Origin of the sequence: Streptomyces sp. NPDC006283 (genome assembly GCF_040613325.1) — a bacterium.
Taxonomy (GTDB): domain Bacteria; phylum Actinomycetota; class Actinomycetes; order Streptomycetales; family Streptomycetaceae; genus Streptomyces.
This window is the reverse complement of sequence record NZ_JBEXRZ010000047.1, coordinates 1-41,599: the sequence shown is the minus strand read 5'-3', so window position 1 is coordinate 41,599 and position 41,599 is coordinate 1. Positions and strand designations below refer to the sequence as shown.

Here is a 41,599-nt window from a genome sequence, read left to right as displayed (position 1 = left end):
GGCCGGGTTGTGGGCGTGGCCGGGTTGTCGGGGCGCTGCCCCGAGCCCCGCGCCTCAGCGTCGGCGAGGCTGGATTTCGCGGAGCGAAATCAGCCCGTCCGGGGGCACTCCCCCTACGACTGGCGGCGTGCCCCATGGGCCTCCGCCGACCCCGCCCCGAAAAAATCTTTCCCCCGCAGCGACGGACCCCCCTTCCCTCCCCGTAGAGCAGATGTCGGACCGCTCCACGGCTGAAGGGTGTACCGGATGGGTGTCGAGATCTGTGTGGAAGGGCTCACCAAGTCCTTCGGGCACCAGGTCATCTGGCAGGACGTCTCCCTGACCCTGCCCGCCGGGGAGGTCTCCGTGATGCTGGGGCCCTCCGGGACCGGCAAGTCAGTGTTCCTCAAGACGCTCGTCGGGCTGCTGCGACCCGAGCGCGGGTCGATCCGGATCGCCGGCCAGGACATCACCACCCTGCGGGAGCACGAGCTGTACGAGGTGCGGAAGCTGTTCGGCGTGCTGTTCCAGGACGGCGCGCTGTTCGGGTCGATGAATCTCTACGACAACATCGCCTTCCCGCTGCGCGAGCACACCCGCAAGCCGGAGAGCGAGATCCGGCGGATCGTGCTCGAGAAGATGGACATGGTCGGTCTGCTCGGCGCAGAGGACAAGCTGCCGGGCGAGATATCCGGCGGCATGCGAAAGCGTGCCGGTCTCGCCCGCGCCCTCGTCCTCGATCCGGAGATCATCCTGTTCGACGAGCCGGACTCGGGGCTCGACCCCGTACGCGTCGCCTATCTGAACCAGCTCATCGTCGACCTCAACGCGCAGATCGACGCGACGTTCCTCATCGTCACGCACGACATCGCCTCCGCCCGCCAGGTGCCGGACAACATCGGGCTGCTGTTCCGGCGTGAGCTGGTGATGTTCGGGCCGCGTGAGCAGCTGCTGACGAGCGAGGAGCCGGTGGTGCGGCAGTTCCTGAACGGGCGGATGCAGGGGCCGATCGGCATGGCGGAGGAGAAGGACGCCGCCCAGGTCGAGCAGGAGCTGGAGCAGCTGGCCGAGGGCGACGACGCCGCGCCCGGGATCCCGGAGCTGACGCCTCGGCTGCTGCCGACGAAGGGCATCGACCGACCGCCCCGCTGGGAGGCGATCGCCGAGCGCGAGGCGCTGCGGCAGGTGCGGGCCGCGGTGCGCGGAAGGGCGGGCGGCGCATGAGCCTGTCACCCACCGGGGCGCTGCGGCATTCGGGCAGCCTGTTCGCCATGGGGCTCGACGTCCTGCGCACGGTCCCCAAACGGCCCTTCCAGATACGGGAGTTCATCCAGCAGGCCTGGTTCGTGGCGAGTGTGACGATCCTGCCGACCGCACTGGTGTCGATCCCGTTCGGCGCGGTCATCGCCCTGCAGATCGGCAGTCTCACCCGGCAGCTCGGCGCCCAGTCGTTCTCGGGCGCGGCGTCGGTCCTCGCGGTTTTGCGGGAGGCGTCGCCGATCGTGACAGCGTTGCTGATCGCGGGTGCGGGCGGCACGGCGATCTGCGCGGACCTCGGCGCGCGCAAGATCCGCGAGGAGATCGACGCGATGCAGGTGCTCGGCATCGACCCGATCCACCGGCTGGTCGTGCCGAGGGTGCTGGCCACGATGCTGGTGGCGGTGCTGCTCAACGGACTGGTGTCGGTGGTCGGCGTGGCCGGCGGCTACTTCTTCAACGTGGTCCTGCAGAACGGCACTCCCGGCGCGTATCTCGCCTCGTTCACGACGCTCGCCCAGCTCTCCGACCTGTGGGCGGCGGAGCTCAAGGCACTCGTCTTCGGGGCGATCGCCGCGATCGTCGCCTCGTACAAGGGGCTGACCGCGAAGGGCGGCCCGAAGGGCGTCGGCGACGCGGTGAACCAGTCGGTGGTCATCACCTTCATGTTGCTGTTCGTGACGAACTTCGTGATGACCGCCGTGTATTTCCAGATCGTTCCGCAGAGGGGCTGAGCGATGCCGCTGTTGAACCGTGTGCTGCCGCCGCAGCTGGAGGAGTTGGGCAGGCAGCTGTCCTTCTACGGCCGTTCGCTGGCCTGGACCGGCCGCACCCTGCGCCGCTACAAGAAGGAGATCCTGCGACTGCTCGCGGAGGTGAGTTTCGGCCGTGGCGCGCTGGCCGTCGTCGGCGGCACCGTCGGGGTGATCGCGTTCCTGTCGTTCTTCACCGGCACCGAGGTGGGCCTTCAGGGCTACGCGGCGCTCAACCAGCTCGGCACGTCGAACTTCGTCGCGTTCCTGTCGGCCTACTTCAACACCCGTGAGATCGCCCCGCTGGTGGCGGGTCTGGCACTGTCGGCGACGGTCGGGGCCGGGTTCACCGCGCAGCTGGGCGCGATGCGGATCAGCGAGGAGACCGACGCGCTGGAGGTGATGGGCGTCCCGTCGCTGCCGTTCCTGGTGACGACGCGGATGATCGCCGGGTTCGTCGCCGTGATCCCGCTGTACGTGGTCGGCCTGCTGTCCTCGTACTTCGCCGCCCGGACGATCACCACCGGCTACTACGGGCAGTCCACCGGCACCTACGACCACTACTTCCAGCAGTATCTGCCGCCGGTCGACGTGCTGTGGTCCTTCGGCAAGGTGATCGTGTTCGCCGTCGTGATCATCCTGGTGCACTGCTACTACGGCTACTACGCGAGCGGCGGCCCGGCCGGTGTCGGCGTCGCGGTCGGGCGTGCGGTGCGGACCTCGATCGTGGCGATCAACATCCTCGACTTCTTCCTCAGCCTGGCGATCTGGGGCGCCAACACGACCGTACGGATAGCGGGGTAGGGGCCGATGGGCATCGAATCAGGCACCGCGGCGCGCGGTGGCAGGCTGCGGCTGTACGGCATCGTGTTCCTCGCCGTCATCGCATCGCTGCTGTCGCTCTCCGTGGCCGCGTACCAGCAGGTGTTCACGCCGGTCGTACGTATCACGCTCGAGGCCGGCACCCTCGGCAACCAGCTCGACCCGCGGGCCGACGTGAAGCTGCGCGGACTGCTCGTCGGTGAGGTGCGCGAGGTGTGGGCCGACGGGGAGAAGGCGACGCTCGACATCGCCCTGAAGCCGGAGCACGTCGAACGGATCCCGGCCGATGTGCGGGCGCGGCTGCTGCCGAAGACGCTGTTCGGTGAGAAGTTCGTCGACCTGGTGGCGCCGCCCGGCTCGTCCGGCAGGCACATCCGGGCCGGTGACGTGATCACCCAGGACCGCACCAGGGCCGGCATCGAGGTGCAGCACCTGATGAACGACCTGCTCCCGCTGCTGCGCACCGTGCGGCCCGCGGACCTCAACGCCACACTGCACGCGTTCTCCACCGCGCTGGAAGGACGCGGGGACCGCATCGGCGACAACCTGGTCAGGCTGGAGCGCTATCTGCGCGAGCTCAACCCCCACATGCCCTCCTTGCAGGAGGACATCTCCCGCTTCGCCGACGTCGCCGAGGTCTACGGGGACGCGGCACCCGACCTGATGAACATCCTGCGCAACTCCGTCACCACGAGCCGAACGATCGTGGAGAAGCGCGACCAGCTGGCCGCCGCCCTGACCGGAACGGCGAAGGTCGCGGGCTCGGCGGAGAAGTTCTTCGACGACAACGGGGAGCGGCTGATCACCCTGGGCCGAGTCTCGCGCCCGACTCTCGATCTGTTCGCCCGCTACTCGCCCGAGTACCCGTGTCTTCTGGACGGACTGGAGCGCCAGAGCCGGGAGTCCGAGAAGGCGTTCGCGGGCGGCGAGATGCGTATCACCCTCGAATTCGTCTCTCCGCGACCCGCGTACCGACCTGGTGAGGAACCGCGCTATGCCGAGCGCTCCGGCCCGAACTGCCGAAGCATCCCCAACCCTCCCGTGCCGGCGGGACACACCAAGCTCGACGACGGTACGCAGGACGTCGTGGCGGCCGGCGGCCCGCCCGGGGCCGGCCCGGTCTCCTCGACGGCGGCCGAGCAGCGGGCCGTCGGCTCGCTGGTCGCACCGGTCCTCGGGGTGCCCGCCGACCGGGTGCCCGCGGTGGCGACGCTGCTGTTCGGACCCATGGCGCGCGGGACGGCGGTGAGTGTGGCATGAAGGCGTCACGAGCCACCGCGACCGCGGCACCGCTGGTCAAGTTCCTTCTCTTCGCCGTGGTGACGATCCTGGCGACGACGCTGCTCGCGGCGACGATCGTCAACATCTCCTTCACCCCGGAGCACACCTACCGCGCGGTGTTCAGCGATGTCACCAGCCTGGAGGAGGGCGACGACATCCGCGTCGCGGGCGTGCGGGTCGGCGAGGTCGAGGACATCAGGATCAAGGGGGGCCGCATCCAGGACCGGACGCTGGCGGAGGTGACCTTCACCGTCTCCCACGACCGGCCGCTCATGACCAGCACCGGTGCGGTCATCCGCTACCGCAGCCTGGTCGGCCAGCGCTATGTTGCGCTCACCGAGGGCGCGGGCGACGGGACGAGGCTGAAGCCGGGCGGGACGATTCCGCTGGCACGGACCCAGCCCGCCCTGGACCTCAACGCGCTGCTGGGCGGCTTCAAGCCGCTGTTCGCCGCGCTCAGCCCGAAGGACGTCAACCAGCTCGCCACCGAGATCATCAAGACACTGCAGGGCGAAGGCGGAACGGTCAGCAGTCTGCTCACGCACACCGCGTCCCTGACCACGACCCTCGCCGACCGGGACGAGCTGATCGGCTCGGTGATCGAGAACCTCAACACCACGCTGCAGACCCTCGACAGACGCGGCGCACGGTTCTCCGGGCTGCTCAAGCAGTTGCAACGGCTGATCTCCGGCCTGTCCGCCGACCGCAAGCCGATCGGCTCCTCGCTCGAGAACATCGGCTCGCTGACCGAGGCGACCTCCGGTCTGCTCGAGGACGCCAGGCCGCCGCTGAAGGACGACATCGCCGAGCTGACCGATCTCACCAAGACGCTGAACGACAACGAGAAGACCGTGGAGGGCGTGCTGAAGCGGCTGCCGAACAAGCTCGACAAGCTGACCGGAACCGCCTCGTACGGTTCCTGGTTCAACTTCTACCTCTGTGACTTCGACGGCCGGATCGTGCTGCCGAAGACCCGAGAGGTGATCACTCCGGAGCTGCACGTGGCACGGGCGAGGTGCGGCGGATGAAGCTACGTCTCCTGCCGAGGCTCGGCCCGTTCCGCGACAGGAACCCGGTGATGACCGGCGCGGTCGGCCTCACCACGCTCGCGCTGCTGACGGCAGCCGCGTTCAACGCCGACAGCCTGCCGGTGATCGGCAACGGCGACACCTACAGCGCGGCCTTCTCCGAGGCCGGCGGGCTGAGGCCCGGCGACGAGGTGCGCATCGCCGGGGTGAAGGTCGGCAAGGTCGACGAGGTCGACCTCGACGGTGACCATGTGAAGGTCGTGTTCCGCGTCAAGGGCGACCCGCAGTTCGGCACGAGGACCGGCGCGGCCATCCGGATCAAGACGATTCTGGGCGCGAAGTACCTGGCTCTGCAGCCGAAGGGATCCGGGCAGCTGCGGCCCGGCAGCGAGATCCCGCTGGAGCGCACGACCCCCGCCTACGACGTCGTCCAGGCCTTCAGTGATCTGACGACCACCAGCGAGAGGGTCGACACCGACCGACTGGCGAAGGCCCTGGACACCATCTCGACGACCTTCGAGGACTCGCCGGAGGAGGTACGCGCCTCGATCAAGGGCCTGTCGGCCATCTCGAGGACGGTCGCTTCGCGCGACCAGGACCTGCGCGAGCTGCTGAAGCACGCCGACGCGGTCACCAAGGTGCTCGCGGAACGCTCCGGTGAGTTCACCACCCTGGTGAAGGACGGCGACGCGCTCTTCAAGGAGATGACCCGGCGGCGTGCGGCGATCCACGCGCTGCTCAAGAGCTCGGCGGCACTCGGCATCCAGCTGTCCGGCCTCGTCAAGGACAACGAGAAGGAGATGGGCCCGGCGCTCGCGGGGCTGAACCAGGTGGTGCGGATGCTGGAGCGCAATCAGGCCAGTCTCGACCGCAGCGTCGCCCTGCTCGCCCCGTACGTACGGGTCTTCACCAACACCCTCGGCAACGGCCGCTGGTTCGACAGCTACATCCAGAACCTGGTCGCCGCTCCGGTGGTCCCCCGGACAGGAGGCTCACGATGAAGGGCCGCATCCGCTTCAACCCGAAGGGCCGTACGGCCCGGCTGACGGCCGCCGCGGTCACCGCGGCGCTGCTGGTCTGCGTCACGGTCGCGCTGTGGCCGCGCGAGGAACCGGTCCGCGTCACCGCGTACTTCCCACGCACGGTGGGCATCTACCCGGGTTCCGACGTGCGGGTGCTCGGCGTACGCGTCGGCGAGGTCACCGGTATCGTCCCGGAGGGCGGCCGGGTGCGCGTGGAGCTCGAGTACGAACCCGGGCGCAGGATTCCGGCCGAGGCCCAGGCCGCCATCATCAACTCCTCCGTGGTCAGCGACCGTTACGTGCAGATGCTGCCGGTCTACCGCGGCGGGCCCGTGATGCGCGACGGCGCGGTGATCCCTCAGAGCCGCACGGCCGTGCCGGTGGAGCTGGACCGGGTCTTCGACAGCCTGCACACGACGGCCGAGGCACTCGGTCCGAAGGGCGCCAACAAGGACGGCTCGCTCTCGCGGCTGCTGGGAGTGAGCGCCGACAACCTCGACGGCCAGGGCGAACAGATGCACCGGACGGTGGAGGATCTGTCCCTCGCGGTCACCACGCTGTCCGACGGCCGGCAGGACCTGTTCGGCACCGTGCGCAATCTGCAGGTGTTCACCGCGGCGCTCGCCGCCGACGACAAGAGCGTGCGGTCGTTCAACGACAGTCTCGCCGCGGTCGCCGATCAGCTCGCCGGGGAACGCAAGGACCTCGCGGCGGCACTCAAGCACCTGGGGGTGGCGCTCGGGGACGTTTCGAAGTTCGTGAAGAACAACAAGAAGGCGCTGACCGAGGACGTGAGAGGGCTCAGCAAGGTCACCAAGGTGCTGGTCACCCAGCGGGCGGCGCTGGCGGAGCTGCTGGAGGTCGCGCCCACCGGCCTGTCGAACCTCCAGAACGCCTACAACCCCTCGTCCGGCACCCTCGACACCCGTAACAACCCCGACCGTCCGCAGGACCCGGCGACGCTGCTCTGTTCGCTGCTGAAGACCACCGGCGACGCCGGGGGCAAGAACCCCGACTGCGCGGAACTGCGGAAGCTGTTCGACGCGCTGCCCAAGGTGCCGGGCGCGGCACCCCTGTCGGGCACCGGCCAGGTCGACCGGACGCTCGGCGGAATCCTGGAGGCACGCGCATGAGTGCACCCCGCACGCGCAGGGCCGTGGCCCTGGCGACCGCCATGAGCTCCATGATGCTCACCGGCTGCGACTTCAACGGCCTGTACGACGTGAGCCTGCCGGGCGGCGCGGCCGCCGACGGCAACGCCTACCACGTGACGGCCGACTTCAGGGACGTCCTCGACCTCGTCCCGCAGTCGGCTGTGAAGGTCAACAACGTCACCGTGGGCGCGGTCGAGAAGGTGGAGCTGGTCGGCTGGCACGCCCGGGTACGGCTGCGGATCGGGGACGACGTGAAGCTGCCGGGCAACGCGGTCGCGGAGCTGCGGCAGACCAGCATGCTCGGCGAGAAGTACGTGGCGCTGATGGCGCCGTCGGACGGCGCGGCCCGCGGACGGCTCACCGACGGCGCACGGATCCCGCTGTCGCGCACCGGGCGCAACCCCGAGATCGAGGAGGTGCTCTCCGCCCTGTCGGCGCTGCTCAACGGTGGTGGCGTGGCTCAGCTCAAGACGATCACCGTGGAGTTGAACAAGGCGCTGGAGGGCCGGGAGAACCGGGTCAAGGACCTGCTCGGCGAGCTGGACACGTTCATCGGCGGGCTCGACAAGCAGCGCAAGGAGATCGTCCGGGCGCTCAAGGGCATCGACCGGCTGGCGAAGCGGCTGGCCACGGAGGAGAAGACGATCGCTCAGGCCGTGGACACGGTGCCCGGCGCGCTGAAGGTCCTGGCCGACCAGCGCCGCAATCTGACGGCGATGCTGACCTCGCTCTCGGATCTCGGGAAGACGGGCACCAAGGTGATCACCACCTCCCGTGCGGACACGGTGGCCAACCTCAAGAGCCTGCAGCCGATCCTGGAGCAGCTGAACAAGGCCGGCAGCGATCTCCCCAACTCGCTGGAGCTCCTGACGACCTATCCGTTCCCCCGGAACGTGACCGGCGCGATCAAGGGCGACTACGTCAACCTCAAGATCACCGCGGATCTGGACCTCGCGAGCATCTACGGCAACCTCGCGGAGGAACCGAAGAAGCCCGGCACCCCGCGACAGCCCGAGCTGCCGGAGGTTCCCGGCACGCCCGACCTGCCCGAGGTGCCCGGCCTGCCACAAGCGCCGCTGCCGACCGCGCCCCCTTCGGTTCCCGGCGCGCCGACGCCGGGCGCTCCCCCGCCCCCCGGCGGCGACGGACCCCTGTGCCCGCCGGTGTGCGCCGGCAGCCAGGTCGCCTACAGGGACGGCGACGGACGCCGGCTGCCCGCGGGGATCGACCTGTCACTGGCCGAGCTGATGCTGAAGGGAATGCAGCCGTGATCACACGTACGGTCAGGGCCCAGCTGATCGCCTTCGCCGCGGTCACCGCGGTGGGGTGCTCGTACGTCGGCGCCCGCTACACCGGCCTGGTGGACAGCCTGCTGGACCGCGGGTACACCGTGCGGGCCGACTTCGCCGACTCCGGGGGCATCTTTCAGGGCGCCGAGGTCACCTACCGTGGCGTTCCGGTGGGCCGGGTCGGTGAGCTGCGGCTCGCCGGCACGGACGGCGTCTTCGTGGCGCTGGACATCGAGGACGGGACCCGGATTCCGGCGGACACACTGGCCGTGGTGGCGAACCGTTCCGCGGTCGGCGAGCAGTACGTCGACCTCCAGCCGCGCCGCTCCGGCGGCCCGTATCTGCACGAGGGCAGCAGGATCCCGCGCGTCGACACCAGGGCCCCGCTGCCCACGACGGCGCTCGTCCTCAGCCTCGACCGGCTGGTCGACTCGGTCGGCAAGGACGATCTGCGGGTCACGGTCGACGAGCTCGGCAAAGCGTTCGCCGGCACCGGGCCGCATCTGAGCAGGCTGGTGGACTCCGGCAACCTGCTGGTCGAGTCGGCCTCCGAGCACCTTCCCGAGACGACCTCGCTCATCGAGGACTCGCGGGTGGTGCTGAAGACCCAGAGCGACAAGGGATCGGCGATCAAGTCGTTCTCCCGCGACCTGGCCGCGCTGACCGCCGAACTGAAGGCCCGCGACGGTGATCTGAGGCGGCTGGTCGGCAACACCGCCCCGGCGGCGCAGGAGGTCGACTCGCTGCTGAAGTCCAACGAGACGCATCTGCCGGTGCTGCTCTCCAATCTGATCAGCGGGGGCCAGGTCACCGTGGCCCGCCTGCCCGGTGTGGAGCAGGCGCTGGTGACGTTCCCGGTGATCGTCGCCGGCAGCTACACCGTGATCCCCGGCGACGGCACGACCCACTTCGGCATGGTCGTGAACGCCGACGACCCGCCGCCGTGCCGCGCGGGTTACGGCACCCAGCGGCGCGACCCCGCGGACACCTCGGAGCGGCCCGCCAACAGCGCGGCGCGCTGCACCGAGCCGCGTGGCAGCGGTACGTCCGTGCGTGGCGCCCAGAACGCGCCGGGCCCCAAGGGGTCCGGCGGCGCGCGGCAGGCGGCACACGTCACCCCGTACGACCCGGAGACAGGCACCCTCGCCGGGCCGGGCGGCACGCTCCTCGAGATCGGCTCGACGGGCGGAGAACAGAGCACGTTCGGAAAGGACTCGTGGCAATGGCTGCTCGTGGGACCGATGGCATGAGCGCGGGTGGTGTCCTCACCCGCCCGGCAATTCTGCTGCGGCGGCTCGGCGGCGGGCTCGCCACCGCGGCGGGGCGCGGCAGGGCAGTGGCTGTGACGCTGGCCGTGGCGGCCGTCGCCGTGACGGCACTCGGCGGCCTGCTGTGTCTCCAGGTGTACGAACAGCGGGCGGAGGTCCGTCGCCACCAGGACATCCTGGCTGCCGCCCGGCAGTCCGCACTGAACTTCACGTCGCTGGACTACCGGCACTACGACAGGGACAGCTCGAACGTGCTGAAGGGCGCGACCGGAGACTTCAAGAGGCAGTTCGCCGCGCAGACCGGCGAGTTGACCAGGCTGGTCGCCGCCAACAGGTCCGTCTCCGAGGGGCAGGTGCTCGAGGCGGGCATAGCGCGGGCCGACGAGCGCTCGGCACGGGTGCTGGTCGTCGCCGACAGCAAGGTGACGAACAAGGCCGCGCCAAAGGGGCAGTCCCGCACCTACCGGCTGCAACTCGACCTCGTGCTCGAGAAGGGCCGTTGGCTGACATCCGATGTCGAGTTCGTCGGCTGACCCGGCGGGCGGCACACCCGAGCGCACACCCGTACCAGCAGCAGTGAGGAGCAAGATCGTGGCGAACCCGACCATCCGGGGCCGTGGCTCCACTTCTCCAGGCCGCCGCGCCATGTCGGCGGCCGCGCGTGCGGCCGCCAAGCGGTCGGACCGCGTCCGGCCGGGCCCGGGCGGTTCCGCCGTGCTCGACACGCCGCACGGCCCGGCTCCCCGGCGGCTCGAGGCCCCCGACGACGCGTCACAGGCCCGCCGGGACGAGAACCAGCATGTGGGGCCTGTCGTGCTGGCGGAGGAGGTTGCGGCGCTCCTGCCGGATCGTCGCCGGCGCCGGGTGCGGCTCTGCGCCTTCCTCGCCGTCCTGTTGGTTCTCGGCCTGACCGCGCTGGGCGTGCTGGGGCGCGAGTACGCCGAGGGGCGGCACACCGACGCGGCCCGGGCGCAGGCGGTCGCGGCGGCGCAAAAGGCGGCGCCGGTGGTGCTGTCGTACGACCACCGCAGTCTTGCCAAGGACTTCGCCGCGGCCCGCGGCCATCTGACCGGTGCCTTCGAGGAGGAGTACGCCAGGACCACGAGCAAGGTGGTGGGGCCCACCGCGAAGAAGTACCGCGGCGTCGTCAAGGCGAGCGTGGTCGCACCCCCGAACGGTGGTGCGCCCGCCGCTTCGGTGGTGTCCGTGTCCCCCGACCGGGCCGTGGTGCTGCTGTTCGTCAACCAGGTCACCACCAGTACGCAGGTCACCGGTTCGCGGGTCGACCTGAACCGGGTCCGGATGACGATGACGCGTACGTCCGGCGGCTGGAAGGTGAGCGCCGTCGACGCGCTCTGAGGGACCACCCCGAGGCGCGGGGGGACCCCCCCGATCCCCCCGCACGCCCCCCGAGCTGGGACGACGAAAGGCCCCACCCGCCTTTCGCCGGCCCGCTCGGGGGGCGCTTTTTTGTGGCCGCTCTTGACAGCCCTCACCCCGCCCATGCGATTATTCCGTCAGACAGAAAGAGACTTCCGCAATACGGAAGGGGCGCACACCCCATGGGATACAGCGACCACCGCTTCGACGTGAACCTCTCGATCCTCTTCGCGGAACTCCCGCTGCTGGAGCGCCCGGCGGCCGCCGCCGCGGCCGGCTTCACCGCGGTCGAGCTGTGGTGGCCGTGGATCGAGACCCCCACCCCGCCGCAGGCGGAGCTCGACGCGCTCAAGAAGGCGCTCGACGACGCCGGCACCCAGCTGGTGGGCCTGAACTTCTACGCCGGGCAGCTGCCCGGCCCCGACCGCGGCGCGCTCTCCGTGCCGGGCGCGGAGTCCGACCGCTTCCGCGACAACATCGAGGTGGCGGCCGACTTCGCCGCGTCCGTGGGCTGCAAGGCGCTCAACGCCCTCTACGGCAACCGCGTGGACGGCGTGGCCCCGCAGATCCAGGACACCCTCGCCCTCGAGAACCTGGTGCTCGCGGCCCGCGCGGCCGACCGCGTCGGCGCGATCCTGCTGGTCGAGACCCTGAACAAGCCGGAGTCGCCGCTCTACCCGCTGGTGAGCGCCCCTGCCGCGATCGAGGTCGTCGACAAGGTCAACGCGGCGACCGGCCTCGGCAACGCCAAGTTCCTCCTGGACATCTACCACCTGTCCATGAACGGCGAGGACGTCTCCCGGGTCATCGAGGCATACGCCGACAAGACCGGTCACGTCCAGATCGCCGACAACCCGGGCCGCGGCGCGCCGGGCACCGGCTCGCTCGCACTGGAGCAGCTCCTCGACGAGCTGAAGAAGGCCGGTTACGAGGGCTGGGTCGGCCTGGAGTACAAGGCCGGCGACCGCCCGAGCGCGGACTCCTTCGACTGGCTGCCGGCCGAGGCCCGCGCGGCCCGCTGACCGGTCGATCCCCTGACCAGCTGACGCACCAAAGCTTTTAGGAAGGCACCCTCACCATGAGCACTCTCCCCAAGGTCGCGTGGATCGGACTCGGCATCATGGGTTCCCCCATGTCCGAGAACCTGCTGAAGGCCGGCTACTCCGTCACCGGCTTCACCCTGGAGCAGGACAAGCTGGACCGCCTCGCCGCCGCCGGCGGCACCGCGGCCGGCTCGATCGCGGAGGCCGTCAAGGACGCCGACGTCGTCATCACCATGGTCCCCGCCTCCCCGCAGGTCGAGGCCATCGCCTACGGCCCCGACGGCATCCTCGAGAACGCCAAGCAGGGCGCGCTGCTGATCGACATGTCGTCGATCACCCCGCAGACCTCCGTCGACCTGGCGAAGAACGCCGCCGACAAGGGCATCCGCGTGCTCGACGCTCCCGTGTCCGGCGGCGAGGCCGGCGCGATCGAGGCCGTGCTCTCGATCATGGTCGGTGGCGAGCAGGCGGACTTCGACACCGCGAAGCCGATCCTCGAGGCCCTCGGCAAGACCATCGTGCTCTGCGGCCCGCACGGCTCCGGCCAGACGGTCAAGGCCGCCAACCAGCTGATCGTCGCGGTCAACATCCAGGCGTGCGCGGAGGCCGTGGTCTTCCTGGAGAAGTCCGGCGTGAACCTTCACGCCGCGCTCGACGTCCTCAACGGCGGTCTGGCCGGCTCGACCGTACTGACCCGCAAGAAGGACAACTTCCTGAACCGGGACTTCAAGCCCGGCTTCCGGATCGACCTGCACCACAAGGACATGGGCATCGTCACCGATGCCGCCCGCAACGTCGGCGCCGCGCTGCCCGTCGGCGCGGTCGTCGCCCAGCTGGTCGCCTCGCTGCGCGCTCAGGGCGACGGCGGCCTGGACCACTCGGCGCTGCTGCGCTCGGTCGAGCGTCTCTCGGGCGGGCAGGTCTGACGGGTCCCGGTCCACCCCGGGCCATGACCGGCCCACGCCGAGCCGCCCACCTCGTGGCCGGCCCCCACCGGGCAGCAACCTGCCCAGGCTGACCACGACCCCATAGACCCCGGTCGGTGCCGGTGCTGACACCTGTCCTGTCGCGCCCAGGCACCGGCACCGGCCGGAACACCACTCTTCATTTTCAACAAACTGTTGACGTTTCGTTCGGCTCGTATTTACGCTCCACGAACCGTCACCCAGTGCAGCTCCCGTACGGAAGGTCACGATGTCGAAGCGCGTGCTTACGACCGAGTCCGGCGCCCCCGTCGCCGACAATCAGAACTCCGCCACCGCCGGCGTCGGTGGCCCCATCCTCCTTCAGGACCAGCACCTGCTGGAGAAGCTCGCGCGCTTCAACCGTGAGCGCATCCCGGAGCGCGTCGTGCACGCCCGTGGCTCCGGCGCGTACGGGTACTTCGAAGTGACCGACGACGTCACCGGGTACACCAAGGCCGACTTCCTCTCCGAGGTCGGCAGGCGGACCGAGACGTTCCTGCGCTTCTCCACCGTCGCCGACTCGCTCGGCGGCGCGGACGCGGTCCGCGACCCCCGCGGCTTCGCGGTGAAGTTCTACACCGAAGAGGGCAACTACGACCTCGTCGGCAACAACACCCCGGTGTTCTTCATCAAGGACCCCATCAAGTTCCCCGACTTCATCCACTCCCAGAAGCGCGACCCGTTCACGGGCAAGCAGGAGCCGGACAACGTCTGGGACTTCTGGGCGCACGCCCCCGAGGCTACGCACCAGATCACCTGGCTGATGGGCGACCGCGGCATCCCGGCCTCGTACCGGCACATGAACGGCTACGGCTCCCACACCTACCAGTGGACCAACGAGGCGGGCGAGGCCTTCTTCGTGAAGTACCACTTCAAGACGAACCAGGGTGTGCGCTCCCTGTCGTCCGAGCAGGCCGCGGAACTGGTCGGCCAGGACGCCAACTCGCACCAGACGGACCTGCTGCAGGCCATCGAGCGCGGCGTGAACCCGTCCTGGACCCTGTACGTCCAGATCATGCCCGCGGCGGAAGCGGCCGACTACCGCTTCAACCCGTTCGACCTCACCAAGGTGTGGCCGCACGAGGACTACCCGCTCCAGCGGGTCGGCCGACTGGTGCTGGACCGCAACCCGGACAACGTGTTCGCCGAGGTCGAGCAGGCCGCGTTCTCCCCGAACAACTTCGTCCCGGGCATCGGCCCGTCGCCGGACAAGATGCTTCAGGGCCGCCTGTTCGCCTACGCCGACGCCCACCGCTACCGTCTCGGCGTGAACCACACCCAGCTGCCGGTGAACGCGCCGAAGGCCGTTCGTGGGGGCGCTGCCGACAACTACGGCCGGGACGGCCTGATGGCCACCCGCAACGGCTCGCGCCACGACAAGAACTACGAGCCCAACTCCCACTCGGGTCCCGCCCAGACCGACGCCGCGCTCTCCGCGCCGCTCGCCGTCACCGGCTGGGTCGGCACCCATCCCGCGCCGGCCCACGTCAAGGACGACGACTTCTTCCAGGCCGGTGAGCTGTACCGCCTGATGTCGGAGGACGAGAAGGGCCGACTGATCGCGAACATCGCGGGCGGCCTGTCCCAGGTCACGCGCGACGACGTGATCGAGAAGAACCTGGCCCACTTCCACTCCGCCGACCCCGAGTACGGCAAGCGCGTGGAGGAGGCGGTCCGCGCCCTGCGCGAGGACTGAGACAAGGCTGCGCCCGGGGGCTGACGGAACGTCGGCCCCGGGGCGTGCGCCCGCTCGGCGGACCCGGATGAGGGGTGGTCCTCCGGGCGGGCGGAAGTGAGGACCGCGGCGGTCGTGCGATGCCAGTGCGGTGGTGAAGGCGTTCCGGTTCCGTTCAGACCTGAAGTACGGGCCCGGCACAGCCAATCGTCCCGCCGCGGTCCCCTTCCGGTCACCGGATTCCTTCCGGGCGACCCCACCAAGACCCCGCCCGGCGGCGCGAACGTCCTGTCGCGCCAGCCTCGCACCGTCGGGCGGTATCAACTGCACAGCCCGGGCGCGGAGTCGGTACGGTCCCGTACTCCGCGTTCGACGATCAGGGCCTGACCTTCGCACAGAGGTCAGGCCCTGGTCCTTTCCGCCTCCGGCCCCGATCGGCCGCGCAGCGATCCTGGCCCCCGGTACACGAGGCCTGCGGCTTCCCCGTCGGCCAGGGCGGCGGCCTGGATGAGCCCGTGGTCCGGTGACAGCCGGCAGGCGGGGTCGGTGCGGGCGGCATCGCCGGTGATCGCGTACGCCTGACAACGGCAGCCGCCGAAGTCCTCGTCGCGCCGCGGACAGGCGCGACACGGTTCACCCATCCAATTCGTGCCCCGGTACCGGTTGAAGGCGGTGGAGTGTTCCCAGATCCAGGCGAGGGACCGGTCGCCGACATGCGGAGGGTCGAGGCCGGGCAGCGTCGCCGCCGCCGGGCAGGGCAGCACGGTCCCGTCGGGCGTGACGGTGAGAGATACGGCGCCCCAGCCCCCCATGCACGGCTTCGCGACACCCTCGACGTGGTCGGGAACGACCCATACCAGCGCGGTGCGCCCGTCCAGTCGCTCACGCCACCGCCGCACCGCCTCCGAGGCGCGAGTCAGCTGGGCACGACTCGGCATGAGCGCCGCCCGGTTGCGCAGGGCCCAGCCGTAGAACTGGGTGTTGGCCAGTTCGATACGGTCCGCGCCCCAGGACAGCGCCAGTTCCACGACGGCGTCGATGGCATCGAGGTTGTCGCGGTGAAGAACGACGTTGACGCCGAGCGGCAGTCCTGCCGCCCGCACCAGCGCCGCGGCCCGTTCCTTCGCCTCGAACGAGCGGCGCCCCGCGATACGTTCGGAGGCCGCAGGGTCGGCGTGCTGGACGGACAGCTGGACGCTGCGCAGCCCCGCTTCCACGAGTGCCGCCAACCGCGCCTCGTCGAGGCCCAGCCCGCTGGTGACCAGCTGGGTGTGGATGCCGGCCGCCTCCGCGGCGCGGACGATCACCTCCAGATCGGGTCGCAGCAGCGGCTCCCCGCCGGACAGGTGTGTCTGCACGACTCCCAGGTCCCCCGCCTGCCGCATGACGTCCTGCCACTGGACCGTCGACAGTTCACGGGATCGTCTGGTCAGCTCCAGCGGATTGGAGCAGTACGGGCAGCGCAGCGGGCAGGCGTGGGTCAGCTCGGCGAGCAGGGCCCACGGGGGCGGCACACCGGTCACCGCAGCCAGCCCTCGTCACGCAGCCGCCGCAGGAACGCGGGAACGTCGGTGGCCACCGGCCCTTCGGGGAAGCGGTTTTGCAGGACGTCGACGATCCCACGGACCTCGCGCCCGCCGTCGCACAGCCGCAGTATGTCGCCGGCGCGCCCTTGGAGCACCACCACACGTTCGGGCATCACCAGCAGGTCGGTGCCGCGCACCCGGTCGTGTCGCAGCACGACGGCAGGGGCGAGTACCGGGCACCAGCGCGGCTCTCCCTGCTGGGCCGGGGCTGCCGTCATCGCAGATCCTCCGCACCCGCGTGGTCCACGGCGTCGAGCAGCGTCCAGAGCACGTCACATTTGAACGCGAGTGCCGCGACGGCCCGCTCCTGCCCGGCCCGGTCAGACGCCCAGCGCAGCACCAGGTCCATCGCCTCGCCGCTGTCCCGCCGGCCCTGGCTGACGCGCGTCCGGAAGTAGGCGAGCCCCTCGGCGTCGATCCACGGGTAGTGCCGTTCGAAGGCATCGACGCGGCGCCGCATGAGGTCCGGCGCGGACAGTTCGGTGAGCGAGGCGGCGACGGCTTCCGGCGCCGACCGCAGCCGGCAGAAGTTGACGTAGCCCTCGACCGCGAGGCGGACCCCGGCCAGCACGCCGTTGCCGGACAGCAGACCCGCCCGGTCCAGACCGGCCGCCTCGCCGAGCCGCAGCCACCTCTCGATGCCGCCTTCGTCGCCCTCGCGTCCGTCGTGATCCTCTATGCGGCGGATCCACATGCGCCGCAGTTCCGGCGTCCCCAGCTTCGCGGTGATCAGTGCGTCCTTGACCGGGATGTGCTGCTGGTAATGGAAGCGGTTGGTGATCCAGCGCCGTACTTCGGCGGGGCTCAGCGTTCCCTCGTGCATGCGCACGTTGAAGGGATGGCGGTCGTGGTAGCGCTGCTCGGCCACTGCCCGCAGCCGCTCCTCGAACTCCGAACGGCTCCAGGGCCGTTCCGTCTCCACTTCCACGACGGTCACAGCACGATCTCCATTCCGTCGGCGGCCACTTCGATGCCCAGCCGGGCCAAGGCCTTGTGCTGGGGCGCGGCGGGGTCGATCAGCGGGTTGGTGTTGTTGAGGTGCGTGTACAGGCGGCGCGCGGGCAGGGAGGCGAGTCGCCGTGCCGTGCCCTTCGGCCCGTCGATCGGCAGATGGCCCATGGCCGTCGCGCCGCGGGTCGAGAAGTTCGCGCGCCGGGGCTCGTCGTCGTCCCAGAAGGTGCCGTCGAGGAGGACGCAGTCCGCCTCGGCGACGGCCTCCTCCAGCGCCTGCGGCCACGCGCCGAGCGCGGGTGCGTAGACGGCGGTCCGGCCGGTGGCGCGGTCGGTGAGCCTCAGGGCCGTCACCCAGTCGCACGGGTCGTCGGTTCCTGCCGGGTCCGCCGCGGCGTAGCGGGGTCGTTTGGCGGTGAGGGGAACGGCGCTGATGTGAATCGCGGAGCCCGTGGCGAGTGGCTGGGCCCGGCCCTTTGTCGGGAGGTCGCGCCAGGTCAGTTCGGTGTAGGGGGCGAGGAGGGAGTCCAGTTGCCGGCGGCCTTGCAGCGCTCCGCGTACGGCGGCGGTCGCGACCACCTCCAGTCGTTCGGCTTCCCGCAGCCGGGCGATGCCGAGCGTGTGGTCGAGCTCTGCATCGGTCAGCACCACTCCGGCCACCGGTGTGCGGCGCCGGCCGGGGCCGGGGTGCAGTTCGGGACAGTCCTCGATCTGGTCGCCGATGTCCGGTGTCGCGTTGACCAGATACCAGCGGCCCTCGGCCGCCTCCACGGCGAGTGCGGCGTGGCGGCGGCGTCGCCGGGGGTGCGTCCGTGCGCCCGCGCATTCCCGGCAGGCACAGTTCCACTGCGGTACGCCGCCGCCTGCTGCGGTGCCCAGCACCTTGAGCAGCATGTCCTTGGCGACGCTAGCGGGTGGCCAGGGAGTAGGCAGTGACTTCGAGTGCGGTCTCCACGACCACGTACTCGGGCCGGCGCCAGGCCTCTTCCTCGATGTACGTGGTGGCTTCGCCGCGCGTTGCCCGCTCGGGGCCGGTCGTCATGTCCTCGGGTGTGGCCGTCATGGGTTGTCCTGCCTTTCGGATGACGGTGGCGTCCCCCACCGCAGCATCGGCAGGCACCTGATGTAGGGCAACCGGGGGCGGGCCGACCGGGTGACCCGCCGGAGCGGTCTGACGCCCCGTCACATGGCGCGGGCCTACGCTCCCGGTGATCATCGCCGAGCCTTCCTGGAGGATGCCCGTGTCCACTCTTCCGACTCGCCGGAACCCTGCGAGAAAACCGTCGCTCCGATCGGTGAGCACCCTCGCGGTCACGGTCGCGGGCCTCTTGGTGGGCTTCGCCGGCCCCGGCGTCGCCGGCCCGTCCGCACCCCACGGTGGACACCCGGCCGGCAGCCGTGTGCAGACGGAGCCGGGCGACGTTCGGACGGTTTCCACCGAGTGGACCACGCCGTGGGGGCTGAGCTGGCTGCCGGACGGATCCGCGCTGATCAGCGAACGCGAGACGTTCAAGATCTTCAAGCTCACTCAGGACGGAGCGAAGACACTCGTGGGCAGCGTCCCCGACTCGGCGACCACCGGGGCCGAGGACGGCGTGCTGGGCATCGCGGTGTCACCGAACTGGGACGAGGACCACTACCTCTACATCCTGCACACGACCGGGACGGACAACCGGGTCGCGCGGATGACGTACGACGGTTCCACTCTGGGCGGGTACACCACGCTGCTCACCGGGATCAGGAAGAACCGCATCCACAACGGCGGACGTCTGAAGTTCGGCCCCGACGGCTACCTGTACGCCGCGACGGGGGACAGCAACCAGCGGCCACTCGCTCAGGACAAGGACTCCCTCAACGGGAAGATCCTGCGGATGACAGCCGAGGGCGAGCCCGCGCCCGGCAACCCCTTCGGCACCCACGTCTACTCGCTGGGCCACCGCAACCCCGAGGGCCTGGCATGGGACGCGCAGGGCCGCCTGTGGGCGTCCGAGATCGGCGCGGACACCAGCGACGAGCTGAATCTCATCGAACCCGGCAAGAACTACGGATGGCCCACCTGCGAAGGGCCATGCGACACCGAGGGGATGACCGGCCCCAAGGCGCACTGGCCGGTCGCGGAAGCGTCGCCGAGCGGACTCGCCTACGCCGACGGCAATCTGTACATGGCCGCGATGCGCGGCAGGCGGCTGTGGCGCATCCCCGTCGACGGCACGGAGGCGGGCACCCCGGTGGCGTACTTCAAGGGCACGTACGGCCGGCTGCGCACCGTCGAGAAGGTTCCCGGCAAGAACGTCCTGTGGGTGTCCACGACGAACACCGACCGCAACGGCGGCAAGCCCGACGGTTCGGACCAGGTGCTCGAGGTGGAGCTGACGACACCGGCGGACTGAACCGCGGACGTGTACTCGGGGCACGACAAACGCCCGGTCTGCGGCGCAGACCGGGCGTCCGTCGGAGCGGGGGCGGAGGTCAGACCTTCAGCGGCTTGATCGCCGTCGGGGCGTGCCCCGGCTCCGTGGCGAGCTCTTCGAACTCGGTCACGTCACTGATGTCTGCCGTCTTGCTCATCGCGATGTTCGTGACGCGCTCCAGGATCGCCTCGACGACGACCGGCACCCGGTACTCGGCGGCGAGCTTCTTCGCCTCCTCGAAGGCCGGCAGCAGCTGGTCGGGCTCGGTGACCCGGATCGCCTTGCAGCCGAGGCCCTCGACGACCTTGACGTGGTCGACGCCGTAGACGCCCAGCTCGGGGGAGTTGATGTTCTCGAACTCCAGATTGACCTGGAAGTTGATGTCCAGGCCGATCTGCGCCTGGCGGATCAGACCCAGGTAGGAGTTGTTCACGAGGACGTGGACGTACGGAATGCGGTGCTGCGCGCCGACCGCCAGCTCCTCCAGCATGAACTGGAAGTCGTAGTCGCCGGACAGGGCGACGACCTGCGCCTCGGGGTCGGCGGTGGCGACACCCAGCGCGGCCGGGATGGTCCAGCCGAGCGGGCCCGCCTGGCCGCAGTTGATCCAGTGGCGCGGCTTGTAGACGTGCAGCATCTGCGCACCGGCGATCTGGGAGAGACCGATCGTGGTGACGTAACGCGTCTCCGGGCCGAAGGCGCGGTTCATCTCCTCGTACACGCGCTGCGGCTTGAGCGGCACATTGTCGAAGTGCGTACGGCGCTGGAGCGTCGCCTTGCGGTCCTGCGTGGCGGCGACCCACGCGCCGCGGTCGGGCAGCCTGCCCGCGGCTTTGAGCTCCTTGGCGACCTCGACGAAGAGCTCGAGCGCGACCTTGGCGTCGGACGCGATGCCGTAGTCGGGGGCGAAGATCTTGCCGATCTGAGTGGGCTCGATGTCGACGTGGACGAACGTGCGGCCCTTGGTGTAGACGTCCAGCTTGTAGCCCGTGTGGCGGTTGGCCCAGCGGTTGCCTATGCCGAGGACGAAGTCGGACTCGAGGAAGTTCGCGTTGCCGTAACGGTGCGAGGTCTGGAGCCCGACCATGCCCGCGTTGAGCTCGTGGTCGTCCGGGATGGTGCCCCAGCCCATCAGGGTCGGGATGACGGGGGTGCCGGTGATCTCGGCGAACTCGACGAGCAGGTCGGAGGCGTCGGCGTTGATGATGCCGCCGCCGGCGACGATCAGCGGGCGCTCGGACTCGAGGAGGAAGGCGATCGCCTTCTCGATCTGGGCGCGGGTCGCGGACGGCTTGTAGACCGGCAGCGGCTCGTACGTCTCCGGGTCGAAGTCGATCTCGGTGAGCTGGACGTCGATCGGCAGGTCGATGAGGACCGGCCCGGGACGGCCCGAGCGCATCAGGTGGAAGGCCTGCTGGAACACACCGGGGACCTGGGCGGCCTCGAGGACCGTCGTCGCGGCCTTGGTGACCGGCTTGGCGATCGACGCGATGTCGACGGCCTGGAAGTCCTCCTTGTGGATCACGGAGGTGGGGGCCTGGCCGGTGATGCACAGGATCGGGATCGAGTCACCGATCGCCGAGTACAGGCCGGTGATCATGTCCGTACCGGCGGGGCCGGAGGTGCCGATGCAGACGCCGATGTTGCCCGGGTTGGTCCGGGTGTAGCCCTCGGCCATGTGGGACGCGCCCTCGACGTGGCGGGCGAGGGTGTGGTCGATCCCGCCCCCCGCCTGGAGGGCTTTGTAGAACGGGTTGATCGCTGCGCCCGGCACACCGAACGCGTGGGTGACGCCTTCACGCTTGAGGATCTCAACTGCCGCACGGGCGGCGGTCATTCGAGGCATGGGGTGCTCCTGCTTCGGCCTGTCGGATCTGGTCGGAACGGGCTCTGTCGCGCCACCTGAGAGCGTTAATTCCGTATTGTGGAAGTTCGTTTTTGCTATACGGAAGCAATGTAGGACGCGGTCCGTGCGACGTCAAGGGACGGCCGCACCGGGACACCGGGGCCGCAGAGCGGCGGAGTGCGCGAAGTAGCTCGCCAAGTCCCCGTCAGTGATGGACGATGGACCGCAGTCAGGCCGCGGGAAGGAAAGAGGGGGCCGCGATGAGCGAGAGCATGCCGGTGCGCTGCCCGGTCTGCCGACGCGACCATCTGTACGCGGCGCCCGTGTACCCGTGCGCGTGCGGCGCCCCGGTCGCTCCCCCGCTGCTGCGGGCCGCCCGACCAGAGCCGATCACGCACCGCACCTGGACCGACGACTGGGTCACCGTCCGCTGCGCCGAGTGCCAGCGCAAGGACCAGTGGCCGCAGCCCGAGCTCGGCTGCCCCTGCGGCACGGTGCTGCGCATACCGGTCCGGCCGGTCAGCACGCCCACTCCACCCGGTCCGCCGGAACGGGCATGTTCCTCCCGGCGACCCTCGCACATACCGCTGCCGCGCACGGCCGTCGCCTCCCGCCCCTCGTTCCGGCCCGTCACGATCCGCACCGCCCGCGACGCCGTCACCGCGGCCGCCCTCTATCTGAAGTGGCTCGGCTTCCGCGACGTGATCCAGCCGGAGGTCAGGCCCGTTTCCGGCATAGACCTCAGAGGCCCCGACGTGGTCGCCCAGGTCGACCCCACCACTAGGCCCACCGGGCTGCGCGCCATCGAATGCCTGTGGCTGAACGGGCTGAGTTCCTCGTCGACGAGCGTCCTCTTCTCCCTCGCGGGCTACGCGGACGACGCCAGGGCCCGAGCGGACCAGCTCGGCATCCCGCTCTTCGTCATGGACCTCACCGGCTGCCCCCAACCCGTCAACGCCCCGGCGGACGAACTGCTTTCCACGGGCACGTAACGCCGCGAACCGGACCGAAGCTCAAAGAAAGCTCTGAATCAGCTTCTTTCAGGCTTCGGCCTACCTCTGGCACGGGCATATTCCCCGCACAGCCGCAGACACGGCCTCGGGGGAGGTGGGCGCGATGCCCGTCGAAATGTGGTGGTTCATCGGCGCTGCGGGGGCACTGCTCGCCGCCGCGGCCCTGCTCCTGCGGCCCGGCCCGCCCTCGCCCCACGACACCGTCGATCCGCAGATCGTGGCCCTCCTCCGCGGCGGGCACCGTGCCGCGGTGACGGTCGCCCTCGTCGCTCTGCAGCAACGCGGCGTGGTCACCAACGGCCGGAAGGGCACCGTACGGACCGACGGCTGGGCCACCGCGATACGGGATCCGTTGCAGCTCGCCGTCCACGTCTCGCTCCGCCGCCCCCTCGGCCTGCGGCCCCTGGTCGCGGTGCCCCGGGTGCGCCGAGCCCTCGACGCACTGCGCGTGCGGTCCGCCGAGGCAGGACTGCTGCGGCCCGCCGGCAGGTGGCGAGCCGCGCGGCTCCTGCTGTGTGCCGTCCCCGTCACGATCGTCGCAGGACTGCTGGCCACGCCGATCACCGCGCCGAACACGCTCGCCCAGCTGGCCCTGTGCTCGGTCCCCGTCGCCGCGGCGGCGGCGCTGTGGTGCGTTCCCCGGCAGACGCCCGCGGGGCGGCGGCTCCTCGTGTCCCTCCGCGGCACCCACCCGCTCGAGGCGCGCCGCACCGCCGGACCGCGCGTTCTGCTGTCGGTGGCGCTCCACGGCGACGCGGCGCTGCTGCTGCACCTCCCCCACTTCGCCCGTGGCGGCGGCCTCCTCACCGGCGGCGGCCGGGACACGGGCTTCACCGAGAACACGGCATCCTCCGGCAGCGCGGGAGCGGCATGCGGGCTCTGACGGGTCCCCCGCCGGTCGGCACGACTCCGGTGGCGGGGGTGGGTGACCCGCCGCGGCCCCGTGCCGACACGGGCGAGGTGCCCAGCCGGTCACCAGGCCCGAAAACGGGCACGGGTGACCTGCCCCGGGCCCGGGGAGCGGGCGCGTATGCCCCTCGCCTCGGGCCCGGAGCGGGACACGTGGCCCCGGGGCCGGGGCCGGGGCGGGCGCCCCTCACCGCAGGCCCGGGGCCGGGCGAATGTCGCCGGTCGGCGTGAGCCGACGCCGCAAGGAGCGCGTCGCCGGTCACCAGGCCCGGAACCGGCAGCAGGCCCGGAGGGGGCACGGTGCCCTCACCGCCGGCCCGGAGCCGCGCCGATGCCGCCGGTCGGCGTGAGACGCCGCCGCAAGGAGCGCCCCACCGGTCACGGCAGACGGAGCCAGGCACGGGTGACCTGCCCCGGCCGGGGAGCGGGCGCGTACGCCCGCCTCGGGCCCGGAGCGGGACACGTGGCCCCCCGGGCCCGGGGCCGGGCGCCCCTCACCGCGGGGGCGGGGGCGAAACGCCCCCGCCGCACACGCACACCAGCGCGCCCTCGCTAGGCCGCGCCGAAGCGGCGGCGGAGTTCCACCTTGCGGACCTTGCCGCTCACCGTCATCGGGAAGTCCGCGAGGATCTCGATCCGGCGCGGAATCTTGTAGTGCGCGAGCCGCTCGCGGCAGAACGCCGTGATCTCCTCCAGAGTCGGCGCGTCCGCCGCGTCGCGTGGGATCACGCACGCGAGGATCTCCTCGCCGTACCGTTCGTCGGGCACGCCCACCACCTGCACATCGGCGATCTTGGGGTGGGCGTACAGGAACTCCTCGATCTCCCGCGGGTACACGTTCTCGCCGCCCCGGATGATCATGTCCTTGATGCGGCCGACGATCTGGACGTAGCCGTCCTCGCGCATGACCGCCAGGTCGCCCGTGTGCATCCAGCGGCCCGCGTCGATCGATTCCGCCGTCTTCTCCGGCTCGTCCCAGTAGCCGAGCATCACGCTGTACCCGCGTGTGCACAGTTCGCCGGCCTCACCGCGCGGCAGGGTCACGCCGGTGACCGGGTCGACCACCTTGACCTCGACATGGGGCATGACCCGGCCGACCGTGCCGGTGCGGCGCTCCAGATCGTCGTCGCGCCGGGTCTGGGTGGAGACCGGGGAGGTCTCCGTCATGCCGTAGCAGATCGACACCTCCGCCATGTTCATCTCGGCGACCACGCGTTTCATCACCTCGACCGGGCACGGCGAACCCGCCATGATGCCCGTGCGCAGCGAACTTAGGTCGTAGGACTGGAAGTCTGGCAGGTTGAGCTCCGCGATGAACATCGTCGGCACCCCGTACAGCGAGGTGCAGCGCTCCTGTTCCACTGCCCGCAGGGTCGCCGCCGGGTCGAAGGACGGCGCCGGGATCACCATGCACGCGCCGTGCGAGGTGGCGGCGAGGTTGCCCATGACCATGCCGAAGCAGTGATAGAAGGGCACGGGGATGCAGACCCGGTCACGCTCGGTGTAGGCGATCATTTCGCCGACGAAGTAGCCGTTGTTGAGGATGTTGTGGTGCGAGAGGGTGGCTCCCTTCGGGAAGCCGGTGGTGCCGGAGGTGTACTGGATGTTGACCGGATCGTCGCAGGACAACTCCGCTTCGCGCGCTCTCAGTTGTTCCTCGGTGACCGCCTCGGCCGCGTCCAGGAGCAGGTCCCAGGAGCCGTCGCCGATGTAATGGACGGCCCGCAGCCCGGGGCACTCGGAGTGCACCGTGTCGACCATCGCCCGGTAGTCGCTGGTCTTGTGGGTCTGTGAGGCGACGAGCAGCGAGATCCCGGCCTGCTTCAGCACGTACTCGAGCTCGTGGGCGCGGTACGCCGGGTTGATGTTCACCATGATCGCGCCGATGCGCGCGGTGGCGTACTGGACCAGCACCCATTCCGCACAGTTGACGGCCCAGATGCCGACCCGGTCGCCCTTCGCGACCCCCGAGCCGAGTAGTCCGCGCGCCAGTTCGTCCACGGCCGCGTCGAACTCGGCGTACGTCCAGCGGGTGCCCGCCGCCACGTCGACCAGTGCCTCCCGCTCGGGGTGGGCGGCGGCCGTGCGCGCCAGGTTGGCGCCGATCGTGTCCCCCAGCAGTGGGGTCTCGCTCACGCCGTGCGCGTAAGAGGGTGTCATCGCAGGTCACCTTCCACGTAGTCGGCGGTGGAGCCCTTGGCCGTGCGCTCGCGCAGTTCGATCCGCCGGATCTTCCCGGACACGGTCTTCGGCAGTTCGGCGAACTCCAGCCTGCGGATGCGCTTGTACGGGGCGAGGACCGCACGCGAGTGCTCGAACAGCAGCTTCGCCGTGTCCGGCCCCGGATCCCAGCCCTCGGCAAGCACCACGTACGCCTTGGGCACGGCCAGCCGCAGCGGATCCGGCGCCGGTACGACGGCGGCCTCGGCGACCGCCTCGTGCTCCAGCAGGGCGCTTTCCAGCTCGAAGGGGCTGATCTTGTAGTCGCTGGCCTTGAAGACGTCGTCGCTTCTGCCCACGTACGTGATGTACCCGTCGTCGTCGCGCGAGCCGATGTCGCCGGTGCGGTAGAAGCCCCCCGCCATCGCCTCCGCGGTGCGCTCCTCGTCCCCGTGGTAGCCGGTCATCAGGCCGACCGGCTGTGTGGACAGGTCGATGGCGATCTCGCCCTCGGGGGCGCCCGGCCGGCCCGTGGCCGGGTCGAGGAGTTCGACCTTGTAGCCGGGGCTCGGCCGGCCCATGGAGCCCGGCTTGAGCTGCTGACCGGGGCTGTTGGATACCTGCACGGCGGTCTCCGTCTGGCCGAACCCGTCGCGGATCGTGACGCCCCACTCGCGGCGGACGGTCTCGATGACTTCCGGGTTGAGCGGTTCACCCGCGGCGACGACCTCTCGCGGGGGTTGCTGAAGCCGGCTCAGGTCGGCCTGGATCAGCATCCGCCAGACCGTCGGCGGCGCACAGAAGCTGGTGATCCTCTCGCGGTCCATCTCGGCCATCAGCCGGCTCGCGTCGAAGCGTGTGTAGTTGTGGATGAAGACCGTCGCCTCCGCGTTCCACGGGGCGAAGAGATTGGACCAGGCGTGCTTGGCCCAGCCGGGTGAGGAGATGTTCAGATGCACATCTCCCGGCTTGAGACCGATCCAGAACATGGTCGCCAGGTGACCGACCGGATACGACACATGGGTGTGCTCGACTAGCTTCGGCCGGGCGGTCGTGCCGGAGGTGAAGTACAGCATCAGCGTCTCGTCGGCGCCGGTGGGTCCGTCGGGCTCGAAGGTGCTTCCGCTCGCGTACACGCCGTCGTACGACAACCAGCCGGCGCTCTCGCCGCCGACGACGATCCGTGTGTAGTCGCCGGGGACCTCGTCGAACTTGTCCGTGTCCTCCGGGCGCACCAATACATGACGCACCCGGCCCCGCTCGATCCGGTCGCGCAGGTCGGCCGGGCCCAGCAGCGGCGTCGCCGGGATCATCACCGCGCGCAGCTTCATCGCGGCGAGCGCGGTCTCCCACAGCTCGACCTGGTTGCCGAGCATGACAAGGATCCGGTCGCCGGGCCGCACGCCCCGGGAGCGGAGCCAGTTCGCAGCCTGGTCGGACCGGGCGGACATCTCCGCGAACGAGAACCGGGTGTTGCGTCCGTCCTCCTCGACGATCTGCAGCGCGGTCCTGTCGTTGCCGGCGGCGATGACGTCGAACCAGTCGAGCGCCCAGTTGAAGTGCTCGAGGCGGGGCCAGGTGAAGCCCTCGTACGCGGTCGCGTAGTCCTCCCGGTGCTGCAGCAGGAAGTCCCGGGCGGCCCGGAACCTCGCCGTCGCGCTGCCAGACGTCATGTGTCCTCCTCGTTGCGGGACCGGCCGTGCCCATCGTGTAATCGGTGACCCAGGTCTCACTACCCCCGTTCGGGGGTGTCGTCCCCGTCCCCGGGCGGCACCGGGGGCATCGGAGGGAGGAAGGGCGCGTGACAGAGGGCGAAGCGGTCGAGTTGCGGGCGGCGCTGCTCCGGCTGCGGCGAACGACAGGGCTGCCCGTCGCGTTCGGCGGGCTGCTGCAGGAGGGGCGGCGGCAGCACCTGCGCATCGGGGAGCTGAACGGCGCCGCGACGGGCGTGCTGCGCGGGCTCGCCATCCGCGCCGGCCACGGCCTCGGCGGAAAGTCGATGGCGCTGTCGCGACCGTGCGCGGTGACCGACTACGCGGCGGCGCGGCACATCAGCCACGAGTACGACGCGGCGGTCGCGGCGGAGGGCCTGCGGTCGGTGGTCGCCGTCCCGGTCGTGGTGGGCCGCAGGGTGCGGGGCCTGCTGTACGGGGCGCTGCGCCGGCCACTGGTCCTGGGCGACCGCGTCCTGGACGCGGCGGTGGCCGCAGCGCGCGACGTGGAGCAGGCCCTGGCCGTACGGGACGAGGTGCAGCGGCTCCTCACGAAGACGCACACGCGCGAGGCGCGGCGGGGCCCGGGGGCGTGGGAAACGGTCCGCGAGGTCCACGGGGAGCTACGAGCGCTGGCGCCGAGGATCGAGGACCCCGCCCTGCGGGAGGAACTGCTGGCGGTGTGCGGCCGCCTGGCCTCCGCCTCGGTGCCCACCGGCTGTCAGGGCGGCGATCAGGTGTCGCTCGCGCCCCGGGAGGTGGACGTGTTGAGCTGCGTGGCGGCAGGCGCGACGAACGCCGCGACGGCGGAGCGGCTGGGGCTGCGGCCGGAGACGGTGAAGGGCTATCTGCGCTCGGCGATGCGGAAACTCGACGCGCACACCCGCCTGGAGGCGGTGGTGGCGGCGCGGGGCGCGGGGCTGCTGCCGTAGGTCGCGCCGGTGCCTCCGCTGCCGCAGGTCACCGGCCCCCTGGCGCGCAGGTCGGCGCAGAGTCACTGCCCCGGCTGCCGCACGACACCGAACCGGACGTCGTGCGCGAGCCCCGGCCGCATGCGGGCGAGGGTCCGCCCGGCCTCGTCGGTCAGGTCGTCCCGCTCGACCGGGGTGAGTGGGCCGAAGGGCTGCAGCGTCAGCGTCGCCGTCGCCCCGGTCTCCTCCAGGCGCCAGATCCCGGCGAGGAAGCCGTCGACGAGGAAGGTGCAGTACGCCTGGTTGCCCTTCCAGGTGAGCGCCTTGTGCTGCGCGGACACCACGCGGCTGCGGTCCGCGTGCGAGAGCAGAAGGTTGTCGAACTCCGGCAGGAGCCGCGCCGGTGCCGGAGTGCCGGGGTCGGGGCGGGGCGCGTCGGGGAGGTCGAAGAGCTCGACGCCGTGCTCGTCCTGGAACACGGCGAGTTCCGCTCGCAGCCGCTCGAAGACGGCCCGTGTCCGGGTCAGCCCCGACCAGGTCTGGAAGTCCTGGACCGACGCGGGACCGAAGGCGGCGAGATAGCGCAGCACGGTGTCGTCCGCGTCCGGCGCGGGCTCGGAGGGCCTGCCGAACCACTGCTCGGCTGTGGTGAGTGCGACCTGCCCGCTCCTCCCCCACAGTCCCCGAGGGGTGACCTGGACCAGCGGCAGTGAGCAGCGCGCGGCAACGGACAGAGCGAACGGATCGGCGTCCGGCCAGTGCGTCAGCAGCGCCTCCCGCAGTTCCTTCATGGTCCGCGGCTCGCTCTCGACGAGTTCCCGCGCGTACGCGGCGAGCCGCGCGAGATCCACCCCGGCGAGCCCGCTTCGGAACTGTCGGAGTTCCCGGTCCCGGGCGGCCTGTACGAGGGGCCGAAGGCGGAGGCAGTCGTGGGCGGTGTGCGTATGGATGGTGGACCGCATGGTGACGATGCGCCCGACCTCGCGGGATTCCATCAGTGCGGACAGCTCTTCCGGGTCGAACTCCTCCAGCCGTGCGGCGAGCGCGTAGTACGGCGGCTTGACGTTCTGTGCCTGGAGTCCGACGAGGTGCTCGACGGCGCGCGCCACGGGCATCTCCGCCCGCGGCGCGCGCCGGAGCAGCAACTGGCGCGCGAGGGTGGCGCGGTTGAGTGCGCGGGTGTCGAGGACGGGGTGGGTCGAGGTTTTCGAGGCCATGCGTGCACGCTACCGACGCTTGCGGACAGCTTCTGTCCGCAAATACCGCAGCCGGGGGGCGGGTCCGCTCGCCGGTCGCGCGGGGAGGCACCGGGCGGGCATCGCGAGGTGAGGCTGAACGATTCGTCTCATAGCGACCCGGCCGACTCCCGGTATCCGGCCCGTCGACTGCTCCCCGTCAGGCAGAATGCCGTCCATGCCCGAATACCTTGAACTCGACCTGGCCGGTGCCGCGTTACGCGTGGAACTGGCCGATGCCGGAGAGCCGGCACCGGCCGCCGTCGCCGAGCAGCCGGCCGCGCCCGACCTGCCCGGCGGCTTCGGCACCGCCACTCCGGTGGCCCGCGGCGGCGCGCGTGCCGCCGCCATCGCGACGGACACCCTGCGGACCGCGCTGCGCCCGCTCGGGCAGCTCCTCGAGGAGGTGCACGACGCAGCCGTGAACACCGCCACCCCTCCGCAGGAACTCAAGGTCGAATTCGGCATTCAGATCGGCCAGGACCTCAAGCTGGGCATCGTCGGGACGAACGGCAAGGCGACGATGACCGTGAGCGCCACCTGGCAGCAGCAGAGCACCACCGGTCCCGGACAGGGCTGAGGATGGGCTGGTTCCGTCGCCGCACAGAGCCCCGCTCGCGTGTCGCGCTGATACGCGAGGGCAGCGCCAAGGCCGCGGGTGCCGCCGCGCTGCTGTCCCCGAAGCGGGTACTGACCTGCGCCCATGTCGTCAACGACGCACTGGGACGCGAGCCGTTGAGCGCCGACGAGCCGGACCGAAAGCATCCGCTGGCCGTGGCGTTCCACGGCGCGGGGACGACCGCGCACGGCACCGCCCGGCTCTCGGTCTGGCTTCCCCCGCAGCAACGCGCCTCGAAAGTCGTGTGGGACGGCGACCTGGCCGTGCTGGAACTCGACGAGCCGGCCCCCGACTGGACCAGGCCCGTGGTGTGGCGGGAGATGACGGAGGGGCTCGGTGTGCGGGCATGGCACGGTGGCGGCGAGACCATCACCTATGCCGACACCGTGGTCGGCCTCGAGGACGACGGCTGCTGCTACCTGGACGGCGAGCTGACCGGAGCAGCCATCGGGCCGGGATACAGCGGCGGCCCGCTGTGGGTGCGCTCCGACTCGACCGTCGCCGGGCTGGTCGTCGCCCAGGTACTTCCGGCCGAGGGTGCTTTGGGCTCCCAGGACACGGTGCGCCGCGGTTGGGCGGTGCCGTGGCAGACCGTGCGGAAGGAGCTGGAGCGGGCGGACGCCGGCGACGTCCTCACCGAGTGCAGGATCGCCGCACCGGCCGACGCGGGCACGGGCGGGTCCCAAGAGGCCTCCGTGTCGGCCGGGTTGCTGATCCCCGCGCTGCGTGCGCTGCTGGACGACCCGGCCAGGCGGGCCGGCCACTGCCGCGGCCTGGCAGCGGACATCGGCTGCGTTCCCCCGCCCGAGACGGACCCCTCGGCACCGTCGGTGGACGAGTTGGCGGCCCTTCTGCTGACCGAGGAGAGAGCACTGGCCACACTGGCCGAATCTCTCGCCCCCACGCTCCGCGACGGCGCAGGCCGGCAGGCGCTGAACGACCTGCTGGCGCTCGGCCGGGTGGAGCCCGGCGTCCGGCTGCTGTCCGTCGGCGAACACCGGCAACTCCTGGCCGCGCTCCGCACGGTCACCGTCGCCGACCCGGCGCTGATCCCGCGCGCCGCCCGCGAAGCCCTGCGTTTCATGGCGCTGCCCGGACCGCTCGGGTGCGCCGGCCGGCTGGCGGAGGCGGAGCTCGAGGGTGTGGTGCTCGGCCTCGAGGACTGTCCCGACGGACCGGTCGGGGATCTCGTCGCCCCTCCAGTGCCCGCCCTGCTCAAGCTCGCGGCGTTCGTCGCCGCGGCCGCGTCCGGCACCGAGGCCCGCAGGACCCTGCACCTCTGGTGCGACCGGGTGGCCGAACGGCTGGGGATCAGCCGCGCCGCTCTGGCGGAGCGGCGAGCCGATGCCGCGGCCTGGGCCTCCCACCGCCCGCCACCGGCCGCGCGGGTCGTGACCCGGCTCTCCGAAGCCGGTCCGGACGCCCCCGACCGCTACCACTGCGAGACGTGGCTGTTCCACAGGGACGGGACGAGGGCGACGGTTCCGACGCCGAAGGGGGCACTGACCCCCGACGACATCGGCCGGCTCATCCGCGAAGCGGCGGACCGCTGCCGGGCCGAGGGCGGGGAACCGGCCACGCAGGTGGATGTCGTCGTCGGGCGTGACGGACTCCAGATCCCCGTGGAGGCCTGGCGGACGGGCAGCGAATTCGGCGATCTCTTCCCCGACCTGAGCCTGGCCCTGGGCGCGCGGTACCAGGTGGCCCTCCGCTGCCCCGATGCGACCCGCCGGCCGGGCGAGGTGCGAAGGCGCTGGAGCGCCCCGGGTCCCAGCGCCCTGGTCGTCACCAAGCCGGCCACCGCGCTGGAGCTGTACGAGCAGCTGCTGGACACCCCGTACAAGGACACGGCACGGGTCGTGCTGCACGGACCGCCGGAGCAGCGGGAGGAGCTCCTGGCGATCTGTCTGGCCATGGGTGTACCGGTGGTGCTGTGGGACCGGGCGGCCGGGTCCATCGAGGACGCGGGCCGACTGGACGACCTCGACCCCACCGGCCCGTTGCACAAACTGCCGCAGCGTCTGCAGGAGTTCCGGGCCGCGGCACTGGGGTCGAAGAAGTCGTCGGCCGCCCGGCCCGTGCTGGTGTGGGACGACTGCGAGCTGCCGCTGCCCGGTCCACTGGAACTCGCCGACCCGGCATGACCTCGCCCGCCCGCGAAGCACCTCACGAACATCCCCTCACGAACGACCAAGCCGGCCACGATCAAGGAGCGGACACCCGATGACGGCCCACGGACCCCGGCAGCACCACGCAGGCGGCGACGGGACAGGCAGCGACGGGACAGATGGCGAGTGGCGGCTGTTCAAGGGCGACGGCCGGGCCCGGAGCATCACCTTTCCCGAGGCCCCGCCGTGGCGTCGGTTCGACGGCGCCGGTTCGGCCGGTCCCCGCCGTGAACGGCCGTACCTGATCGGCCGGGCGGAGGCGGACGTCGTCAACGCCGCCCTGCTGCTGCGCAGGCCCCTGCTGGTCACAGGACACCCCGGCACCGGCAAGTCGTCCCTGGCCCGTGCGGTGGCCCACGAGCTTTCTCTGGGCCGGGTCCTTCACTGGCCGGTCAACAGCCGGACCACACTGCAGGAAGCGCTCTACCGCTACGACGCAATCGGCCGGCTGCGGGAGACGAACATGCGCCGCGACCCGCGGGGCGGCCACCGTGCGCGGGGCGGTCACGGCACGCCGGGCGGCCGCCTCACGAAGGGCGGTCAGCACACGGAGGGCGGTCACGGCGCCCCGGGCGAGGAGCCGGGCATCGGCTCGTACGTGCGTCTCGGTCCGCTCGGCACGGCGCTCGTGCCGTCCGCGACCCCGCGCGTCCTGCTCGTGGACGAGCTGGACAAGGGCGATGTGGACCTGCCGAACGATCTGCTGAACGTCTTCGAGGAAGGCGAGTTCGAGATCCCGGAGCTGGCGCGGCTCCCCGAGGACCAGGCCACGGTGGAGGTGATGACCGCCGACCCCGACGCATGGACGGAGGTCGTCCGCGGCCGGGTCCGCTGCTCGGAGTTCCCCGTCGTCGTGATCACCAGCAACGGCGAACGCGACTTCCCGCCCGCCTTTCTGCGCCGGTGCGTACGGCTCGACCTCCCTGAACCGGACGAGGGCCGGCTGCGCGCCATCATCTCGGCGCATCTGAACGCCGACGGCACGGACGCCGACACCGACCTGGCCGGCATGGACGAACTGATGCGGGCCTTCCTCGCCCGCAGGGCCAGGGGCGAACTCGCCACCGACCAGCTGCTCAACGCAGTCTTCCTGCGCCGGGGAGGGGTGGATCTGGACGCCGAGGGTCTGCTCGACGCCGTGCTGCACCGTCTCGGCAGGACGGTGTAGCGCACGGTGCTGGAGCACGTCCGCAAGGTCCTGTCGGGCGACGGCGAGGACCTCGCAGCCGAGGAGCTGCTCGACGCCCTGTGGCTGGCGGCCCGTCTGCCGCCCGCGGCGGCCACGGCACTGGCGCAGGTGGCAGCCGCCGCAGGGACGTCCTCGGCGCTCGGGCCGCCGGACGCCGACACCGCAGCCGGGCACCCGGCGGACGCTTCGGCCGACCCGGACGATCCGCGGCAGGGCACGGCTCCCGACGACCCGTCGGCCGGGTCCGGGCCCCTGCCCGCGCCGCACGTCGATCTGCACGCGGCTCCGGCCGCCGCGGATCACCGCCCGGCACGGTCCGACCGGCCCGCGATGCCGGTGCGGGCTCCGGGGATGAGAGCGCTCGGCGCCGGCGAACTACGACTCGGCCGGGCGTTGCGTCCCCTCAAACACCGGCGTCCCGACGCGCTGCGCACCGAGCTCGACATCGCTGCGACGGTCTCGGCCATGGCAGAGACCGGACTGCCGGAGGCGGTGCTGCGTCCTGCCCGGACCCGGTGGCTCGACCTGGCGATCCTCGTGGACGACGGCATCTCGATGCTGCTGTGGCAACGGCTCGCCGGCGAGATCAGGGCGCTGGCAGAACGCAGCGGCGCCTTCCGTCATGTGCGTGTGCACGGTCTGGACAGCCGCGCCGCGGACGGTCCGCTGCTGAGCCGGCGCCCGTACGGCGCGGAAGCCGCCACGCTGCCGATGTCGACGGTGCTCGACCCGTCGGGCCACACCCTGCTGCTCGTGGTGAGCGACGGTGTGGGCCCGGCCTGGCGCGACGGCAGGATGCACGCGGCCCTGCACCGCTCGGCAGCGACCGGCCCGACGGCCCTGGTGAACGTGTTGCCGACCCGGCTGTGGGCGGGTTCCGGCATCCGTGCCGAGCCGTGGCGGGTCACGACACGCCGCCGGGGTGCGGCCAACCGGTCGTGGGATGTGGCGGACCCGGTGCTGCCACCCGAACTGGCGACGTTCGACGGTGTGCCCGTACCCGTGCTGGCCGTGCAACCGGAATCGCTCGGCGCCTGGGCCCGTCTGATCGGCTCGCCGGGCGGCAGTGCGGTGCTGCCGCTGCTCGCCGCACCCCAGGGCGTGTCCGCGGCCGCCGCCGGCCTGTCGACCGGCCGTGGACACGGGGCGAGCGCGGCCGAACAGGAAGTACTGCGGTTCCGCGAGGCCGCCTCCACCGACGCCTACCGTCTCGCCGCGCATCTGGCCGCGGTCGCGCCGCTGCCCGTGCCGGTGATGCGGCTCGTGCAGCATGCCGTGTCCCCGGCGGCCGACACGTCCCACCTGGCAGAGGTCTTCCTCGGCGGCCTGATGCACAGCGCCGACGACGGGGAGAGTCTGCCGCACCAGAGGACGTTCGACTTCGCGGAGGAGACGCGGCGGATCCTGCTGGGCACCGTTGCTCCGTCCGAACTGGTCCGCACGACGCGTGCCGTGACGACACAGCTCACCGAACTGGCCGGGTCACCGGCCTGCTTCCCGGCGTGGCTGCCGCACCCCCAGGGCACCGAGCGGGTGCCTGCGGGCAACCGCCGACCGTTCGGCTGGGTGGACGCGACGGTGATGCGCCGGCTCGGGGTCTCGCTTCCGGGCCCGCCGGAGACGACGCGTCCGGCTCCGGGCGGCGAGCCGTTGAGGGAGGTGCCGCCGGGCTTCGAGCTGAACGAGGACGACACGGGTTGGCAGCGTCTGACCGTGGCCGACCCCCGGTTCGACGCTTCCGGCTCGATGCCGTACGAGGTGTTCGCCGAGCATCTGGGCGGCTGGTCACGCGCCGGTCTGTTCATGGGCCACGACGGGGAGGGCCGGATCCTCATCGTCCGCAGGCCTCAGGTGCCGCACGCGGCCGGCCTGGTGGCCACGGAGGTCGCCGCGCTGAAACGGATGGACGGCATGTACGCGCCCCGGCTCCTGGCCTGGGACACGGGGTGCCCGCGGCCCTGGCTCGCCATGGAGTGCGCGCTCGACGGCCCGACGGAGACAGCGCCCGACCTGCGTGCCTTCGCCGAGCGGCACGGGCTGCTCCACGAGGCCGGACTGCTCACCGTCGCACGGCAGTTCGCAGCCGGCATTGCCCGCGCGCACCGGAAGAGGCTGGTGCACGGGTCGCTGACGCCCGGCAGCGTGCTGATAGCGGGCCGCGAGGTCCGGATCGCGGGCTGGATGACGGCGACGGTGGACGGCACGGTCAGCCCGCATCGTCTCCTGCACCGGCACAACCTCCGCTACCGGGCCCCGGAGCTGCTGGACGCCGGTACCGAGCCGACGCGCGCGTCGGACGTCTACGCCTTCGGCCGCATCCTCGTGGAGGCGGTGACCGGCGACTCCGCGGGCGTGGCTCTGGGTCCGGGTGACGTACCGGAGCTGCCGCTCGATCCCGATGTCGCCGACACTCTGCGGGCCTGCCTGGCCCCTGATCCGGACAGACGGCCGGCCGCCGACCAGCTGCGTGACGTCTTCGACGCCACCGCCCGCGAGCAGCGTCACGCACCGCCGCACCGGCTGCGCGTGACCCTCGGCCTAGACAGCTCCGGGCTGCCCGTCCACCTCGATCTCGAGGGCGAGGGCCGAGGAGGGGAGGGTCCGCACGTGTTGTGCGAGGCGCGGACGACGGGCAGGCGCAGGGAACTGCAGCGCCGGGTTCTGCGGCAACTGATGCGGCAGAATCCGGAAGGCATGAAGCTTGTGCTCGCCGATCTCAGCGGCAACACTGCGGCGCTGCTTCCGTCGAACGTCCTCCCCGGCAAGTACGTCGGACTCGGTGCAGCGCCGGCTCGCGCCCTCGACCTGGCGAACCGGCTCAACCGTGAGCTCAGCCGACGTGAGGACCTGCTTCACCGCGCCGACTGCCCGGACATGGCTGCCTACGAGTCGGGGACCGTCGGCATGAACCGTCGGACGCCACTGCCACGCCTGATCGTGGTCATGGACGAGGTCACCCGCCTCCTCCCGCTCGCACCGGAACTGCGCACCGCGCTCACCCGCACGGCGCAGTCGGGCGAACGGCTCGGCATGCACCTGGTGTTGTTCACCGGTACCCCGGGGCGCACATGGCTCGAAGGCCCCTTCTGGGACCTGTTCTCGACGCGCGTCCGGCTGCTGGGGTCCGAGGACGTCGCAGAACCTGTGCGGGGGGCGGGTGCCGAGGAGGACGGCTCCCTCCACGTCGGCGACCGCCGCTTCGTCTGGTTCCAGGCGAACAGGGGAGGCGAGCACGACGGTGCCTGAGCAGCCGGGCGGCCGCGGTCGGCGGCGGCTCAGGCGGCTCAAGCGGCTCAAGCGGCTCAGGCGGCTCAGGCGGCTCAGGCGGCTCAGGCGGCTCAGGCGGCTCAGAAGTCGACCGGATCGCGGGCGATCGGGCAGGTCATGCAGTGCCCGCCACCACGGCCCCGGCCGAGTTCGGCGCCGACGATGGTGATGACCTCGACTCCCGCCCTGCGCAGCAGCGCGTTCGTCTGGGTGTTGCGGTCGTAGGTGAAGACGACGCCCGGCTCGAGGGCGACGGCGTTGTTTCCGCTGTCCCACTGCTGCCGCTCGGAGGCATAGACGTCGCCCCCGGTCTCGATCACGCGCAGCTCGGACAGGCCGAGGGCCTTGGCGACGACATCGGTGAAGGCGGCGCGCCCTTCGTCGGTGATCTCGACGCCGGGGGCCTTGTCGGAGGGACGGAGCGAGAAGGTGTGCACACCGTCCATGATCTTGGGGTAAAGGGTGACGATGTCGCGGTCGGCGAAGGTGAAGACGGTGTCGAGGTGCATCGCGGCACGCAGTTTGGGCATGCCGGCGACGACGACCTGCCTGGCCGCGCCGTTCGCGAACAGGGCGGCGGCGACCTGTGTGATGGCCTGGCGGGATGTGCGCTCACTCATGCCCATGAGCACGACGCCGTTGCCGACGGGCATGATGTCGCCGCCTTCGAAGGTCGCCTGGCCCCAGTCCCGTTCGGGATCGCCCCACCACACGGTGGACCCGGTGAAGTCCGGATGGAACTCGTAGACGGCCTTCATGAGCAGCGTCTCGTCGTGGCGGGCGGGCCAGTACAGGGGGTTGAGCGTCAGGCCCCCGTAGAGCCAGCAGGTGGTGTCGCGGGTGTAGAGGGTGTTGGGCAGCGGCGGCATGAGGTACTCGCGCACACCGGTCGATTCGCGGGCGAGGGCCACGTATCCCGGACGGAACTCATCCGGCAGGTCGGCGGTGGCGAGGCCGCCGATCAGGTGTTCGGCGAGCCTGCGGGGCTCGAGCGTCTCGAGGAAGGCGCGGGTGGAGTCGACGAGACCGAGGCCGACCTCGTTCGCGATGATCTTCCGGTCGAGCAGCCAATTCCTCGCCTCCCCGATCGCCATGGTCTGCGCGAGCAGCTCGTGCAGCTCGACGACTTCGACGCCTCGCTCTTGCAGCTTGCTCACGAAGTCGGCGTGGTCGCGCTGGGCGTTGTCCACCCACATGACGTCGTCGAACAGCAGGTCGTCGGCGTTGGTCGGGGTGAGTCGGCGGTGGGCGAGGCCCGGGGCGCAGACCAGGACCTTGCGGAGTCTGCCTACCTCCGAGTGAACGCCGTGCGCGGGCCCCGCCGTGGCGGGATTGTCCTTCGTCATGAGGGCCTTCCTGGTCTCCTGCGTCTCCTGGTCAGAGCTGGATCCAGCCGGCGGCCAGGGCGACGACGCCCAAGACGGCACCGGCGACCGAGACGGCGCAGATGGCGATTTCGGCGGGCGAGAAGAGCTTCTTGCCCTGCTCCCTGCGGGCCTTCACGAAGAGGAACGTGGCAGGCGCGTAGATGATGAAGGACACGAGGACGAACTTCAGCCCGGCCGCGTACAGCAGGAACGCGGTGTAGAGGGTGGCGATCGACGCCACGGCCAGATCGCGGGCGGAGCCGCGCCCGCCCACGGTCCTCTCGTCCGGCCGCAGCGCGATCTTGAGCGCGAACGCCGCCGCCAGCAGGAACGGGATGAGGGTGAGGGCGCTGGTCAGATCGAGGGCGAAGTTGAACGCGTCGTCGGAGAAGAGGGTGACGATCAGGACGGTCTGACTGAGCAGCGTCGACATCACCAGCGCCGGCACGGGGACGTCGGCGGCCGTGGCGCGGCCCAGGAAGCGCGGCATGTCGTCGTCCTTGGCGGCGACGAACAGCACCTCCGCGGCCATCAGCGTCCAGGCGAGGTAGGCGCCGAGCACGGAGACGATCAGGCCGACGCTGACGAACACGTTGCCCCAGGTGCCGACCGCCGCCTCGAGGACGCCTGCCATGGAGGGTTGGCGGAGCTCGGCAATCTCGCTCATCGGCATGATGCCGTACGACACGATGGTGACGGAGGCGAACACCGCGAAGACGCTGAGGAAGCCCAGGACGGTCGCGCGCCCCACGTCCTCGCGGCGCTTGGCGTGCCGCGAGTAGACGCTCGCGCCCTCGACTCCGAGGAACACGAACACGGTGGCGAGCATGGTCCCGCGGACCTGGTTGAAGAGGGAGCCCGCGTAGTCGGCGCCGCCGAAGTTGTCGGCGAAGACGTCCGCCTTGAAGAAGAACAGGGCGATGAGGACGAAGACCAGGATGGGGACGACCTTGGCGACCGTGACGATCCGGTTGATCGCCGCGGCTTCCTTGACCCCGCGCCGGATGAGGAGGAAGAACCCCCACAGCCCGATCGACGACAGCACAGCCGCGAGCACGGTGTCGCCGTCGCCGAGCGCGGGCCATACGGCGCCGATCGTCGACATGATCAGCACCCAGTACGTCACGTTGCCGACACAGGCGCTGGCCCAGTAACCGAATGCGGCGAAGAAGCCGAGGTACTCACCGAAACCGGCCTTGGCGTAGGCGTAGACACCGGCGTCGAGGTCGGGCCTGCGCACGGCGAGGCTCTGGAAGACGAACGCGAGCATCAGCATGCCGGTGCCGGCAATCGCCCAGGCGATCAGCGCACCGGCGACGCCGGTCTCGTCGGCGAAACGCCGGGGCAGCGAGAAGACCCCCGCCCCGACCATGGACCCGACGACCATCGCGGTCAGCGTCAGCAGGGTCAGCTTGACGGCAGGAGGTGAGTCCGCAGCCGTTTCGCCCTGGGTCGTCATGTGTCCCCGCTCCGTACGACCGACCGTCACCGAGAGCGGAATCTACCCGTTTTACTGCCTTTTGTGCCGAATGACGCATACGGAGTGTCTGCTCGCTCAGCCGGCGGCAGCGCCGAACCACTGCGGCAGCCGGTCGAGCAGATCCTGCTGGTCCTCACCGACCCAGGCAACGTGGCCGTCCGGCCGCAGCAGTACCCGCGGGCACGTCCAGTTCCTCGCTGACGTCGACGACGTGGTCGACCCGGTCCGCCCAGTGACAGGGCTGGAGATGCCTATGCCTGGGCGATCAGGCGGTCCACTGCCGCCGTGCCCGAGGTGTAGCCGGCGGCCATCGCCCTGGCCGTGACACCGGGGCGGGCGGTCTGGGCGGGTGTCAGGCCGCGGGCGGCCAGCGGCTGCTGGTCGAGTTGCGCAGGAGCAAGCGCGATGTGCGGGCTCTGCTGGGGCAACGGCTGGGGTTGCGCCGGTACTTGGGCGAGCATGGGGGGAGGCGCCACCTGCTGGGCCGGTACCTGGGGAAGAGGCTGGGCGGCCAGGGGCTGCTGGACCTGCGCCTGCGCTTGTGCCTGCGGCAGCGGCTGGGTCGGCACCTGCGCGAGCATCGGCTGCGGCGGTGCCGGCGCGGGCGCCGGTGGCGCGGACCGGGTGCGTCCTCCGTAGAGCACCTGTTCCATCGCGGTGACCAGCCGCTCCGCGTCCTGCTCGGGACGCACCACCAGCCTCACGAACCGGCTCGAGCTGCCGATCTTGTTGCCGCATTCGCGGATCAGGACGGCGTGTTCCGCGAGCAGCCGGTCGCGCAGGATCCCACCGTCGGCGCCCTCGGGAAGGCGCACATAGACGAAGTTGCCCTGTGAGGGGTAGACGGTGAGGCCGGGGAGCTGGGAGAGGCGCCAGATCATCTCCTGGCGGTCACGGCTCACCTGCAGGAGGCTTTCCGCGTACTCCTGCCGGTGCTCCTTGAGCATGAACACCACCGTCTCCGCGAACGAGTTGAGATTCCACTTCGGCAGTGCGGCGCGTACCTTCCCGGCCAGGCCGGGGTTGGCGACCAGATAGCCGAACCGCACACCGTGCAGACCGAAGTTCTTGCCGAGGCTGCGCAGCACGATCACGTTCGTCCGCAGCACGGCCTCGGCCGCGACGCTCGTCTCCGCCCCCTCGTCGGCGAATTCGAGGAAGGACTCGTCGACCACGACCAGGTCCAGGTCCTGGAGCTGGTCGAGCAGCGAGAGGACCTGCTGTCTGGGGAGCAGGCCGCCGTCGGGGTTGTTGGGGTTGCAGATCACGGCGACACGCGAGCCTCTGGTGCGTACGAACTGCACGAACGAGGCGGGGTCGAGGGCGAAGCCACGGGCCTCCGGGAGCAGCAGCATGTCCACCCGCTTGCCCGTCTCCATCGGCTGGTCGGTCCAGCGGCCGAAGGTGGGGACGGGGACGGCCAGCGACTCGCGCACGAGCAAGTGGTCGATCCAGGTGATCAGTTCGGTGGAGCCGTTGCCCATGGCGACGGTCTGCGGATTGAGGCCGAGCAGCTGGCAGAGCTCGGCGGTGATGGTGTCCGCGCTGCTCGGGTAGTACGTGAGGATCTCGCGGAGCCTGCTGCCGAGCTGGTCGAACATCGCGGGGGTCGGGAAGTACGGGTTGCAGGGGATGCAGAAGTCCACGATCTCGCCGGCCGCGCCGCCGCCCGCCCGGTTCAGTGTGAAGTACGACGGGCTGTGCGCGGTGGACGCGCGGAAGAGCGCGGTGACGTTGCTGCCGTTGCTGCCGGCCAAGACGTGCCTCCCCTGCCGTTTGGCGGCCCGCGCGGATCCACACGCATCCCTATTCGTCCTCTTCCGTCACCGTTCGCCTACATGGGCGCTCTACCGTGACACC

Annotated in this window: 34 protein-coding genes and 1 pseudogene; 22 read left to right on the top strand and 13 right to left on the bottom strand. The window is 70.9% G+C overall.

Going from position 1 to position 41,599, the window contains the following annotated elements; genetic code table 11:
- Positions 1 to 246: 246 nt before the first annotated feature.
- The 14 genes from ABZ070_RS13080 (at position 247) to ABZ070_RS13015 (ending at position 14,936) form a co-directional block, all read left to right on the top strand.
- Positions 247 to 1,203 (top strand): ABC transporter ATP-binding protein, encoded by a 957-nt coding sequence (locus tag ABZ070_RS13080; RefSeq protein WP_356633025.1) that lies wholly within the window; start codon positions 247 to 249, stop codon positions 1,201 to 1,203.
- Entirely contained in the window at positions 1,200 to 1,970 is a 771-nt protein-coding gene (locus ABZ070_RS13075; RefSeq protein ID WP_356633023.1) for an ABC transporter permease, read from the top strand. The genes ABZ070_RS13080 and ABZ070_RS13075 overlap by 4 nt, the downstream gene beginning before the upstream one ends.
- A gap of 3 nt (positions 1,971 to 1,973) precedes the next feature.
- Positions 1,974 to 2,792: an ABC transporter permease gene (locus ABZ070_RS13070; RefSeq protein WP_356633021.1), complete on the top strand. Its 819-nt coding sequence runs from the start codon at positions 1,974 to 1,976 to the stop codon at positions 2,790 to 2,792.
- Positions 2,793 to 2,798: 6 nt separating this feature from the next.
- Positions 2,799 to 4,070 carry an MCE family protein gene (locus ABZ070_RS13065; RefSeq protein ID WP_356633019.1) on the top strand — a complete coding sequence of 424 codons (1,272 nt, stop codon included), beginning with the start codon at positions 2,799 to 2,801 and terminating at the stop codon, positions 4,068 to 4,070.
- The gene (locus ABZ070_RS13060; RefSeq protein ID WP_356633017.1) at positions 4,067 to 5,119 is read left to right on the top strand and encodes an MlaD family protein; all 1,053 of its coding nucleotides are present in this window, start codon (positions 4,067 to 4,069) and stop codon (positions 5,117 to 5,119) included. The genes ABZ070_RS13065 and ABZ070_RS13060 overlap by 4 nt, the downstream gene beginning before the upstream one ends.
- Positions 5,116 to 6,120 (top strand): MCE family protein, encoded by a 1,005-nt coding sequence (locus tag ABZ070_RS13055; protein WP_356633015.1) that lies wholly within the window; start codon positions 5,116 to 5,118, stop codon positions 6,118 to 6,120. Before ABZ070_RS13060 ends, ABZ070_RS13055 begins: the two co-directional genes overlap by 4 nt.
- Positions 6,117 to 7,274 (top strand): MCE family protein, encoded by a 1,158-nt coding sequence (locus ABZ070_RS13050; protein WP_356633013.1) that lies wholly within the window; start codon positions 6,117 to 6,119, stop codon positions 7,272 to 7,274. The genes ABZ070_RS13055 and ABZ070_RS13050 overlap by 4 nt, the downstream gene beginning before the upstream one ends.
- On the top strand, positions 7,271 to 8,566 hold the full coding sequence (locus tag ABZ070_RS13045) for an MCE family protein (RefSeq protein ID WP_356633011.1): 1,296 nt from the start codon (positions 7,271 to 7,273) through the stop codon (positions 8,564 to 8,566). The genes ABZ070_RS13050 and ABZ070_RS13045 overlap by 4 nt, the downstream gene beginning before the upstream one ends.
- Entirely contained in the window at positions 8,563 to 9,834 is a 1,272-nt protein-coding gene (locus ABZ070_RS13040) for an MlaD family protein (protein WP_356633009.1), read from the top strand. Before ABZ070_RS13045 ends, ABZ070_RS13040 begins: the two co-directional genes overlap by 4 nt.
- On the top strand, positions 9,831 to 10,385 hold the full coding sequence (locus tag ABZ070_RS13035) for a hypothetical protein (protein WP_356633007.1): 555 nt from the start codon (positions 9,831 to 9,833) through the stop codon (positions 10,383 to 10,385). Before ABZ070_RS13040 ends, ABZ070_RS13035 begins: the two co-directional genes overlap by 4 nt.
- Positions 10,386 to 10,443: 58 nt before the next feature.
- Positions 10,444 to 11,211, top strand: coding sequence for a hypothetical protein (locus ABZ070_RS13030; RefSeq protein WP_356633005.1), 768 nt, complete (start codon positions 10,444 to 10,446; stop codon positions 11,209 to 11,211).
- 203 nt (positions 11,212 to 11,414) lie between these two features.
- A complete protein-coding gene (locus ABZ070_RS13025) occupies positions 11,415 to 12,254 on the top strand; it encodes a TIM barrel protein (RefSeq protein WP_356633003.1) in 840 nt (279 codons plus the stop codon).
- A gap of 56 nt (positions 12,255 to 12,310) precedes the next feature.
- Positions 12,311 to 13,201: a 2-hydroxy-3-oxopropionate reductase gene (locus ABZ070_RS13020; protein ID WP_356633001.1), complete on the top strand. Its 891-nt coding sequence runs from the start codon at positions 12,311 to 12,313 to the stop codon at positions 13,199 to 13,201.
- 268 nt (positions 13,202 to 13,469) lie between these two features.
- Positions 13,470 to 14,936: a catalase gene (locus ABZ070_RS13015; protein ID WP_356632999.1), complete on the top strand. Its 1,467-nt coding sequence runs from the start codon at positions 13,470 to 13,472 to the stop codon at positions 14,934 to 14,936.
- Between the two features lie 380 nt (positions 14,937 to 15,316).
- Here ABZ070_RS13015 and pqqE read toward each other — a convergent pair whose 3' ends face one another.
- Genes pqqE through pqqA form a run of 5 tightly spaced genes read right to left on the bottom strand, consistent with a single transcriptional unit; the run spans position 15,317 to position 18,515 of the window.
- Complete coding sequence (pqqE, locus tag ABZ070_RS13010; protein WP_356632997.1) at positions 15,317 to 16,438, bottom strand: pyrroloquinoline quinone biosynthesis protein PqqE; 1,122 nt, start codon at positions 16,436 to 16,438, stop codon at positions 15,317 to 15,319.
- Positions 16,435 to 16,719, bottom strand: coding sequence for a pyrroloquinoline quinone biosynthesis peptide chaperone PqqD (pqqD, locus tag ABZ070_RS13005; protein WP_356632995.1), 285 nt, complete (start codon positions 16,717 to 16,719; stop codon positions 16,435 to 16,437). Before pqqD ends, pqqE begins: the two co-directional genes overlap by 4 nt.
- Complete coding sequence (pqqC, locus tag ABZ070_RS13000; protein ID WP_356632993.1) at positions 16,716 to 17,438, bottom strand: pyrroloquinoline-quinone synthase PqqC; 723 nt, start codon at positions 17,436 to 17,438, stop codon at positions 16,716 to 16,718. The genes pqqD and pqqC overlap by 4 nt, the downstream gene beginning before the upstream one ends.
- Positions 17,435 to 18,346 carry a pyrroloquinoline quinone biosynthesis protein PqqB gene (gene pqqB / locus ABZ070_RS12995; RefSeq protein WP_356632991.1) on the bottom strand — a complete coding sequence of 304 codons (912 nt, stop codon included), beginning with the start codon at positions 18,344 to 18,346 and terminating at the stop codon, positions 17,435 to 17,437. The genes pqqC and pqqB overlap by 4 nt, the downstream gene beginning before the upstream one ends.
- Positions 18,347 to 18,359: 13 nt before the next feature.
- The gene (gene pqqA / locus ABZ070_RS12990; RefSeq protein WP_356632989.1) at positions 18,360 to 18,515 is read right to left on the bottom strand and encodes a pyrroloquinoline quinone precursor peptide PqqA; all 156 of its coding nucleotides are present in this window, start codon (positions 18,513 to 18,515) and stop codon (positions 18,360 to 18,362) included.
- 232 nt (positions 18,516 to 18,747) lie between these two features.
- On the opposite strand from pqqA, the gene ABZ070_RS12985 reads away from it, so the two are divergent.
- A complete protein-coding gene (locus tag ABZ070_RS12985; RefSeq protein ID WP_356632987.1) occupies positions 18,748 to 19,842 on the top strand; it encodes a PQQ-dependent sugar dehydrogenase in 1,095 nt (364 codons plus the stop codon).
- Between the two features lie 79 nt (positions 19,843 to 19,921).
- On the opposite strand, the gene gcl is transcribed toward ABZ070_RS12985, so the two are convergent.
- Positions 19,922 to 21,709 carry a glyoxylate carboligase gene (gene gcl, locus ABZ070_RS12980; protein WP_356632985.1) on the bottom strand — a complete coding sequence of 596 codons (1,788 nt, stop codon included), beginning with the start codon at positions 21,707 to 21,709 and terminating at the stop codon, positions 19,922 to 19,924.
- A gap of 260 nt (positions 21,710 to 21,969) precedes the next feature.
- Between gcl and ABZ070_RS12975 the strand changes: the two genes are divergently transcribed.
- Together ABZ070_RS12975 and ABZ070_RS12970 are read left to right on the top strand one after the other, a co-directional pair.
- Positions 21,970 to 22,701 carry a hypothetical protein gene (locus ABZ070_RS12975; RefSeq protein ID WP_356632983.1) on the top strand — a complete coding sequence of 244 codons (732 nt, stop codon included), beginning with the start codon at positions 21,970 to 21,972 and terminating at the stop codon, positions 22,699 to 22,701.
- Between the two features lie 124 nt (positions 22,702 to 22,825).
- Positions 22,826 to 23,605, top strand: coding sequence for a TIGR04222 domain-containing membrane protein (locus tag ABZ070_RS12970; RefSeq protein ID WP_356632981.1), 780 nt, complete (start codon positions 22,826 to 22,828; stop codon positions 23,603 to 23,605).
- 578 nt (positions 23,606 to 24,183) lie between these two features.
- Here the strand turns inward: ABZ070_RS12970 and ABZ070_RS12965 are convergent.
- Complete coding sequence (locus ABZ070_RS12965) at positions 24,184 to 25,791, bottom strand: AMP-binding protein (RefSeq protein ID WP_356632979.1); 1,608 nt, start codon at positions 25,789 to 25,791, stop codon at positions 24,184 to 24,186.
- Complete coding sequence (locus tag ABZ070_RS12960) at positions 25,788 to 27,464, bottom strand: AMP-binding protein (protein WP_356632977.1); 1,677 nt, start codon at positions 27,462 to 27,464, stop codon at positions 25,788 to 25,790. Before ABZ070_RS12960 ends, ABZ070_RS12965 begins: the two co-directional genes overlap by 4 nt.
- Before the next feature lie 128 nt (positions 27,465 to 27,592).
- Here ABZ070_RS12960 and ABZ070_RS12955 point away from each other — a divergent pair, with 128 nt between their 5' ends.
- Complete coding sequence (locus ABZ070_RS12955; RefSeq protein ID WP_356632975.1) at positions 27,593 to 28,435, top strand: helix-turn-helix transcriptional regulator; 843 nt, start codon at positions 27,593 to 27,595, stop codon at positions 28,433 to 28,435.
- 62 nt (positions 28,436 to 28,497) lie between these two features.
- On the opposite strand, the gene ABZ070_RS12950 is transcribed toward ABZ070_RS12955, so the two are convergent.
- Positions 28,498 to 29,631, bottom strand: a complete 1,134-nt coding sequence (locus tag ABZ070_RS12950) for a winged helix DNA-binding domain-containing protein (RefSeq protein WP_356632973.1) — start codon at positions 29,629 to 29,631, stop codon at positions 28,498 to 28,500.
- Positions 29,632 to 29,827: 196 nt separating this feature from the next.
- Here ABZ070_RS12950 and ABZ070_RS12945 point away from each other — a divergent pair, with 196 nt between their 5' ends.
- From ABZ070_RS12945 to ABZ070_RS12930, 4 genes are all read left to right on the top strand, one after another.
- Positions 29,828 to 30,229 (top strand): CU044_2847 family protein, encoded by a 402-nt coding sequence (locus tag ABZ070_RS12945; RefSeq protein ID WP_356632971.1) that lies wholly within the window; start codon positions 29,828 to 29,830, stop codon positions 30,227 to 30,229.
- A gap of 2 nt (positions 30,230 to 30,231) precedes the next feature.
- Positions 30,232 to 32,412, top strand: coding sequence for a hypothetical protein (locus ABZ070_RS12940; protein ID WP_356632969.1), 2,181 nt, complete (start codon positions 30,232 to 30,234; stop codon positions 32,410 to 32,412).
- A gap of 79 nt (positions 32,413 to 32,491) precedes the next feature.
- Positions 32,492 to 33,604 (top strand): AAA family ATPase, encoded by a 1,113-nt coding sequence (locus ABZ070_RS12935; protein WP_356632967.1) that lies wholly within the window; start codon positions 32,492 to 32,494, stop codon positions 33,602 to 33,604.
- Positions 33,605 to 33,610: 6 nt separating this feature from the next.
- The gene (locus ABZ070_RS12930) at positions 33,611 to 36,871 is read left to right on the top strand and encodes an SAV_2336 N-terminal domain-related protein (RefSeq protein ID WP_356632965.1); all 3,261 of its coding nucleotides are present in this window, start codon (positions 33,611 to 33,613) and stop codon (positions 36,869 to 36,871) included.
- A 101-nt stretch (positions 36,872 to 36,972) separates the two neighbouring features.
- Here the strand turns inward: ABZ070_RS12930 and ABZ070_RS12925 are convergent, their stop codons facing one another.
- From ABZ070_RS12925 to ABZ070_RS12910, 4 genes and pseudogenes are all read right to left on the bottom strand, one after another.
- Complete coding sequence (locus ABZ070_RS12925; protein ID WP_356632963.1) at positions 36,973 to 38,238, bottom strand: arginine deiminase; 1,266 nt, start codon at positions 38,236 to 38,238, stop codon at positions 36,973 to 36,975.
- 31 nt (positions 38,239 to 38,269) lie between these two features.
- Positions 38,270 to 39,718, bottom strand: coding sequence for a basic amino acid/polyamine antiporter (locus tag ABZ070_RS12920; RefSeq protein WP_356632961.1), 1,449 nt, complete (start codon positions 39,716 to 39,718; stop codon positions 38,270 to 38,272).
- A gap of 96 nt (positions 39,719 to 39,814) precedes the next feature.
- Positions 39,815 to 39,971, bottom strand: a pseudogene (locus ABZ070_RS12915) (FAD-dependent oxidoreductase); the annotation flags it as partial.
- A 19-nt stretch (positions 39,972 to 39,990) separates the two neighbouring features.
- The gene (locus ABZ070_RS12910) at positions 39,991 to 41,496 is read right to left on the bottom strand and encodes an aminotransferase class I/II-fold pyridoxal phosphate-dependent enzyme (protein WP_356632959.1); all 1,506 of its coding nucleotides are present in this window, start codon (positions 41,494 to 41,496) and stop codon (positions 39,991 to 39,993) included.
- Positions 41,497 to 41,599: the final 103 nt, after the last annotated feature.

What these genes read in the sequence shown, in the direction of transcription:
- ABZ070_RS13080 (WP_356633025.1), top strand. Translation starts at nt 247, where the DNA reads ATGGGTGTCGAGATCTGTGTGGAAGGGCTCACCAAGTCCTTCGGGCAC.
- ABZ070_RS13075 (WP_356633023.1), top strand. Translation starts at nt 1,200, where the DNA reads ATGAGCCTGTCACCCACCGGGGCGCTGCGGCATTCGGGCAGCCTGTTC.
- ABZ070_RS13070 (WP_356633021.1), top strand. Translation starts at nt 1,974, where the DNA reads ATGCCGCTGTTGAACCGTGTGCTGCCGCCGCAGCTGGAGGAGTTGGGC.
- ABZ070_RS13065 (WP_356633019.1), top strand. Translation starts at nt 2,799, where the DNA reads ATGGGCATCGAATCAGGCACCGCGGCGCGCGGTGGCAGGCTGCGGCTG.
- ABZ070_RS13060 (WP_356633017.1), top strand. Translation starts at nt 4,067, where the DNA reads ATGAAGGCGTCACGAGCCACCGCGACCGCGGCACCGCTGGTCAAGTTC.
- ABZ070_RS13055 (WP_356633015.1), top strand. Translation starts at nt 5,116, where the DNA reads ATGAAGCTACGTCTCCTGCCGAGGCTCGGCCCGTTCCGCGACAGGAAC.
- ABZ070_RS13050 (WP_356633013.1), top strand. Translation starts at nt 6,117, where the DNA reads ATGAAGGGCCGCATCCGCTTCAACCCGAAGGGCCGTACGGCCCGGCTG.
- ABZ070_RS13045 (WP_356633011.1), top strand. Translation starts at nt 7,271, where the DNA reads ATGAGTGCACCCCGCACGCGCAGGGCCGTGGCCCTGGCGACCGCCATG.
- ABZ070_RS13035 (WP_356633007.1), top strand. Translation starts at nt 9,831, where the DNA reads ATGAGCGCGGGTGGTGTCCTCACCCGCCCGGCAATTCTGCTGCGGCGG.
- ABZ070_RS13025 (WP_356633003.1), top strand. Translation starts at nt 11,415, where the DNA reads ATGGGATACAGCGACCACCGCTTCGACGTGAACCTCTCGATCCTCTTC.
- ABZ070_RS13020 (WP_356633001.1), top strand. Translation starts at nt 12,311, where the DNA reads ATGAGCACTCTCCCCAAGGTCGCGTGGATCGGACTCGGCATCATGGGT.
- ABZ070_RS13015 (WP_356632999.1), top strand. Translation starts at nt 13,470, where the DNA reads ATGTCGAAGCGCGTGCTTACGACCGAGTCCGGCGCCCCCGTCGCCGAC.
- pqqD (WP_356632995.1), bottom strand. Translation starts at nt 16,719, where the DNA reads ATGACGGCAGCCCCGGCCCAGCAGGGAGAGCCGCGCTGGTGCCCGGTA.
- pqqB (WP_356632991.1), bottom strand. Translation starts at nt 18,346, where the DNA reads ATGCTGCTCAAGGTGCTGGGCACCGCAGCAGGCGGCGGCGTACCGCAG.
- pqqA (WP_356632989.1), bottom strand. Translation starts at nt 18,515, where the DNA reads ATGACGGCCACACCCGAGGACATGACGACCGGCCCCGAGCGGGCAACG.
- gcl (WP_356632985.1), bottom strand. Translation starts at nt 21,709, where the DNA reads ATGCCTCGAATGACCGCCGCCCGTGCGGCAGTTGAGATCCTCAAGCGT.
- ABZ070_RS12975 (WP_356632983.1), top strand. Translation starts at nt 21,970, where the DNA reads ATGAGCGAGAGCATGCCGGTGCGCTGCCCGGTCTGCCGACGCGACCAT.
- ABZ070_RS12970 (WP_356632981.1), top strand. Translation starts at nt 22,826, where the DNA reads ATGCCCGTCGAAATGTGGTGGTTCATCGGCGCTGCGGGGGCACTGCTC.
- ABZ070_RS12965 (WP_356632979.1), bottom strand. Translation starts at nt 25,791, where the DNA reads ATGACACCCTCTTACGCGCACGGCGTGAGCGAGACCCCACTGCTGGGG.
- ABZ070_RS12960 (WP_356632977.1), bottom strand. Translation starts at nt 27,464, where the DNA reads ATGACGTCTGGCAGCGCGACGGCGAGGTTCCGGGCCGCCCGGGACTTC.
- ABZ070_RS12950 (WP_356632973.1), bottom strand. Translation starts at nt 29,631, where the DNA reads ATGGCCTCGAAAACCTCGACCCACCCCGTCCTCGACACCCGCGCACTC.
- ABZ070_RS12945 (WP_356632971.1), top strand. Translation starts at nt 29,828, where the DNA reads ATGCCCGAATACCTTGAACTCGACCTGGCCGGTGCCGCGTTACGCGTG.
- ABZ070_RS12940 (WP_356632969.1), top strand. Translation starts at nt 30,232, where the DNA reads ATGGGCTGGTTCCGTCGCCGCACAGAGCCCCGCTCGCGTGTCGCGCTG.
- ABZ070_RS12935 (WP_356632967.1), top strand. Translation starts at nt 32,492, where the DNA reads ATGACGGCCCACGGACCCCGGCAGCACCACGCAGGCGGCGACGGGACA.
- ABZ070_RS12925 (WP_356632963.1), bottom strand. Translation starts at nt 38,238, where the DNA reads ATGACGAAGGACAATCCCGCCACGGCGGGGCCCGCGCACGGCGTTCAC.
- ABZ070_RS12920 (WP_356632961.1), bottom strand. Translation starts at nt 39,718, where the DNA reads ATGACGACCCAGGGCGAAACGGCTGCGGACTCACCTCCTGCCGTCAAG.